The sequence below is a fragment of the Synechococcus sp. RC10A2 genome (assembly GCF_047502605.1).
Genome location: NZ_JANSHP010000006.1, coordinates 57,091 through 106,620, shown reverse-complemented (window position 1 = coordinate 106,620; position 49,530 = coordinate 57,091). Strand labels below are relative to the sequence as shown.

General features: G+C 61.9%; 46 protein-coding genes and 1 tRNA gene (1 of these 47 only partly in view). 17 read left to right on the top strand and 30 right to left on the bottom strand.

The features are described 5' to 3' along the window. Positions 1-198: 198 nt before the first annotated feature. The 3 genes from NW848_RS00835 to tgt all read right to left on the bottom strand — a co-directional run bounded on the left by NW848_RS00835 (position 199) and on the right by tgt (position 2,015). A complete protein-coding gene (locus NW848_RS00835) occupies positions 199-657 on the bottom strand; it encodes a hypothetical protein (RefSeq protein WP_240527776.1) in 459 nt (152 codons plus the stop codon). A gap of 3 nt (positions 658-660) precedes the next feature. Further along, positions 661-810, bottom strand: a complete 150-nt coding sequence (locus NW848_RS00830; protein WP_240527777.1) for a hypothetical protein — start codon at positions 808-810, stop codon at positions 661-663. Between the two features lie 101 nt (positions 811-911). After that, complete coding sequence (gene tgt, locus NW848_RS00825; RefSeq protein ID WP_414508300.1) at positions 912-2,015, bottom strand: tRNA guanosine(34) transglycosylase Tgt; 1,104 nt, start codon at positions 2,013-2,015, stop codon at positions 912-914. A 121-nt stretch (positions 2,016-2,136) separates the two neighbouring features. Between tgt and NW848_RS00820 the strand changes: the two genes are divergently transcribed. Continuing rightward, positions 2,137-2,219, top strand: a tRNA-Leu gene (locus NW848_RS00820). An 850-nt stretch (positions 2,220-3,069) separates the two neighbouring features. Then, positions 3,070-7,650, top strand: coding sequence for a GAF domain-containing protein (locus NW848_RS00815; RefSeq protein ID WP_414508299.1), 4,581 nt, complete (start codon positions 3,070-3,072; stop codon positions 7,648-7,650). 71 nt (positions 7,651-7,721) lie between these two features. Here NW848_RS00815 and NW848_RS00810 read toward each other — a convergent pair whose 3' ends face one another. The 8 genes from NW848_RS00810 to recJ form a co-directional block, all read right to left on the bottom strand. After that, positions 7,722-7,865, bottom strand: a complete 144-nt coding sequence (locus NW848_RS00810) for a high light inducible protein (protein ID WP_414346668.1) — start codon at positions 7,863-7,865, stop codon at positions 7,722-7,724. Positions 7,866-7,965: 100 nt separating this feature from the next. Then, entirely contained in the window at positions 7,966-9,036 is a 1,071-nt protein-coding gene (locus tag NW848_RS00805; RefSeq protein ID WP_414508298.1) for a spermidine/putrescine ABC transporter substrate-binding protein, read from the bottom strand. A 91-nt stretch (positions 9,037-9,127) separates the two neighbouring features. After that, positions 9,128-10,090 carry a CHAD domain-containing protein gene (locus tag NW848_RS00800; RefSeq protein ID WP_414402439.1) on the bottom strand — a complete coding sequence of 321 codons (963 nt, stop codon included), beginning with the start codon at positions 10,088-10,090 and terminating at the stop codon, positions 9,128-9,130. Positions 10,091-10,290: 200 nt separating this feature from the next. Then, the gene (gene tmk / locus NW848_RS00795; protein WP_414402438.1) at positions 10,291-10,902 is read right to left on the bottom strand and encodes a dTMP kinase; all 612 of its coding nucleotides are present in this window, start codon (positions 10,900-10,902) and stop codon (positions 10,291-10,293) included. A 15-nt stretch (positions 10,903-10,917) separates the two neighbouring features. Next, a complete protein-coding gene (locus NW848_RS00790) occupies positions 10,918-12,039 on the bottom strand; it encodes a hypothetical protein (protein ID WP_099812685.1) in 1,122 nt (373 codons plus the stop codon). 192 nt (positions 12,040-12,231) lie between these two features. Then, positions 12,232-12,825 (bottom strand): RdgB/HAM1 family non-canonical purine NTP pyrophosphatase, encoded by a 594-nt coding sequence (gene rdgB, locus NW848_RS00785; protein ID WP_011431600.1) that lies wholly within the window; start codon positions 12,823-12,825, stop codon positions 12,232-12,234. Positions 12,826-12,875: 50 nt separating this feature from the next. After that, complete coding sequence (locus tag NW848_RS00780) at positions 12,876-13,541, bottom strand: metallophosphoesterase family protein (RefSeq protein WP_011431599.1); 666 nt, start codon at positions 13,539-13,541, stop codon at positions 12,876-12,878. Positions 13,542-13,563: 22 nt separating this feature from the next. Next, positions 13,564-16,026: a single-stranded-DNA-specific exonuclease RecJ gene (recJ, locus tag NW848_RS00775; protein WP_240527781.1), complete on the bottom strand. Its 2,463-nt coding sequence runs from the start codon at positions 16,024-16,026 to the stop codon at positions 13,564-13,566. 97 nt (positions 16,027-16,123) lie between these two features. Between recJ and NW848_RS00770 the strand changes: the two genes are divergently transcribed. Together NW848_RS00770 and NW848_RS00765 are read left to right on the top strand one after the other, a co-directional pair. Next, entirely contained in the window at positions 16,124-16,540 is a 417-nt protein-coding gene (locus NW848_RS00770; RefSeq protein WP_011431597.1) for a hypothetical protein, read from the top strand. A gap of 195 nt (positions 16,541-16,735) precedes the next feature. Next, the gene (locus tag NW848_RS00765; RefSeq protein ID WP_187147160.1) at positions 16,736-17,809 is read left to right on the top strand and encodes a sporulation protein; all 1,074 of its coding nucleotides are present in this window, start codon (positions 16,736-16,738) and stop codon (positions 17,807-17,809) included. Between the two features lie 74 nt (positions 17,810-17,883). On the opposite strand, the gene NW848_RS00760 is transcribed toward NW848_RS00765, so the two are convergent. The 4 genes from NW848_RS00760 to NW848_RS00745 all read right to left on the bottom strand — a co-directional run bounded on the left by NW848_RS00760 (position 17,884) and on the right by NW848_RS00745 (position 21,665). Continuing rightward, the gene (locus NW848_RS00760) at positions 17,884-18,579 is read right to left on the bottom strand and encodes an HNH endonuclease (RefSeq protein ID WP_099884437.1); all 696 of its coding nucleotides are present in this window, start codon (positions 18,577-18,579) and stop codon (positions 17,884-17,886) included. A 23-nt stretch (positions 18,580-18,602) separates the two neighbouring features. Beyond that, entirely contained in the window at positions 18,603-19,397 is a 795-nt protein-coding gene (locus NW848_RS00755; protein ID WP_414508297.1) for a DsbA family protein, read from the bottom strand. Between the two features lie 91 nt (positions 19,398-19,488). Beyond that, the gene (locus NW848_RS00750; RefSeq protein WP_011431593.1) at positions 19,489-20,034 is read right to left on the bottom strand and encodes an RNA recognition motif domain-containing protein; all 546 of its coding nucleotides are present in this window, start codon (positions 20,032-20,034) and stop codon (positions 19,489-19,491) included. A gap of 263 nt (positions 20,035-20,297) precedes the next feature. Then, a complete protein-coding gene (locus NW848_RS00745) occupies positions 20,298-21,665 on the bottom strand; it encodes a glutamate-5-semialdehyde dehydrogenase (RefSeq protein ID WP_414402199.1) in 1,368 nt (455 codons plus the stop codon). A gap of 248 nt (positions 21,666-21,913) precedes the next feature. Here NW848_RS00745 and ctpC point away from each other — a divergent pair, with 248 nt between their 5' ends. Together ctpC and argF are read left to right on the top strand one after the other, a co-directional pair. Then, positions 21,914-23,209 carry a carboxyl-terminal processing protease CtpC gene (gene ctpC / locus NW848_RS00740; RefSeq protein ID WP_011431590.1) on the top strand — a complete coding sequence of 432 codons (1,296 nt, stop codon included), beginning with the start codon at positions 21,914-21,916 and terminating at the stop codon, positions 23,207-23,209. 132 nt (positions 23,210-23,341) lie between these two features. Further along, positions 23,342-24,259 (top strand): ornithine carbamoyltransferase, encoded by a 918-nt coding sequence (gene argF, locus NW848_RS00735; RefSeq protein WP_187147178.1) that lies wholly within the window; start codon positions 23,342-23,344, stop codon positions 24,257-24,259. A gap of 33 nt (positions 24,260-24,292) precedes the next feature. On the opposite strand, the gene NW848_RS00730 is transcribed toward argF, so the two are convergent. Together NW848_RS00730 and NW848_RS00725 are read right to left on the bottom strand one after the other, a co-directional pair. Further along, positions 24,293-24,718, bottom strand: a complete 426-nt coding sequence (locus NW848_RS00730; RefSeq protein ID WP_011431588.1) for an ExbD/TolR family protein — start codon at positions 24,716-24,718, stop codon at positions 24,293-24,295. Positions 24,719-24,721: 3 nt separating this feature from the next. Beyond that, positions 24,722-25,414 carry a MotA/TolQ/ExbB proton channel family protein gene (locus tag NW848_RS00725; protein WP_369781495.1) on the bottom strand — a complete coding sequence of 231 codons (693 nt, stop codon included), beginning with the start codon at positions 25,412-25,414 and terminating at the stop codon, positions 24,722-24,724. Positions 25,415-25,707: 293 nt separating this feature from the next. On the opposite strand from NW848_RS00725, the gene purH reads away from it, so the two are divergent. Then, positions 25,708-27,321, top strand: a complete 1,614-nt coding sequence (gene purH / locus NW848_RS00720; RefSeq protein WP_011431586.1) for a bifunctional phosphoribosylaminoimidazolecarboxamide formyltransferase/IMP cyclohydrolase — start codon at positions 25,708-25,710, stop codon at positions 27,319-27,321. On the opposite strand, the gene NW848_RS00715 is transcribed toward purH, so the two are convergent. From NW848_RS00715 to NW848_RS00700, 4 genes are all read right to left on the bottom strand, one after another. After that, entirely contained in the window at positions 27,318-28,073 is a 756-nt protein-coding gene (locus tag NW848_RS00715; RefSeq protein WP_071813541.1) for a transporter substrate-binding domain-containing protein, read from the bottom strand. The genes purH and NW848_RS00715 overlap by 4 nt on opposite strands. A 49-nt stretch (positions 28,074-28,122) precedes the next feature. Next, the gene (gene rplT, locus NW848_RS00710; RefSeq protein ID WP_011431584.1) at positions 28,123-28,479 is read right to left on the bottom strand and encodes a 50S ribosomal protein L20; all 357 of its coding nucleotides are present in this window, start codon (positions 28,477-28,479) and stop codon (positions 28,123-28,125) included. A gap of 122 nt (positions 28,480-28,601) precedes the next feature. Beyond that, a complete protein-coding gene (gene rpmI / locus NW848_RS00705; RefSeq protein ID WP_011431583.1) occupies positions 28,602-28,802 on the bottom strand; it encodes a 50S ribosomal protein L35 in 201 nt (66 codons plus the stop codon). Between the two features lie 122 nt (positions 28,803-28,924). Next, on the bottom strand, positions 28,925-30,151 hold the full coding sequence (locus NW848_RS00700; protein WP_049749799.1) for a class I SAM-dependent methyltransferase: 1,227 nt from the start codon (positions 30,149-30,151) through the stop codon (positions 28,925-28,927). A 69-nt stretch (positions 30,152-30,220) separates the two neighbouring features. Between NW848_RS00700 and glcD the strand changes: the two genes are divergently transcribed. Next, positions 30,221-31,711, top strand: coding sequence for a glycolate oxidase subunit GlcD (gene glcD / locus NW848_RS00695; RefSeq protein WP_240527783.1), 1,491 nt, complete (start codon positions 30,221-30,223; stop codon positions 31,709-31,711). Here glcD and NW848_RS00690 read toward each other — a convergent pair. The 3 genes from NW848_RS00690 to NW848_RS00680 all read right to left on the bottom strand — a co-directional run bounded on the left by NW848_RS00690 (position 31,708) and on the right by NW848_RS00680 (position 34,874). Continuing rightward, positions 31,708-33,597 (bottom strand): AAA family ATPase, encoded by a 1,890-nt coding sequence (locus NW848_RS00690; protein WP_099834738.1) that lies wholly within the window; start codon positions 33,595-33,597, stop codon positions 31,708-31,710. The genes glcD and NW848_RS00690 overlap by 4 nt on opposite strands. A gap of 123 nt (positions 33,598-33,720) precedes the next feature. Then, positions 33,721-34,284 (bottom strand): phycobiliprotein lyase, encoded by a 564-nt coding sequence (locus NW848_RS00685; RefSeq protein ID WP_011431579.1) that lies wholly within the window; start codon positions 34,282-34,284, stop codon positions 33,721-33,723. 47 nt (positions 34,285-34,331) lie between these two features. Continuing rightward, positions 34,332-34,874, bottom strand: coding sequence for an HNH endonuclease (locus NW848_RS00680; RefSeq protein WP_011431578.1), 543 nt, complete (start codon positions 34,872-34,874; stop codon positions 34,332-34,334). A 175-nt stretch (positions 34,875-35,049) separates the two neighbouring features. Here NW848_RS00680 and NW848_RS00675 point away from each other — a divergent pair, with 175 nt between their 5' ends. From NW848_RS00675 to NW848_RS00655, 5 genes are all read left to right on the top strand, one after another. Then, a complete protein-coding gene (locus NW848_RS00675) occupies positions 35,050-37,257 on the top strand; it encodes a glycoside hydrolase (RefSeq protein WP_099812693.1) in 2,208 nt (735 codons plus the stop codon). 33 nt (positions 37,258-37,290) lie between these two features. Beyond that, positions 37,291-38,241 carry a prolyl aminopeptidase gene (gene pip, locus NW848_RS00670; RefSeq protein WP_011431576.1) on the top strand — a complete coding sequence of 317 codons (951 nt, stop codon included), beginning with the start codon at positions 37,291-37,293 and terminating at the stop codon, positions 38,239-38,241. A 255-nt stretch (positions 38,242-38,496) separates the two neighbouring features. Beyond that, positions 38,497-39,018: a PDZ domain-containing protein gene (locus tag NW848_RS00665; protein WP_240527784.1), complete on the top strand. Its 522-nt coding sequence runs from the start codon at positions 38,497-38,499 to the stop codon at positions 39,016-39,018. A 31-nt stretch (positions 39,019-39,049) separates the two neighbouring features. After that, on the top strand, positions 39,050-39,358 hold the full coding sequence (locus NW848_RS00660) for a hypothetical protein (RefSeq protein WP_099812695.1): 309 nt from the start codon (positions 39,050-39,052) through the stop codon (positions 39,356-39,358). A 5-nt stretch (positions 39,359-39,363) separates the two neighbouring features. Further along, positions 39,364-40,944, top strand: a complete 1,581-nt coding sequence (locus tag NW848_RS00655; RefSeq protein WP_041439269.1) for a hydantoinase B/oxoprolinase family protein — start codon at positions 39,364-39,366, stop codon at positions 40,942-40,944. On the opposite strand, the gene NW848_RS00650 is transcribed toward NW848_RS00655, so the two are convergent. Both NW848_RS00650 and NW848_RS00645 read right to left on the bottom strand, forming a co-directional pair. Next, positions 40,881-41,273: a thioredoxin family protein gene (locus NW848_RS00650; protein WP_011431572.1), complete on the bottom strand. Its 393-nt coding sequence runs from the start codon at positions 41,271-41,273 to the stop codon at positions 40,881-40,883. The two genes, NW848_RS00655 and NW848_RS00650, sit on opposite strands and share 64 nt — an antisense overlap. A gap of 34 nt (positions 41,274-41,307) precedes the next feature. After that, positions 41,308-42,048 (bottom strand): NnrU family protein, encoded by a 741-nt coding sequence (locus NW848_RS00645; protein ID WP_049749798.1) that lies wholly within the window; start codon positions 42,046-42,048, stop codon positions 41,308-41,310. A gap of 72 nt (positions 42,049-42,120) precedes the next feature. Between NW848_RS00645 and psb27 the strand changes: the two genes are divergently transcribed. After that, entirely contained in the window at positions 42,121-42,522 is a 402-nt protein-coding gene (gene psb27 / locus NW848_RS00640) for a photosystem II protein Psb27 (protein WP_011431570.1), read from the top strand. A 25-nt stretch (positions 42,523-42,547) separates the two neighbouring features. Here the strand turns inward: psb27 and NW848_RS00635 are convergent, their stop codons facing one another. From NW848_RS00635 to NW848_RS00620, 4 genes are all read right to left on the bottom strand, one after another. Beyond that, positions 42,548-43,318 (bottom strand): sensor histidine kinase, encoded by a 771-nt coding sequence (locus tag NW848_RS00635; protein WP_011431569.1) that lies wholly within the window; start codon positions 43,316-43,318, stop codon positions 42,548-42,550. 141 nt (positions 43,319-43,459) lie between these two features. Then, positions 43,460-44,347: a peptide chain release factor N(5)-glutamine methyltransferase gene (prmC, locus tag NW848_RS00630; RefSeq protein WP_041438671.1), complete on the bottom strand. Its 888-nt coding sequence runs from the start codon at positions 44,345-44,347 to the stop codon at positions 43,460-43,462. Between the two features lie 11 nt (positions 44,348-44,358). Continuing rightward, positions 44,359-45,228, bottom strand: coding sequence for a Tic22 family protein (locus NW848_RS00625; protein ID WP_099884443.1), 870 nt, complete (start codon positions 45,226-45,228; stop codon positions 44,359-44,361). Positions 45,229-45,683: 455 nt separating this feature from the next. Then, complete coding sequence (locus NW848_RS00620; protein WP_011431566.1) at positions 45,684-46,880, bottom strand: ABC transporter ATP-binding protein; 1,197 nt, start codon at positions 46,878-46,880, stop codon at positions 45,684-45,686. Positions 46,881-47,104: 224 nt separating this feature from the next. On the opposite strand from NW848_RS00620, the gene NW848_RS00615 reads away from it, so the two are divergent. From NW848_RS00615 to NW848_RS00605, 3 genes are all read left to right on the top strand, one after another. Continuing rightward, positions 47,105-47,830: an SDR family oxidoreductase gene (locus NW848_RS00615; RefSeq protein ID WP_414402435.1), complete on the top strand. Its 726-nt coding sequence runs from the start codon at positions 47,105-47,107 to the stop codon at positions 47,828-47,830. A gap of 123 nt (positions 47,831-47,953) precedes the next feature. Continuing rightward, positions 47,954-48,643, top strand: coding sequence for a GTP cyclohydrolase I FolE (folE, locus tag NW848_RS00610; RefSeq protein WP_414402434.1), 690 nt, complete (start codon positions 47,954-47,956; stop codon positions 48,641-48,643). Positions 48,644-49,013: 370 nt separating this feature from the next. Then, positions 49,014-49,530, top strand: partial view of a type IV pilus twitching motility protein PilT gene (locus tag NW848_RS00605; RefSeq protein ID WP_414402442.1) — the 5' end (the start) only. The gene runs 722 nt beyond the window's last position; 517 of the gene's 1,239 nt are visible here — the first part of the coding sequence; the start codon lies at positions 49,014-49,016; its stop codon lies beyond the right edge, outside the window.

Below are 49,530 nucleotides of genomic sequence, written 5' to 3'. Positions count from 1 at the left end.
AAGTTGGTTTGCTAAGTGCTGCTATTGTACCCCTTGAGCCCTTAACAGGCTGTAGTGGTGGCAGTGGAAAATCACCGGCTCGCCAAAGAGAGAAATGAGCTTGCGCTCGCGGTCAAGGCGTAGATGCTCCAACATAGGTGGCTTGAGCTCGAGGCGATAGGAAGGGGCAACAGTTGACGACTTCTACAACCTTAGCCTTTAGCTAGGCAAGGCAATAGGCAAGCGCTCTACCCCCAATACCTCAGATACCGCTTTGTGGAGAATGCGGAGCTCCTGGGGGTTTAGGGTGCCTTTTTCTAGGCGGATGCGGTCAATGCCCGTTTTTAGGGACAAGCGCAGCATGACAAAGTTGGGATCCGGAGCGTAGCGCTTGGCGTAGCTAATCAAAGCCTGAGCAGTGGATAGGGTGCCGTCTTGAACAGGAGGCAGCAGCGGTTTGCCGTCGATGAGGATAGCTTTGATCCGCTCTGAAATTGCTTTGAGGTCGGTGATGGAGCGGGTCAAAAACAAAACAAAGTAGGGACTTTTGGGGAAAGACTTCAGGATCACCCGCACATGAGATGAGCCCGTTGTGAGGTAATCCGTCTCCTCCTCAGGGCTGACCGTTTGGCAAAGGCGGTTGTTGGCTTGGAGCAAATCGCTGGCGTAGGTGCCCAAAAGTTACAGCGCCTGTTCTTCCTGGGCATCGCGGGCGTAAGTTACTTTGGCTACCGTTTTGCCATCCGTGACCCGCCCTACCAAGACGGCGATGAGGCCAGGGAGCCCAGGAATATGCTGCTCAATTACACTTTGCAGGGTGCGAATAGCCATGCTCCTCTCCGAGGTTAAGACTAGGTTCTTCGCTCATTGTAGCGATTAGGAAGCCTAACCCACGAACATTTACTGATATTGACGAAGCTTTCCGAGGAGGCTCAGCCCTCGCGCCACGGATCCCAGTTCTCATGAAATTTGCCTTCCAGGATGGCCTGGCGCATCTTTTGGGTGTAGCGCATCAGCTCCGTGATGTTGTGGATGGAAAGCAAGGTGTAGCCCAGGATCTCTTGGGCGCGGATGAGGTGGCATAAATAGGCGCGGCTGAAGTGGCGGCAGGTGTAGCAGGGGCAGTCGGGATCGATGGGATCCAGGCTGCGGCGGTGTTCGGCGTTCTTGATGTTCCAGCGTTGGCCGCGGCTGATCACGGTGCCGTGGCGGGCATAGCGCGTGGGAATGACGCAGTCAAACAAGTCCACGCCGGCAGCCACTGCCGCCCGCATCTCGGCATAGGTGCCTACCCCCATAAGATAACGGGGGCGATCCGCCGGCAACAGAGGAGCTGTTTGTCGTACCACCGCGTGCATCAGCTCCACCGGCTCTCCCACGCTGACGCCGCCGATGGCATAGCCGGGCAGATCCAGCCGGCAGACTTCTTCTGCTGCCTGCCGACGCAGCTCCGGGTAAACCCCGCCCTGGACAATGCCAAACAAAGCCTGGTCTGAGCGGCGGTGGGCCTCCACGCAGCGCTTCAGCCATTGAGTAGTCCGCCGCACCGCTGCCGCCACCGCCTCAGGGCTAGCAGGATAGGGCGGGCACTCGTCAAAGGCCATGATGATGTCTGCCCCCAGGGCATTTTGGATCTGGATAGACAGCTCCGGGGTGAAACGGATGAGACGGCCATCGCGGGGCGAGCGAAACGTTACCCCTTCCTCGTCGATTTGGCGGATGGCGCTGAGGCTGAAGACCTGAAAGCCGCCCGAATCCGTGAGGATGGGGCCCGGCCAGCCCATAAAGTGGTGTAGCCCCCCTGCTTCTTGGATGATGCTCTCGCCGGGCTGCAGGTGGAGGTGGTAGGTGTTGCAGAGAAGGATGGGGGCACCGGTTTCCTTGAGCTGAGCCGGGGTGAGGGTCTTCACGTTGGCCAGAGTTCCCACCGGCATGAAGCAAGGGGTGGGAATTTCGCCGTGGGGGGTGATGAAATATCCCGCCCGCGCCTGCGTGTTGGGGCAGGTGCCCTCGCAAACAAAAGTAAAAGCCGCCAAAGTTAGCGCTCTGGATCCATTGCGTGCGCAGCCGAGCTTAGCATAAGAGTAGGATCCCTTTGCAGAACCTGCCTCTGCCCTTGACAGGGATCCCTTTTCTTGGGCAGACTTATAGATCGCTGCGGAACTGGCGGAATGGTAGACGCGCTAGATTCAGGTTCTAGTGGCAGCAATGCCATCGGGGTTCAAGTCCCCGGTTCCGCATCTAAGTACAGCTAAGATCTCTGGCTTCACCTCTACTTCCTCTTACAGAGTCAGCTTCTTTTCAATTTGAGCCAGCTTAATACGGGCAAGGGCCAGGTTTCCTTTCTCTCGATCCAGGGCCAGATAGAAAAACAAGCCAGGTATATCCCTGAGTAGATACATCAGGTGGTACTGAGTCTCCAGAATGATAAGTATCTCTTCCAGTGAATCCAAGGGACTCCGCAACTCGCATCTTAGCGCGGATCACCTCTGTGTTTCCGGCAACAGCCAGCTCTAGATTAGCTTCGGGAAAGGCAGGGCTGTTGGTACCCTTGTATCCCAGGCACATCCCGGTTTTCCAATCCCCCAGTGCTACCCCCAAGGCACCATCAATGCTCAAGGCCTCTACCAGGCTATCTTGGAGCTTTTGCATAGCTAAAGCTATTCTCCTTTTGCCGAGCTTGTGGTATCATGCTAGGCCCTTTGTTAAAAAGTTTCAACCTGAAGTTCCCATACGAACGATAGGAAATAGCCTGGTCATCTTAACTAACACCATAGATTGGAGTTTATTGTATCAATCTTCCCTGGCTTTGACACCAGTACGAATGTCGAGACTGAGATCCGACCAGCTTTTTTCTCTTCTGCCTACAGCGGATCTGGATAGGTCAGGTCTGGGCCTGTAATTTTGCCTCGTCTGACGGAGCTGCTGAGCAGGGCGAGAATGCAGACAGCTCATCCAGCAGGAAGTGGGCTTGGGGATCGGATCCCTGTAGCTTCCGGTAGAGAGGCTTGGAGGTTATGCTGGGGTTACCTCTTTTACCTTGAGACTATCGACCTCCGAGATCGGTGGATCGGGATCCCTTCCTGGCCTATGCCCAAAGCCCCCCTCCCTCCCAACGAAAAAGAGCGGCTGGCTGCCCTGCGGCAGTATCAGATTCTCGATACGGCACCTGAAACTGCCTTTGACGAGATCGTCCGCCTTGCCGCCTACATCTGCGGCACGCCCATTGCTCTGGTCAGCCTTATCGACGAACACCGCCAGTGGTTTAAAGCCAAATTCGGCGTCGATGTGCAGGAGACTCCCCGGGATGTGGCCTTCTGCGCCCACGCCATCTTGTCTCCCCAAGAGCCGCTGGTGGTGCCGGATGCCACTCAGGATCCGCGCTTTGCCGACAACCCGCTTGTTACCCAAGAGCCCCACATCCGCTTCTATGCTGGCATCCCTCTGGTAACTCCAGAAGGGCAAGCCTTAGGCACGCTTTGCGTTATCGATTATCAGCCTCGGCAGCTTAGCCCGGAGCAATTGGAGCAGCTCAAGGCTCTGGCCCATCAGGTAGTAGCTCAGTTGGAGCTGCGCCGTAGCTTGAGGGAACTGGCTCAGACGCCTCTGCTGCCTAAGTCGGGGGATACTAAACCTGCCCGCAAAAACCGCTTTCTCCTCAAGGTGACGGCCGGTTTTGGCCTAGCTGCCTTGCTTCTGGGCGGGATCACCTACTCAGCTCAGCGGAATGCCTCTCAACTGCCGCAACTGACAAGCCGAGTGGCCCACACTCTGAAAGCAATCCAAAGCTTGGAGGGATTGTTGGCGGAAACCGGAGCCGCCGAGGCCGGTCAATATGGTTATCTTCTGACCAATAATCCTCGCTATCTCAGTGAGTACCAAGCCAGCCTTGAAGCCACCTCCACCCATCTGCGCTTGTTGAAAGAGCTCACTGCTGACAACCCCCTGCAGCAAGAGCGCCTGGAGCGCCTAGAGCTGCTGCTGGAGCAACGGCTGAGGGTTTTCCAGGATTTGATCCGGCTGAGGGAGCAAGAGGGGCTACCTGCCGTTCAGGAAGCTCTAGAAAGCAGCGAAGGGCCAAGGTTAACGGAGCAAATTGTCGAGTTGATTCGGGTGCTGCAGCAGGAGGAGAATCGCCTTCTGGAGCAACGCAATCAGGAACTGCAGTTAACCTGGGTGAGAACCAATCTTGTTGCCCTGGGGGGGCTGATTTTCACTTACCTGGTTCTGAGCGCCGTTTACTTCCTCATCCGCCGGGAGACTGCCGAGCGAGAAGAGGCAGAACGATCCCTCAAGCAAGAGCGAGATTTTACCAACGCGGTTATCGATACGGCAGGGGCGCTGGTGGTGGTCATGGATCCGGAAGGGCGCATCCTGCGCTTTAACCGCGCTGCTGAGCAGCTCTCTGGCTACTCGCTGGCAGAAGTTAAGAACCGGCTGCTGTGGGATTTGGGTTTGATCCCGCCGGAAGATGTGCCTGGTGTGAAGCAAGCTTTTGAACAGCTCAGGGGCAATCCCTCCCTATTCTTGAACCGCCATGAAAACTTCTGGCGCACCAAGCAGGGGGCCTTGCGGCTGATTGCTTGGACCAACACTGCCCTGGTCAGCGCCGATGGCAAGGTGGAGTTTGTCATAGGCACCGGTCTCGACATCACCGACCGCAAGCTGGCGGAGCTGGCCCTCAAAGAAAGCGAAGAGCGCTACCGGGATCTCTTTGAAAATGCTAGCGACCTCATCCAAAGCGTGGATGCCGAAGGGCGCTTTTTGTATGTCAACCGCGCCTGGAAAGAAACCCTGGGCTACGACGAAACTCAAATCCAGCAAATGAGGGTTTTCGACATCATCCACCCCGACTATCGGCAACACTGCCAGATGCTTTTTCAAAAGCTCATGGCAGGAGAGCTATTGGAAAACGTCGAGACGGCCTTTGTAACTGCTAACGGGGAAACGGTCTGGGTGGAGGGCAATGTCAACTGCCGCTTTGAAGATGGGGTGATGGTCTCCACGCGGGGCATCTTCCGCAACATCACCGAGCGCAAAAAAGCTGCCGAAGAGCTGGAGCGCCAGAGCCGGCGGGCTCAACTCCTGGCCGATCTTAGCTTAAAGATCCGCCAATCTTTGGATATTGCCGAGATCCTGGAAACGGCAGTGACGGAGATCCAAGCCCTGCTCAAAGCCGACCGAGTCTTGGTCTACCGCTTCCAGCCGGATGGCTCCGGGATCATCTCCAACGAGAAAACTCAGCCGGGGATCCCCTCCTTGATGGGAGAGGTGATCGAGGATCCCTGTTTTCAGGAAAAGTACGCCCAGCTCTACAGCCAGGGCCGGGTTTGCGCCGTCAGCAACGTGGAGACCGAAGGGCTGGAGCCCTGTTACCTGGAGCTGCTGCGAAAAATGCAGGTCAAGGCCAACCTGGTGGTGCCCCTATTGATGGAGCAGCGGCTGTGGGGGCTGTTGCTGGCTCACCAGTGCTCGGCACCCCGCCAGTGGCAGCCGTTTGAGATTGAGCTGCTATCGCAACTGGCCAACCAAATCGGCATTGCCCTCACCCAAGCAGCCCTTTTGGAGCGGGAGAGAAAGCGCAGCCTCGAGCTGGAACAAGCCCGCAAAGCGGCAGAGCAAGCTGCCCAGGCCAAAAGCGGCTTCTTGGCCACCATGAGCCACGAGATCCGCACCCCCATGAACGCGGTGTTGGGGATGACGGGCCTGCTGCTGGAGACCCCCCTCAATGCAGAACAGCGGGACTTTGTAGAGACCATCCGCGTCAGCGGCGATGCGCTGCTCACCCTCATCAACGACATCCTGGACTTCTCCAAATTGGAGGCCGGGGAAATGGAGCTGGAGATCCTGGATTTCGATCTCCGCTCGTGTCTGGAAGAGGTGGCGGATCTGTTTGCCCCCACTGCCCATGCCAAGGGCCTGGAGCTGGCGGTGCTCGTGCCGCCGGAAGTGCCCCACTATCTGCGGGGGGATGCGTCGCGGCTGCGCCAAATCCTCAACAATTTGGTCAGCAACGCCATCAAGTTCACCCACCAAGGGGAGGTGGTCATCCAGGCCGAGCTGCTGCAAAAAACAGCCACCCACGTCCAACTGCGGCTCTCGGTCAGGGATACAGGGATCGGGATCCCCAAGGATGCTCAAACCAAGCTATTTCAGCCCTTTACCCAGGTGGATGCTTCCACCACCCGCAAATACGGGGGCACAGGGCTGGGCCTGGCCATTTGCAAGCAACTGACAGAGCTGATGGGAGGTCGGATCTTCCTGGAGAGCGAGGAGGGCCGCGGCAGCACCTTCAGCCTCGAACTCACCCTGGAAAGACAGCCCTACGCCCGACAGATCTCCCAGCAGCCCGCCCGCATCCCTGTCGATCTCCAGGGCAAGCGGCTGTTGGTAGTCGATGACAACGCCACCAACCGCAAGATTGTCCGCTACCAGGCCACCGCTTGGGGCATGGTGGTGGAAGAGGCCGAGAACGCCTATCAAGCTCTGGACAAGCTGCGCCAGGCTGCGCGGGAAGGGATCCCTTTCCCCTTGGCGGTTTTGGACATGCAGATGCCGGAGGTGGATGGGGAGACCCTGGGCCGCTGGATCAAGGCGGATCCGGAACTGTCCCAGACGCAACTGGTGATGATGACTTCACTGGGACTGGGGGAGCACTCCCGCCGCGCTGCCGAAATCGGCTTTGCCGCCTACTTGGTTAAGCCGGTAAAACAAAGCCGTCTGCAGGAAGCGCTGGTCATGGCGCTGGGCAAATCCTCCGGCCTGGCCACTTCGCTGCTATCCATGAGCACTGCCGCTTCTCAAAGTGCGCCCTCACCCAGCCGTCCCCAGCAATCCCTGCGCATCCTGCTAGCAGAAGACAACCCCGTCAACCAGAAGGTGGCCCTGCGCCAGCTCCAGAGCTTGGGCTACTTGGCGGATGTGGTGGCCAACGGCCAAGAAGTGTTGGATCTGCTGGAGCAAGTCAAGTACGACCTCGTTTTCATGGATTGCCAAATGCCAGTAATGGATGGCTACGAGGCCACGCGCCGTCTGCGCCAGCGGGAGCAGGGATCTGGCCACCACACCGTGGTGATTGCCATCACGGCCAACGCTATGCACGAGGATCGGGAGCGCTGCCTGCAAGCAGGGATGGACGACTATCTCAGTAAGCCGGTGCTAAAGGAGGATTTGGAGAGAGTGATCAACTACTGGAGCCGCAAGATCGCCTCCTCCGCACTAGGAGCAGCCAATGGGCCTACCTCCGAGGTGGCTTCGCCCGCTCCGCCTTCTCCTAAGGGTGCCAGCGGCAACTCTGATCCCACGCTGCCCTATCCCATCGACTCGGCTTGCTTGGAGCGGGTTACGGGCGGCGACAGCCAGTTTCAGCGGGAGCTGCTGCAGGTGTTCGTCCAGGATTGCCAGAACCAGTTGCCGCGGCTGCGCCAAGCCGTTGCAGCGGGTAATGCTGAAGACTTGAGGAAAATTGCCCACCGCCTCAAGGGAGCCAGCGCTAACGTGGGGGCCCATGCCTTTTCTCAAGCAGCCCGCGAGCTCGAGCACCTGGGGGTGCAACTGGCCCAGCAGGGATCCCTGGACAGTGCTGCACCAGAATGGGCCAGGGCTTCCCAGGGCCTAGAGGAGCTGGAGCGCATCCTAGCCGACATTTGCCAGTACTTGCAGAATTTGTAGGGGGTAGAGCCTCAGCAAAGCAAAAGCTCGGCTGCCAGCCGAGCAGAAAGGGTCTGTGCCAGGGCTTGGGATTACATCAGGCCGATTTGAGAGAGGATCCCTTGGCCCGTGAGCAGCTCGGTCAAAACGCCGATTACAAAGCCCAGCATCGCCAGCCGGCCATTCCATTTTTCGGCAAAGGGCGTAAAGCCAAACTTAGCTTCTTGGTTTTCCATGGCTGCAACTCCATCAGTAGGTGACATTCCCAATGTGGCTCAGATATTAAAAAGTGTCAAGTTTTGTGTCGAGAGCTAACAAGCCGCAGGCAGTGGATCCCTAGCTGCTTTTGACGGCAGTCCAGACAGCGTCAACCAGACGTAGCTGCTCCTGCGACAGCACTTTGAGGTACTTTAGCCTGGCAAAGGTCGCCTCATCGGGGTATATGGCTGGGTTTTGGCGATCCCGGGGGTTGATCCTGGGCAGGGCAGCAGCGTTGGGGGTAGCAAAGCGGTTGTAGTTGCTCAGTTGAGCGCCAATTTCCGGCTCCAGAATGAAGTTGATGAAGCGGTTGGCCAGCTCTGGGTTAGGAGCTTTGGCAGGGATGGCCATCACGTCAAGCCAAATGTGGGCGCCCTCGCGGGGGACAAAGTAGCCAATGTTGGGATTTTCTTCGGCAGCTTGCAGGGCATCACCGCTGTAGACAACCGCCACGTTGGCTGTCCCGGAGACCAGTTGATTTTTGCCGCCCACCCCGCCAATGAGACCGGCGCTGCGGCGTTTGGCTTGAATCAACAGCTCCTGAATCTGCTGCAGCTCTGCGGGAACGGTAGTACTGGGGTCAAAGCCCAGGTAGAAGGCGGCAGCCGCAAGCATAGAGCGCATCTCGTCGATCATCACAAAGGGGCCGTACTGCTGCTTAGGATCAAAGATCAGCCCCCAGGAACGCTCAAAGTTTTCCGGCAGGCGGTCTTTGCGGTAGCCAATGCCGGTGGTGCCCCACTGGTAGGGAACGGTGTAGGTGTTTTCTGGGTCAAAGGGCAAGCCGACAAACTTCTCGTCCAGGTTGCGGAGATTGGGAATGAGGTTTTTGTTGAGAGGCTGCAGCAGGCCCAGCTCCACCATGTTGGGCACAACGTAGTCGGTGGGCACGACAATGTCGTACTGGCTGACGCCGCCCCCCCGCAGCTTGGCAATCATGTCCTCGTTGGACTCGTACACACTCACCACTACGCGGCTGTTAGTGGCTTTCTCAAAGGCCGTGAGAATGGCTGGGTCAATGTATTCCGACCAGATGTAGAGTTGGAGGGTTTGTTTTCGGGCAGCAGTTCCTAAGCGCCAAAAGAAAAGCAGGGCCAGTAGACAGCAGAGCAAAGCAACGGCCGTGGCAATTCTCTTTTTCATGGGCATTTTCAAACCTAGTGGAGCTGGACGTCGCCCTTACACCTAGCCATGGATCTGGAGCGATCCTGTCCGGCCAACTGCGGTTCAAACCCCTGCTCTAGCCTACCACCTGGACTTCCCCGTTGCTGCTCTCCCCAGCCAAGAAGAGCAACTGATATAGCCGCTGCTGCTCGGCAGGGTTACAGTAACGCTGTTGCTGCGCGGGCCAATCTTGGAGAGCCAGCTTCTGTTGTTCCTGCAGCCAGTTCTGCAAGCTTGAGTCGACAGGTAGCTGGGCCTGGAGAACTTGCAAGTCGTTAAAGCGGCCCAACTGTTCCTGCAGACGCTTGAGGGCCTTCACCCAGCTTTGGAGGGTCTCTCCGTAGAAAGGTGCAAAAAACTCTAGCTGGTAGCGCAGGCGTTTGGTGGCTTTGCGCAGGTCATGCAGTTGTTCAGCCTGAGCTTCGGTTTCGGGGAAGGCCGGGATCCGCCAACCCGGCTGCAGGAACCACGCCGCCACTAGCGGCGCCAAAAGATGGGGCAAGCTCTCCTGCACAGGAAGCTGGGCCGCAGGCCGGTAGCGAGGAGAAACCAGCCACTCTTCGCAAGCAGCCTGGAACTTCAGGAAGTCCTCCTCTGCCAGAATGCGGCGGGAGTGTTTCTCGGCTTGAGCTTGGCGCCGCTGCAGCTTTTCCTTCAGCTCCTCTAGCTCCGCCTGCTGGTCTGCCGGGATCCCTTGCCAACAGGGCTCGTGGAGGATTTCTAGCAACACGTCCAGATCCCGCTGCTGGCCTAGCGTCTTGATCAACTTTCGCAAACGTTTGGGCCTGAGCGGCTTGGGCAGGCGCAGGGATCCCTGAAACACCTCCACCCAGGTGCCGATGCGGCGCAGGCCCACCCGGATCTGATGGAGGGACTCTGCTGCCTCCGGGTGTTGGTTGAGAACCCGCCCCACGTGCTTCTGCAGCCGCTGCCATTGCTGGCTCAACAGTTGGTGGGCCAAAGCGGCCACGCTGGGCGAAGGGGAAGACGCAAGCAAGATCGAGCGCTCGCTTTTCTGCTCAGCAGCAATGGCATTCACGGCAAATCTCCTCTACCTCTCAAACCTGGGACTGAAAAAGGCAAAAGGCTTTCCCTGCATAGCCTACTTAACTTAGCCTGAGGTCACCCGCGCTCTCTTCTTTTTTAACCTACTCTTAACCTCAGAGGGATCCGAGCAAGGTATGGACAGGGAAACGGTTGAGAAATAGACCCTTGCGCTCCGCCCCACCGCCATTCGGGTTAGCAGGACAGAGCCTTTGGTAGGTGGGGCCTGATCGCTGCCCAGATGCGTGTGGCCACCTCCGCCGGGGATCCCTCGCCGGGAATGCGGACAATCCGCTGCGGCTCTGCGGCGGCTAGAGCTTGAAATCCGCGGTAAACCCGGCGGTGGAACTCCAGGTGCTCCTGTTCGAGCTTGTCGCCAAGACGGGAGCGCGCCAGCCCCACTTCGGGAGCAAGATCCAGCCACAGGGTAAGCTGCGGCTGCAGCCCGCCGGTGGCCAAGTGGTTGAGCTGGCGGATCTGCTCCAAGTTCAGGCCTCGACCGTAGCCCTGGTAGGCCAAGGTGGAATCGGTGAAGCGATCACAGATCACCACTTGTCCCACCGCGAGAGCCGGCGCGATGACCTTGTTCACGTGTTCAGCCCGATCCGCAGCGTACAGGAGCAGCTCGGCCAGCGGCGTCAAGGGATCCCCGTGCAACAGCAGCTCCCGCAGCGCTTCGCCCAGCGCCGTCCCTCCCGGCTCGCGGGTAGACACGCAGGCGTAGCCTTCTCGTTGCAGCCGCTCGGCCAAGAGGGCTTGCTGGGTGGTTTTGCCCACCCCCTCCCCGCCTTCTAGAGTAATGAACACGGCGCCGTCAGGGGGCTAGCGCAGGTTAAGCTGCGGTTGCAAATCAAAGGAGTGGCCCGGCACCATCACGTACACGTCGGGGATGTTGGTGGGCTCCAGGTTTTGCAGGGCCAGCCCCTCCACGTTGGAGCGGAGCGCGTTGTTGACGGCGGTTTCCAGTTGGGACAAAACCTGGGCCTCATTACCCTGAGTGGCTAAGCTGGGAAACTGGTTGTAGACGGCGCGGGCCAAGCTGCTGGCCAAGGGGATCTGGATCAGGGTGAGGTTGGATCCGCCCAGTTGCGGGCCCAAGGTGTTTGCCCGCCCGCGGATGCCCAAAGCTTGGAGGGCATTGGCCGTTTGGCTGACAGGGATGGTGCAGGTGTCCATCTTGTAAATGGGCACCGAAGCCATGGTGAGGGCAGAGACGCTGGTCAGTTGCACCACGGTAAAGGAAGCCGTGCCGTTGTAGGCAAAGCAAAAATCCCGGAAGGCCGCCGGCACATTGGCAGCGCGGATGGGGCGCTCATCGTCAAAGCCGCCCGACTCGGCAAAGATGTTGCGGATGGCAAACCCGCCGAAGAAGGCCAGCAGGGCCACCACCAGCAGGATGGTCAGATCTGAGGAGGAGACTCCCCCTGAAGAGCTGCTGCTGCGTCCTCCCCCTCCATATCCCCCCCTGCCCCCGTAGCTGGGGGTGTAGCCGTAAGCTGCAGAACGGCTGGAGTCGCTCCGGTAGGAGCCGGCATAGGCGGCAGAGCGGGCGGATCCGTCGTAACCCCAGTTGCTGGAGATAGGGCGCCGGGGAACCAAGGCTTGTCCGGCACGGCTGGGCCGGGGCCGAGAGGACTCCGTCTCGGCACCCCGCGAAGATCCGGCGGCAGCTTCTCGGGCTGAGCTGGCCCTCTGTCCTCCGCGCCCAGAGAGACGAGCAGCGGACGTCTTGCCATCGTTTTGCCTCTCCTCATCCTCTAGCCAGTCTTCGGCACCTCCAGTGGAGGGAGTAGAGCCGTCCTCCGGCAAGGGGGGCGGGGAACGCCGGCCTTGGGACTCTGGGCTGTTGGGAGCTTGGCCGCGGCTTCCCTCGCCGGCAGCAGCCGTTGAGTCTGGAATACGGTTTGGATCCCGGCTTGGATCGCGCTCCTCAGAGAAGGTCATTCTTCAGGCTCCCAACGCAAAACTGGCACTCCCATCTTCCTGTACCGAGGAAACCTTTTGACAGGTAGGATCCACAGAGCTGCAGCCTTAGGGTTCAAGGGATCCCCCCCGCGGCCTCGTGAAACCTTTTCTGGCCCAGGCTGCTGCCATTGTCTCGGCCCCCCTCGTGGAGAATGCAGCCGTACCTTCAAGCTAGCCTAGACTGCGCTCCAAGATGAGGAGCTGTTCTTTCAGGGCTCTCAGGGCCTGGCCGCGGTGGCCGACCGCTTCTTTTTGCGCCGGGCTCATCTCGGCGAAGGTCAGCCCCACTTCGGGCACCCAAAAGAGGGGGTCGTAGCCAAACCCTCCCTTGCCCCGCGGCTGAGCCAGGATCTCCCCGTGGCAGATGCCCTCCACCAAGGCCCGCACCTGGCCCTGGGGATCGACAAGGGCAATGGCGCAGTGAAAGCTGGCTTGGCGGTTGGGGATCCCTTCCATCTCCCGCAGCAGCCGCTGGATGCGGGCGGCATCGTCGGGGGCATAGCGAGCGGAGTGGATCCCGGGGGCGCCGCCAAGGGCTGCCACCGCCAGGCCGGAGTCATCAGCAATGGCCCACTCCCCCAGCGATTCTGCCACGGCCTTGGCCTTGAGAAGGGCATTTTCGGCAAAGGTGCTGCCGCTCTCTTCCACAGTCAGCTCGGCAGGCAGGGGGCGCAGCTCCCAGGCAGGGGCATGGAGCTGAAAAAAGGTGCTGAACTCCCGCCATTTGCCGGAGTTGCTGCTGGCCAAGATCAAGGGGCGTGCCATAAGGGTATCTTAGGGGAAACCAGCAGACAGTGGGGGGGCTGCCCAGGGGCTCAGGGGATTTCCAGAACCATGTTGTGCAGCGCCGTGTTGATCACCAGGGTGGATCCGCACCGCTCCACCTTGCCCCCGTCCCAGTGCATGTGGCCGCAGATGTAGTAGCGCGGCTGCAGGTGATCCACCAAGGGGCGCAAGGTGGGCATGCGGCGGTGGTACCATTTTCCGCCTTCGTCCAACAGGCCCCGCGGCGGCGCGTGGCTGAGCAACAGGTCAATGGGGCGAGGAGGTTGACCGTAGAGGGTGAGCAGCTCCTGCAGATGGCTGCGGGTGAGGGTCCAGCTCCAACCACAGGGGGGAGTCCAGGGCACCGCCAGCACTTGGAGCCCCAGCCACTCAAAGCAACAGGACTGGGTAATCGCCCGCCCCCAACTGCCAGCCAGCGGCTCCAGAACAGAGGCTGCCGGATCGTGGTTGCCGGGCAAAAAGAGCCAGGGCTTGCCCAGACTGTCCACCGCCGCCAGAAAAGATTGCAACTGGGCCACCTCGGCTTGGGCTGTGGGGTGAAAGCCTTGAGTGGCTTTGCAGGAGGGCTTGCCGGCCTTGGAACAGAAATCGCCGCAGTTGATGTAAGCATCCACTTGGGGCAGATGGTCAAGGGCCTGCCGGATCAGCCGGTCGTTGCCGTGGTAGTCGGAGCCGAGGAGCAGTTTAATTCCCATAGGCTGGCGGGAAGCGAGGGGTCTATTGCGGACGAGATCCCTGCAGCAGGGCAGCCACTTGTTGCCAAGAGCTGCGGTACCAGGCCCGCTGGGCCTCCAGCTCCTCTTCCAAAGATCCTGTCGGGCCAAACTCTGGACAGGCATACCCCAGGGAGCGCAGGCCGGCCACTAACAGCGCTGGCGACAGCCACCATTGCTGGGCCAAGCGTAACAGATCCACCTGGGCTTGGTTTTGCAGGTAGTGGCGCAATTGCCGTTGTAAGGCAGCGGCGGAGGGCAGAGGCACCGCCTGGTGGTGCAGGACAATCAGCAGCGCGTCGCCGGGAGTGCAGGAGAGCAACCACTTGAGGTGATCCAAAGAGGGAGGCCAACTCCACAGCCACAGTTGGTTGTAGCGATGGCCAGCTTGGGGGCGGTCGTAGTGGAGGGTCAGGGAGGGATGCTGCTTCGGTGGCAGGACAAACGTAGGGCGCCGGAAGCCGTAGAGGAGGATCGTTCCCCGCGCCTGGGGCAGGAGGGCAGAAAATCGAGATACAGCCTGCCAACGCAGCGGTTGGGTGGGCTGGGGGGCAGGGCGGTAGATCAGCAGGGGGGAGGGTGCTGCCTGGGCGCCAGCTTTGGCATCGGAGAGGGTGGGAGCGACGGCGGCGGGCGAAAGATCGGCAGAGCTGGCTTCTGCGGCAGGCCGGATCCCAAGAATCTCCAGCTCCAGTTGGGTTTCTTCCCCCCACCTTTTGGCCTTGAGGGTGTAGGCGATGTCAATCTGCGCCGGCAGGGGATAGGCGGCGGCCCCTCGCCACCAAATGGCCCACAGGGGACGGCTGCGGGCTTTGGCTGGGGCAGCAAGTGAGGATCCTGCCCCGTCTAGGCCCCGGCTGACGGGATCCCGGAGCAGCAGCTTCAGGTGGCCGGGGGTATCCTCCCCCCTTTGGGCAGGCTGTGGGCAAAATCGCTGCTGTTGCAACACCTGCAGGTTGCGGCTGCAAAAGACCGGCTCCGGATTGCCGATGCCACAGGGCTGCAACCGCTGCAGCTCGCGGTAGAGGTCGAAGGTGAGATCCGCCAGTGCCACCTCCGCGTCGATCTGCACCAGGGGACGGATTTGTTCCGGCTGCAACCGCTGTTGGGCAAATTGCCGAAGCCGCTCTTCCAAAAGAGGCCAGTTTTCCGCCCTCAGGCTAAATCCCCCCGCCGCCGGGTGGCCGCCGTGTTTGCTGAACAAATCTTTGCAAAACTCCAACGCCTGAAACACGTCGAACTCCGGGATCCCCTGCCGCGCCGAGCCGGTAATCTCCCCCTGGGGCGACTGGCTGCCGATAAACACCGGACAGCCAAAACGCTCCGCCAGCCGCGAGGCCACCAGGCCAATTACCCCTTTGTGCCAGCGCTGCTGCGGGGATCCCAAAATCGTCAACACTCGCTCTTGCTGCAGATCCCGCCCTTGCCGGGCGATTTGCTCCAGGGCCTCCGCCTCGATGCGCCCACACATCTGCTGCCGCACCTGGTTGAGGCGTTCGCAGCGGCGGGCCAGTTTTTCTGCCTGCTGCGGATCGTCGGTGGTCAGCAACTGGATCCCCAGCTCCGGTCGGCCAATCCGCCCAATGGCGTTGATGCGCGGCCCCAGGCCAAACCCTACCCACTCTGGCCGCAGCTCCTCTGGGGATCCCGTCATTCCCATCACCGCCAAGAGGGCGCGGATCCCGGCCACCTGGGAAGTGGGCAAGAGAGCCAGCCCCTGCCGCACCCAAAGGCGGTTAACTCCCGTCAGCGGCGCCAAATCGGCAATGGTGCCCACCGTAAACAGTTCCAGCGCCACCCGTTCCAAATGTTCGTCCCCGCGGCGCTCTGCCAAGGCCTGGGCCAGGAGGTAGGCCACCCCCACCCCGGCCATCCCCCGATAGGGAGAAGAGAGGGGGAGCTGTTTGGGATTGAGGATGGCGTCGGCAGGGGGCAACTGGGGGGGCAAGTCGTGGTGATCCGTCACGATCACCGTCAAGCCCAGCTCTTTGGCCAGTTGGATGGGCGCATGGGCGGCAATGCCGTTGTCCACGGTGAGGATGAGGCGTACCCCCTCGCGGTGCAGCTCCTGCACCATGCGGTTGTTGAGGCCATAGCCCTCCCTGAGGCGGCTGGGGATGCGGTAATACACTGGAGCGCCCCGCAGCGCCCGCAGCAGCAGAGCCGTGCTGGTCATGCCGTCGGCATCGTAATCGCCGCAGATGGCAATGGGCTCTTGTCGGCGAATCGCCCCCTCCAGCAATTCCACCGCCAGCGGCAAATCGGCAAAATCTTGGCTGGGCGGGGGCAGGTGGACGGGATCCGGCTGCAAATACTGCTGCACGGCAGCAGGGCTGGAGAGGCCGCGATTGAGCAAGATCTGAGCCAAGACGGGCGAGACCCCCACCGCCTCAGCCAAGCTCTGGGCAGCCAGTGGGTTCACAGGCTGAAACAGCCAGCGTTGGTCAGGGATCCCGGCCATGGCCATCGGTCTTCAGATAGCGGGTAGCAGTGCTACAGTTGGCCTATGAGCTATCTTTTGACCCTAACCCAAAAACGCCTCTCTGCTCCTCAGTCCGCTGCCCATGTATTCTCTGCTGCTTACCTATGGCCTCAACCCCTTGGCGGGACTGAAGCTGTTGGTCAAATCTCCTGAGCAGGCCTCTCTGTGGACGTTGGCCCAACAGCTCTGGAGCCGCCCCGGATCCCGGCGACGCGGGCCGCGCCTCCAAATCTCTCTGGGCCGCCTCGTGCCCGAACAGACCGAGCGACTGTCTAAATTGGAGGTGCTGCTGCGCTTGCGGTTTTTCATCGCCATCGAAGCCGCAACGCCGGAGCAGTCTCTGCCAGCCCTCCCCTCCGGCCAGGGATCCGCCATCCAGCTTGCCCGCTACACGGAGGGCTCACAGCAGTACAAGACGGAGATCATCCGCTTTGCTCTGGGGGGATCCCCGGCCCTCCGCCGACCGAGTCGCCAGCGCTATCGTCGCCGTCGCTTCTGAAGACCGCAGGTGACAGGGGTGGTCAAACCCTCCTCGGCCAGCGGCGTGTCTATACTAGAGGTACACTAAATCTGCGCTTCTCCCGTGAACGCTGGGCTGCGTAACCGCCGCAGATGGATTGCTCGCCTGTGGCTTGCCTCAGGGGGGACGACTTGTACAGGCCTCCTTCCATGCGTCCCTTGGCTGCGACCGGCGATGGCGACGGCGCTCGTGGCCGGATCTCTGGCAGCTTTTGCCCTCGCCCTGCCTGCTGCTCTGGCGCTGACGCGTTACCAAGTTCACGTGTTGGCCGATGGGGCAGCCGAGCTGGCCAAGGTGCGCGCCCAGGTGCCGGACGCCTATTTCGTGCAAGGGGATGGACAAGTGTTCATCTTAGCGGGGACGTTCATCAACCGCAACCACGCCCAACGCCGCCAAGCGGAATTGGAACGGCTGGGGTTGCCGGTGCGGGTGGTGAGCCGCCAAGAGACGGATCCGCCCCTGCCGCCCGCTTTTCCCGCTCCCTCCCCCAGTCCTGCCCCGCCAGCGCCAACGGCTCCCCCCTTCGATCCGCAGCGGCCCTTTGCCACCCAAGTGCCCAACCCTACTGGGGATCCCCGGCTGGAAGAGCGGGTGCGCCGCTTCTTTCCAGGGGCTGCTGTGGTGCAATACCGCGGCCAGGCGGCTTTGCAGACGGGCACCTTCTCCCGCCTGTCGCTGGCGCAGGATCAGGCCCGCTGGCTGACCGCCCAGGGCCTGCCGGCGGTGGCGGTGTCGTTGGCAGGAGAGGAAGCTGTGGGGGATCCCGACTCCAACCCACCTCAGGGGGAGCGCTACTGGGTGTTGGTGGCCGATCCCAGCGGTGAAAAATGGCCTGCACTCCAACAACTGCTAGAGGGATCCCTGCCCTTGATCTACGACGACCTGCGGGTGGTGCGCACCGGCGGGTTTGCCGACCCCGCTGCTGCCGCCGAACAGGTGCGGTACTTGGCCGACCAAGGCTACGAAGCCGGGATCTTCCCCGCCGATCTGCGCCGCTCTCGACCGCTTCTGGTTCAGGATCCCACCCCCTCTGCCGCATCCCTGCGCGCAGAAGGCACGGGCGGATTTTGGGTGGTGGTATCCGCCGGGGCAGAGGCGCTGCCCAAGCTCCAGCAGTTTGCCCCTGACGCTTTTGTGCGCGGCTCAGTGATTCAGGTGGGCACCTACCGGCAACGGGCCAATGCCGAACAGGCGCGGCGTGCTCTGGCTGAAGCAGGGTTTGACGCCCGCATCCTGCCCGTCGAGTAGCGGCAGCCGGATTCAGCCCCTCTCCCTCAGGGATTCCCTCACCCCCAGCCCCTCTCCCTCAGGGAGAGGGGAGATTAGGAACCGTTTCGCGGCTGTTGGGAATAGCTCCATCGGGCTGCTTGGGCCTCGCTGCCCTTTGCACCACTGGTTGGAATCGCCAGGGATCCTTCTTCCAGTGAGATCGCCGCCAGCGTGAGGCGCAAGGTTTCCGCCTGCAATTGGGCTGGGCTGGCCAAGGGATAGGCCAACTGTTGCACCAGTTGGGGGCGATCCCCGCCGCCAAGATCTAGGCCGGGATCCAACCAATCCAACTGCCGCTCGCGGGCTTGCTTTTCCTCGACGCCGCCGAGGCCGAGCCAACGCCGAAAGCTGGGCCAAAGGTGCTGAGGCAAGGGTCGCACCCGCCCCGGCACGGCTCTGTCAAAACAAATGAGAAAATCCGCCTTCCAGCCGTTGCAGGCTGGACAAAGAGGCTGCAGGTTGGCAGCCGTGTTGGGCCCCCCACGGCTAAGGGGGATGATGTGATCCTGGACAGGGGCGGATCCCACCTCCGGCCAGGGCTTGCCACAGCAAGGGCAGCAGGGGTACCAACGCAACAGTTGCCAGAACTCGGCGGCGGCCACCTGGCCCGTCAGGTCGTAGCTGCCCCGTTTTTCCCTGGCGCGGGCAGCCTTCTGTTTCTGGCGTTCTCGGCTGGCACAGGTGGGGCAGGGATCCGGCCGAAACAGGAAACTATCTCCGCACTCTGGGCAACGATAGGGACTCGACATCTGGACTTGAGGCTCTAACCGGGCTAGAGGGCTTGCTTGGCCTGTTGCAGCGTCTGCTCAAACACCTCCAAAGGCTGCGCCCCCGAAAAAGAAAGGCCGTTCAAGATGAAATGAGGGGTGCCGCCGATGCCCAGTTGAGAGGCCAGATCCATATCTCGCTGAATGGCGCGCTCCGCCGCCCGGCTGCGCCGATCCCGATTGAATTTCTCCACATTTAGGCCCAACTTCTCGGCGGTAGCTACATAAAATTCATCCCCAAGCTGGGATTGGTTGGCAAACAGCTCGTCGTGGAACTCCCAGAACTTGCCCTGACGGTGGGCAGCCCAGGCCGCGCGAGCCGCCGCCATCGCCTCCGGGTGGATGCTGGTCAAGGGCAGGTGCTTGTACACCAAGGTCACCTCATTCCCGTGCTCGGCCATGAACTGTTTGAGGGTGTCGTGGGCGCGGGCGCAGAAGGGACATTGAAAATCGGAAAACTCCACCAACACCAACCGCAAAGCGTCGGATCCCAGTTGAGGAGAGTCTCCGATGACGGCACGCGGGTTCTCCCGCAACTGCCGGCCAAATTCTTCCGCCAACTTCTGCTGTTGTTGCTGCTGCTCTTGGTACTGCCGCTGCTGGTACTCCTGCACCGCCTCCAGGATCACCTGGGGGTGCTTGCGAATGATCTGCAGCACCTGCTCCTCCAAATCGGCTGGAGCTGCGAGGGCAACTTGGACAACGCTGCTCATCCCCAGCCAAACCAGCAGCGCGCCGAAGAACCCAGCTTTGGCCAAGCACTGTCCCCACGCGCGAAAAACCCTTGCCAGACTATCCATCCCAAAACCCCCTCTCGAGTATGCCCAGAGCTGTACAGCTCAACCAGGCTAACGCCAGATGGCGGCGATGTCCACCACGCTTTTGGGGGGATCAGGAGTTGGTCGCTTGGAGAAGCTGCTCCTTAATCCGCTGCAACTGACTGGCCCAACGGGGATCCGGCTCAAAGGCCCCTTCAGTCTCGGCAACGACATTGCCTCCACTCCCTTTGTTGCCCCGCTGGCGTTGCTTTTTGCTGGGAGCGGACTTTTCCCCAGACTCTTTGGAGCCTTTGGAAGAACCTCGGGGCTCAGGATCCCCGGGCGCCCTAGAATCCTTGCCAGCATCTTTGGCAGACTCCTTAGCTGGGGAGCTGGAGGCTGCTGCCCTGGCTTCGGCGTCTTCCCGTTTCTCCCGCCGCTGGGCAATCTCGATGCGCAGGTTGACATCGCCAAAGCTGTGGCCGTTGAACTTTTCGATGTACTGCTGCGCCTGCTCTTCGGTGCTCACGGTTACAAACCCGAAGCCGCGACATTTGCCTGTCCGCCGATCCCGAATCACCTTGGTGGAAATGACCTCACCTGCAGAGCTAAAGAGCTTCTCCAATGCCTGACGATCCACCTCTTCCGGCAGATTTCCGACATACAGACGAACGGGCATGATGCAGCGAAGCTCCTATCGAAATAACAAAAGGCAGCCAAAAAGCAAGGTGCTAGGTCAAAGGCGCTCAAGCCGACAGCAAATTTCAAAACCCAGTAGCCTTCGGTGGTCTATTGTTGCACCACAGCGGGGCACAAAGCACAACCTTTGCAAATCACAAGGCTATCTTCTAATTTACCTTAACTTGGAGCCACCCAGACGAGCAGAACGGTTTCCGTCATGGATTGCTTTGTACAGTCGGCCGCTGCAGCAGGCCCTGATCCCTAAGACAAACCGGTGGTGTTCAGGCGATCTCGATGTTGAAAAGGTCGGGCCTGGGGGCCTGTATAGTCGGCTACAAGATGGCCTCGCCCTCGCAGTTGGTAGCGGTAGGTCACCAAGCCCTCCAAACCCACTGGGCCGCGCGGCGGCAGCTTTTGGGTGCTGATGCCCACTTCTGCCCCCAAGCCGTAGCGAAAGCCATCGGCAAAGCGGGTGGAGGCATTGTGAAAGACCCCTGCTGCGTCCACTTCGTCGAGGAAGCGCTGGGCAGCGGCGGCATCTTCGGTCACGATGGCCTCGGTATGGCGGGATCCGTACCGCTCGATGTGGGCAATGGCTTCGTCGAGAGAATCCACCATTTTGATGGCCAGAATCAGGTCGGCGTACTCCGTGCGCCAGTCGGCCTCGCTGGCCGGGATCAGATCGGGCACCAGTTGGCGGCAGCGGGGATCCCCGCGCAACTCCACCCCCTTCTCGCGCAGCGCCTGCACGGCCAGGGGCAAAAACCGGGGGGCGATCTCTGCGTGCACCAGCAGGGTTTCGATGGCGTTGCAGGCGGCGGGGTACTGGGTTTTGCTGTCCAGGGTTAGCCTCACCGCCATGTCCACATCGGCAGCCCGATCTACGTACAAGTGGCAGAGGCCATCGGCATGGCCCAGCACCGGGATGCGGGTATTTTCCATGATGTAGCGGACAAAGCTGCTGGAGCCGCGGGGGATGATGAGATCCACCAGCCCTTCCAGTTGCAGCAGGGCCTTGACCTCGGCACGGCTGGTGAGCAACTGCAAAGATCCCTGGGGAAACTCGGGGATCTGCTGCAGCCCCGCCTGGATGGCCGCCATCAATGCCTGGCAGGAGCAGAGCGCCTCCGAGCCACCCTTGAGCAGGACGCTGTTGCCGGTTTTCACCGCCAGGGCGGCAATTTGCACCAGAGCATCGGGCCGCGACTCGAAGATCACCCCCAGCACTCCCAGAGGGTAGGTGCGCCGCTCCAGCACCAGCCCCTCATCCAGTTCCCGGATCAGCAAGGCCTGCCCCACCGGATCCGGCAGCCGCAGCACCTGCCGCACCCCGGCCACCGCGTCGGCCAATTTCTGGGCGTCCAACTTCAAGCGGGCGTAGGCCGAGGCGGACAGCTCACCGGCCTTGACCTGCTCCGCTGCCTGCTCCAAATCCGCCTGGTTGGCTGCCAAGATGGCCTCTTGGTGTTCCAGCAAAGCGGTGGCCATGGCCTCTAGGGCGGCATTTTTAATGGCAGTGGGCAAGGTAGCCGTGCGTCGAGCGGCAGCGCGAGCCAACTGCACCTGGGCCAGCAGGGGCGAGTCAGCAGCAGCTTCCGGCAGGCTGGGAGAGTCGGTTACAAGAGACATGGACTCCAGAAGAAAAAGCGCCTTTGCAAATGTGATCGCGAGAGCACCTTTGCAGGGATCCCTGTGCTACGTTGGGCACAGTTGGGCTGTACCATTTGCAGCCTACCAAACTTTGGATACCACCGGCTGGGGCAGGCAGCACTGCTTTGTCCCTGAGATAAAGTTGGGGCAGGGAAGAGCCTCTGGGCGAAACCCCCAAAAGCTGGAGATTAACCTCGACTTTTAGACCTTGTCTTCCAGGAGAGCCAATGAGAAAGCGTGGGTTTGTGGTGAGTGCAACGGCTGCAGTGGTCACAGCCGTGTCGCTTGTCGGGGTGCAGCTATCCATGCCGGGTTGGGCAGGGTTTCGCCGGGATCCCAAGGAAGTGGTGGACGAAGTTTGGCAGATTGTTAATCGCGAATACGTCGACCCTTCCTTCAACTCCGTCGACTGGGAGGCGGTGCGGCGGGATCTGCTCAGCCGAGAATATGCCACCCGAGAAGATGCCTATGCAGCCATTCGCGAAGCCCTGAAGAAACTGAACGATCCCTACACCCGCTTCTTGGATCCCGACCAGTTCGCCAGCATGCAAATTGACACATCCGGTGAGCTGACCGGGGTGGGGATCACGCTGGGCATGGATCAAGAGACCAACGAGCTGGTGGTGATCTCCCCCATCGAAGGATCCCCCGCCGACCGGGCCGGGATCAAGTCCAAAGATGTAATCGTGCGCATCGACGACAAATCCACCGAAGGGATGGACACCAACACCGCCGTCAGCCTCATTCGCGGCGAGCCGGGCACACGGGTGCGGCTGACCATCCGCCGCGAGGGGGAAGGGCTGAAGGTGTTCGACCTGGTGCGGGAGAGAATTGAGCTGGCCACCGTGCGCTATGCGGTTCACCAGGAAAATGGCCTGCCCATTGGCTACATCCGCATCACCCAGTTTTCCGGCAATGCCGCCGACAAGGTGCGCCAGGCCATTCGCGAGCTGGAGAAACAAGGGGTGGCCGCCTATGTGCTGGATCTGAGGGCCAATCCGGGGGGGCTGCTCTACTCCAGCGCCGAGATCGCCCGCATGTGGATCGACCGGGGCAGCATTGTCTCGACGGTGAACCGGCAAGGGGAGCAGGATCGCCTCACGGCCAACAACAGCGCCCTCACCGACAAGCCTTTGGCTGTCTTGGTGGATGGAGGATCCGCCAGCGCCAGCGAGATCTTGTCGGGGGCTTTGCAGGATAACCGGCGCGCCGTGATCGTGGGCACGCAAACCTTTGGCAAGGGCCTAGTGCAGTCGGTGCATCCCCTCTCCGATGGGTCGGGCCTGGCGGTGACCATCGCCCGCTATCGCACCCCCAAAGGCACCGATATCGATCACAAAGGCATCACCCCTGACATTGTCGTGGAACTGTCCGAAGAAGATCTCAATCGCCTCAGCCGGGATCGCGAGTTGGTGGCGACTCCCGCCGACCCGCAATATGCCGCCGCTATCCAGGCCCTCCAGGCGCAGATCTCGGCCCGCCAGCAACAGGCCAAGGAGCCAATGCGTTCCTCTTCCCTCTAGCCAGCGTTGGGGCCCAGGCTGCGAGACCTTGCTGAGTAGCGGCCTTGCGCTGGCGAGCAGGCAGCAGCGCGGGCCGGAAGTTGTTTGCGGAGGCGGTGAAGCGCGATGGCGGGGTTGCAAGCTGTAGGATCCATCAACTTAGCCGGGCGGGATCTGCTCAAACTCAGCGACCTGAGCCCGGCGGAACTAGCGGCCTTGCTGGTCCAAGCGGCGCAACTGAAGCGGGATCCCTATCGGGTGGATCTGCGCGGCCGGGTGCTGGGGCTGTTGTTTCAGAAGGCTTCTACCCGCACCCGCGTCAGCTTTACCGCTGCCATGGCCCAGTGCGGGGGCAGCACCCTAGATCTGGTGCCGACGGCGATGCAGATGAGCCGCGGCGAGCCTCTGCAGGATACGGCCCGCGTTCTCTCCCGCTACCTGGACGCCATTGCCATTCGCACCTACAACCAGCGGGAGCTGGAAATCTTTGCCGAATATGCCGAGATCCCCGTGATCAACGCCCTCACGGATCAGTTTCACCCCTGCCAAGTTTTGGCCGATCTGCTCACCATCCAGGAGAACTTCGGCCAACTGGCGGGCCTGACCTTGGCCTATTGCGGCGACGGCAATAATGTTGCCCATTCCCTGCTGCTGGGCTGTGCCATGAGCGGGATCCACATCCGCGTCGCCACCCCCCCCGGCTACGAGCCAGATGCGGCAGTAGTAGCAGAAGCGCAAGCCTTGGCCCAGGGATCGCAGGTGTGGGTGTTGCGGGATCCCTACGAAGCGGTCGCGGGAGCCCAGGTGGTCTATACCGACGTGTGGGCCAGCATGGGCCAAGAAGACCAGGCCGAGGCGCGCAAAGCCGACTTCCTGCCCTACCAGGTCAATGCTAAGCTGCTGAAACAGGCGGCTCGCGAGGCCATTGTGCTCCACTGCCTGCCCGCGCACCGGGAAGAGGAGATCACCGCCGAGGTCTTGGAGGGATCCCAGTCCCGGGTGTGGGATCAAGCAGAAAATCGCCTCCACGTGCAAAAAGCGCTCCTGATCCAACTGCTGGGGGCAGGGTGATGGCCCTCACCCCCGGCCCCAGAGGGGAGCCTGTCAACGGTTATTGGCAGGGCGGCGGGCAGCGATGGCCAGGCTGACGTTGGGCAGTCGCTGCAGGGTATCCATCACCTCCACCACCTTGCCGTGGGAGAGAGCCAAATCGGCGTTGATCACCACCAGGCGGCGCCCTTCAGCCGGCTTCTCGGCCAGGACGCGTTCCACCTCTGGGATCAGGGCGGCAAGATTGGCAATCGCCTTGCGGTTGACGGCAATTTGGCCTTCAGCGGTGATGCTCACCGTAACGTCTGGCTGGCGGCGGGCTTCGGCTGTGGAGGCCTCTGGCAAATTGACATCGAGGGCCTCCGAGCGGGTAAGCACCAGGCTGGCGATGACGAAAAACACCAAGATCGAGAAGATGACATCGATCAGGGGCACGATGTTGATCTCGCCGGATCGAAAGTTTTCTTCGGGGATGCGCATAGGCTAGGAGGGCTCAAGGGGGGAGTAGGGAGGAAGAGTGGAGCTGCCGCTGGGGCTGGGCTTGGCGTAAGAATACTGGGAAAGCTGTTGGGCTTGCATCTCTTGCCGCTGGCGATGCAGCAACTCCAGCTCGCCGCCGTACTCCTGGATCTTGGAGAGCTGCCGCAGGTACAGAGAGCGGAAGACGTTGGAGATTAGCAAGGTGGGAATGGCCACGATCAGCCCAAAAGCGGTCGAGTAGAGGGCTTCGGCGATCCCCTGCCCTACCCCTTGCGTATCGGTGCCGCCGATATCCCCCAGTTGGATGGAGCTGAGGATCTGGATGATGCCGGTAACGGTGCCCAGCAGGCCCAGGAAGGGGGCAACGGTAATGACGGTGTCGAAGACCGTATTGAAGCGCTTCAGCAGGGGCACCTCTGCCGCCAAGGCTGTCTCCAGGGCCAGCTTAAAATCTTCGGGGCTGGCTTCGTTCAGCTCCAGGCCGGCCAAAAAGATGCGGGCAATGGGGAGATCCGCATTTTGCTCCAGCAGGTACTGGGCAGCGCGTGGGTTGCGGCGGTACTGGCTCAGGGCTTGCCGCACCACCTCCTCCTGCCGGTGGGTGACTTTCCACCAAAACAAGGCCCGCTCGATGCAACAGGCCACCGAGAAGACTGAGAACGTCAACAGGGGGATGGAATAGTACCAACCCTGGATCAGGAGCTGCAAGACTCTATCCATACGATCCTAGTTACCCCCTTCTAGCGGCAATTCACGCTCATCTTGTCATAGCACTTTCTCGGCAGGGCTGGGATCCCTTTTGAGTGGCTGGAATTGCACCTTCTGGCATCCTGGATCATCCCACGTGAACCCCAGCCACCTCTCCGACCTCTCAGTAGTGGCAACAACCTCCTATCCCCCTCCCGGCAGGGGCGCTATGCTGGGGCGTGGGATCTCCACCTGTTGGGATCTCCTAGGCAACTCTGCTCTCTTGAGATCGCTAACAACCGATGTCTGCTCAGCCCTTCCCACCTTTGGCTCTCCTAAGTGTCTCCGATAAGACCGGCCTGATCCCGCTGGCCCAGGCCCTCGTGCAGGAGCACGGCTTTCAGCTGCTCAGCAGCGGAGGCACAGCCAAGGCGCTGTCAGAAGCTGGGATCCCGGTCACCCCTGTTTCGGAGCATACCGGCGCGCCGGAGATCTTGGGGGGACGGGTAAAAACGCTGCACCCCCGCATTCACGGGGGCATTCTGGCCCGCCTGGAGCGCCGCGAAGACCGGGCGGATCTGGAGGCGCTGGGGATCCCTCCCATCCAGTTGGTGGTGGTCAATTTCTATCCTTTCGAGCAGACGGTGGCCCGGGCAGGGGTGTCGCTGGAGGAGGCTTTTGAACAGATCGACATCGGCGGGCCGACGCTGGCGCGGGCGGCAGCCAAGAATTATCCCCACGTTACCGTGCTCACCGATCCCAGCCAGTACCCTCAGTATTTGCAATTGCTCTCTAGCCCCTCCAGCGAGGCGGAGCGGCTGGCCTTTCGCTTCCAGTGTGCCCGCCGCGCCTTCGAGCAGGTACTGGCCTACGACCGCGCCATTGTCGACTACCTAACTCGCTCAGAGCTGTCCCGCCCCTCTCAAGCTCCAGCTCCTGCAACCGCTGCCGAGCAGGTTTTTCAACTGCAAGGGATCCCTTGGCAACGCCTGCGCTACGGGGAAAATCCCCACCAAGCCGCCACCTGGTATGTGGTGGATGCGGCTGCTCCCGGCTGGCATCGGGCCAAACAGTTGCAGGGGAAGGAGCTCAGCTACAACAACCTGCTGGATCTAGAGGCGGCCCGCGCCCTGGCGGCAGAACTGAGCCTAGGGCTGGCCAACGGCCCTAGGCCAGCGGTGGCGGTGATTGTCAAGCACAACAACCCCTGTGGGGTAGCCGTTCGCCCAACTCTGGCTGCCGCTTTTGAGGCGGCTTTGGCCGCCGATCCCGTTTCCGCCTTCGGGGGCATTGTCGCCCTCAACCAAACCTTGGATGGGGAGGCTGCCCGGCGGCTGGCGGAGCCCTTTTTGGAATGCGTGGTTGTCCCGGACTGCACCCCCGAGGCGGCTGAGCAACTGGCAGCCAAAAAGAACTTGCGGCTTTTGGTTCTGCCGGACTTTGCGGTTGGGCCGGCCCAAACCGTTCGCACCCTGGCTGGGGGCTTCCTGGTGCAGGAGGCTGACTTGGCCCAGGGATCCGACCGCCGCCCGTCCTGGCGGGTGGTGAGCGAGCGCCAGCCGACACCGGAAGAGTGGGCGGATCTGGAGTTTGCCTGGACGGTCTGCAAACACGTGAAATCCAACGCCATCGTCGTTGCCCGGCAGGGGCAGACCCTCGGCATTGGCGCAGGCCAGATGAACCGGGTAGGCGCCGTCGAGATTGCCCTTCGCCAGGCCGGCTCGCAGGCAGCAGGAGCGGTTTTGGCCAGCGACGGCTTTTTCCCCTTTGCCGACAGTGTGGAGGCGGCAGCCCGTGCTGGGATCCGCGCCATCATCCAGCCGGGAGGCAGTCTCCGCGATGCCGATTCCATTGCTGCTGCCAATGCTGCTGGGATCGCCATGGTCTGCACTGGCATCCGTCACTTTTTGCACTAGGGCAGACCCCAGGCTCTGGCCCGCTCCGCCAGCCAGCCCTCAGCGCGCAGGTTCTCCAGCTCGCGGCGCACCCGCAGCCGCAATTCAGCATGCTCCAGCCCCTTGGGCAGGGCAATGCCCAGCCCCACCGCCGCCAACGGGGATCCCAAAAACTGAAACTGGGGGTGCTCCGCCAGCCACCCTGCCAGCACCGAGCGATCCGCTGCCCAGGCCTGCACCGCTCCCTTTAGGAGCAATTCCGCCCCTTCCCGGTAGGAATCCACCGCCACCAACTCAACCCCTGGGAGGTAGCGCTGGAGGTAAGGAATAGCAGCCGATCCGCGCAGGACGGCAATCCGCGCGCCGCCCACATCCGACCACCTTTCCCAGTTGTGGGAACGGGCCACAACCAAGCTGGGGCCATCCTGATAGTAGGGCGAGGTAAACTCCACTTGTCGCGCCCGATCCGGCGTAATGCCAAGCTGGGCAATAGCCAGATCTACCTCCCCAGCGGCCACTGCCTGCAGCCGCTTCACGTTGGCTACCGGCACCAGCTCCACCGCCTCCGCGGATCCCAAGAGCCGGGATCCCAGCTCGCGGGCCAGCTCGATCTCAAACCCCTGCAGCTTGCCCATGGGATCGCGAAAGCCCAACGGCCTCAGGTTGTCTTTGACCGCAATTCGCACCTGACCCGAACGCACAATCTCTGGCCAGGGGCGGGCAGCCGCAGGGATCCCCCTCCCCAAGCAAGCCAAGGCCAGGCCGGCTGCCATGCAAGACCTCTGGATTGCTGCGGCCAACGGAGACCGAGACCCCATCTCTTTAGGAGGCGCGGGCCTGGCGAGCTGCTTCCACCACTTGGGTAAAGGCTTCTGGATCCAGGAAGGCCAAGCGGGCCAGCATTTTGCGGTTCAGTTGGATATTGCCTTTTTTGAGGCCGTCGATGAACTCGCTGTAGCGCAGGCCCTGGGCGCGGGTGGCCGCGTTGATGCGGGCAATCCACAGGCGGCGAAAATCCCGCTTCTTGCGCCGGCGATCCCGGTAGGCGCTGCGCAGAGCCTTCATCACCTGCTGGTTGGCAGTGCGGAACAGCTTGGAGCCGGCTCCTCGAAAGCCTTTGGCTAGCTTGAGGATCTTCTTACGACGCTTGCGGGCAACATTGCCGCGTTTGACTCTCATGGCAGTAACCCAATACAGACGGATATAGAAGTTGGCGAGCCCCCGGCAAACCTTGAGACTTCAACCCGTCCCCAACGTGCCGAGGCGTCGGGGAAGCGGCGCGTAGCGCGAACAGGACCCAGCTAGTGGGTGTTGGGCAGCATCAGGCGCACATTGGCCAGATCCTGCTTGCTTACCAGGGCTACACCCGCCAGCTTGCGCTTACGGTTGCTGGTTTTGTGCTCAAGTAGGTGGTTGTGCCCGGCCCGGCGGCGCATAAACTTGCCGCTGCCGGTGAGGCGAAAGCGCTTGGCGGCTGCCTTGCGAGTTTTGATTTTGGGCATGGCAGTACCCCCAGAATGGGTGGGGCTGGAGAAAAGGTCACAGCCTCCCAGCATAGAGCAGGAAAGTCCAAGAAGGCAAATGCTGCCACCGGTCTTGGCTGCCCACATTTGCTCAGAGGCACTCAAAGACAGCCCTCCCGTGGCTCCAAGAGCAGCACTTGCCAGCGCAGCAACTGCTGCAACTGCGGCCAGCCCAGGGGAGACTCCAGGCTGTCTTGAAGGGCTTGGACGGTGCGGATCCCGTCCACCTGCTGCAGGAAGGCGAAGGCTTCCTCGCTGAGGGAGATTGCCTCGTAGGCGTAGTTGAAGATGCTCCGGCCCGGCCACAGGCCTAGACATGGGCTGAGGTGGGCAACAGCCGAGGCCACCGCCTCCGGACTGGTCCATTCCCAGCGGGGGAGGGGAGGCTTGCCGAGGAAGAGCTCGTAGTGGGCCACCACCGGATCCAGCAGCTCGATCAGGCGGTAGCGCTCCGGCTCTGGCAGTTGAGCCGCCTGGGCCAGCAGGGCCTCATCCTGGCCCAACACCCGTTCCAGCCGCCAGAACTCCGGGTTGGAAAAGCGCAAAAACTGCAGCCCGGAGGCGCGGATCAGCTCAAACAGGGTCTCAATGTTGTAGTCCACTTCCTGCGGGTGCAGGTACATGTCGGCAAAGCATTCGTCGTCCACGTTCTCAACGGCCCAGCGGGCGCGTTCCTGCTGCTGGATGCGGTTGCTCTCCGGCAAAATCCGGAAGAGGCGGCGGCCTACCTGTAGCCCTTGTTGCAGGTGTTCTGCGGAAGCCAGGGGCTGGTGTTCGGAGCCGGCGACCAGTAGGCGGATGGCCTTTTGCATCAGGCGAATTTCGTGGCGGCCCAGCTCGCCATAGACAAACAAATGCAGGATCCCGCCAGGGGCCAATTTGCTCGCCAGCGCCTGCAGCCCCGCCAGCGGATCCGGCAGGTGGTGGAGCATGCCCACGCAGTTGATGAAGTCGAACTGCCCCGGCAGTTGGTCGATGTCGTAAACGTTGAGCTGGCAAAACTGCACTGGCGGCGCCTGGGAAGCCCGGCAGCGGGCCTTGGCAATCTCCAGGGCGCGGCCGCTTAGGTCAAAGGCCCAGATCTCCGCTTCCGGGTTTTGGTGGGCGATGTATTCTGTCCCTACCCCAGAGCCGCAGCCGGCATCCAGGATGCGCACCTTGCGCCGGCCCGGATGGGATCCGGTGCAAAAAGCATAGGCCTGGGGCCAGCTCCAGCGCCAGTTCCACCCCGGCGGGGGAACGGTGCCGATGGGCTGTGGTGGGAAGGGGTAGAGGTCGTAGAGCTGCCGCACTTGCTCAAGGATCTGTTCGGCGTTGCGGGACTGCATAGGCTCTCCGGCCAGACTATCCAGACTATAGTGACGATATCCCCCTCACGAGATGTTCTGCCGCCCCCTATGGCTGTTCGCTCCTCTCACCCGTTGCAAGCTGGCCTCACCTTCGATTGGCTCAAACTGAGGGCTGAGCTCAAAAAAATTCTCGATCCCCGGCGGGTGATCAGCAGGCCGGAGGAGCTGCTGGTTTACGAGTGCGACGGGCTGACCAGCTACCGGCAAAGGCCGGCTCTGGTGGTGTTGCCGCGCACCACGGAGGAGGTGGCGCAGGTGGTGAAGCTGTGCAGCCGCTACCAGGTGCCCTTCGTGGCGCGGGGATCCGGCACCGGCCTTTCGGGAGGGGCGCTGCCGCTGGAAAATAGCGTCGTCATCGCCACCACCCTGATGAAACAGATCCTGGAGATTGACCTAGACAACCGCTGCATGGTGGTGCAGCCGGGAGTAATCAACGCCTGGATTACCCAAGCGGTGGCCGCCCAGGGCTATTTTTATGCGCCGGATCCCTCCAGCCAGTCGGTTTGCTCCATCGGCGGCAATGTGGCGGAAAACTCCGGCGGCGTCCACTGTCTCAAGTACGGGGTGACGGCCAACCACATCCTCGGCCTGACGGTGGTGCTGCCGGATGGGGAAGTGGTGCGCTGGGGGGGCAAGATCCCGGAGATGCCCGGCTACGACTGGGTGGGCCTGTTCGTCGGCTCCGAGGGCACTCTGGGCATTGCTACCGAGATTACCCTGCGCTTGCTCAAGGCGCCGGCCCAGGTGCAGGTCTTGCTGGCGGATTTTGACAGCGTCGAGGCGGCAGGAGCCACCGTTTCCGACATCATCGCCGCCGGGATCATCCCCGCCGGCCTGGAGATCATGGACAACTTCAGCATCAATGCTGTGGAGGATGTGGTGCAGTTGGGCTGCTACCCGCGGGATGCGGCAGCCATCTTGCTGGTGGAGGTGGACGGGCTGGAGCTGGAGGTGGAGGAAGTCGGCCAACAGGTGAGGGCGCTCTGCTTGAAAAACGGGGCCCGCCAGGTGCAGGTGGCCGTCGATGCAGAAGAGCGGGCGCGGCTGTGGAAGGGGCGCAAGGCGGCCTTTGCCGCCATGGGCAAGCTCAGCCCCAACTACTACGTCCAGGATGGGGTGATCCCCCGCAGCCAGCTAGCCTATGTCCTCAAAGAAATCGAGCGCCTCAGCCGCCAGTACGGCTACCCGGTGGCCAATGTGTTCCACGCCGGCGACGGCAACCTCCATCCGCTGATTCTCTACGACGAGTCGGTGCCGGGATCCCTGGAGCAGGTGGAGAAGCTGGGGGGTGAGATCCTCAAGCTCTGCGTGCGCCTGGGAGGCAGCATCTCTGGCGAGCATGGCATCGGGGCCGACAAGCGCTGCTACATGTCGGAGATGTTTACGCCCACGGATTTGGAGAGCATGCAGTGGGTGCGGCAGGTGCTCGACCCGCAGCACATCGCCAATCCCGACAAGATCTTTCCCACCCCCCGCACCTGCGGCGAGGCGGCCCACGCCCACCGGCAGCCGGAATGGCAAGGGATCCCGGTCTTCTAGGTGGCCTGGCGCTGCTGCTGCAGCTCGGCAAAGGCCTGGGCAAAGTCCTCCTGGCGGATGACCAGGGTCTTGGGATCCACCGACTCGGCAGTGGCCCGGTGGCGGCGAATGGCGGCAATTGCCGCCCGGTTGCTCAAGAGAGCCAGATCGGCGCCGCTCCAGCCTTCCGTGCGCTCAGCCCATCCTTCCAGATCCACATCCGGCCCCAGGGGGCGCTTGCGGTTGTGCACGGCCAAGATCTCCCGCCGCCCGGCCCGATCCGGCAGCTCCACACTCAGGTGCAGCTCCAGCCGGCCGGCGCGGGTGAGGGCGGGATCCAAGCTGGCTTTGCGGTTGGTGGCGGCCACCACCAACACCCCCTGGCTGGGGCGGATCCCGTCCAGTTCGGCCAGCAGTTGCCCCAGGACGCGGTCGCTGACGCCGCTATCGCCGGAGTAGCTGCCCCGCGCCGGGGCGAGGGTGTCGATCTCGTCGATGAAGATGACACAAGGGGCGCACTGGCGGGCGCGGGCAAAGAGCTCTCGCACCGCCTGCTCGGAGGATCCCACCCATTTGCTCAAGAGCTCTGGGCCGGAGACGGCGATGAAGTTGGCCTTGGCCTGGGAGGCAATCGCCTTGGCCAGCAGGGTCTTGCCGGTGCCGGGAGGGCCGCTGAGGAGGATCCCTTTGGGCGCTTGCGCCTGGGCCTGCTCGTACAGCTCCGGGTGCAGCAGGGATCCCTCGATGGCCTCCTGCAGAACCTGCTTGGCCTGCTCCAGGCCGCCGATCTGATCCCAGCTCACCTGGGGCGACTCGATTTCCACTGAGCGCAACACCGCCGGCTTCACCTGTTGCAGGGCCTGCTGAAAGTCCGCCGCCGAAACTGTCAAGGAGTCGGGGATGGGGGATCCCAGATCCGGCACCTGCCGCCGCAAGGCCGCATAGGCTGCCGCCTGGCACAGGCCGCGCAGATCTGCCCCCACAAAGCCCAGCGTCTGATCCGCCAGGCTGTCCAAGTCCACATCTTCTGCCAGCGGCATGCCGCGGGTGTGGATGGCCAAGATCTCCCGCCGCCCCTCCCGATCCGGCACCTTGAAAATGACCTCGCGGTCGAAGCGGCCCGGTCGCCGCAGCGCCGGATCCAGGGCCTCGGGCCGGTTGGTGGCCGCCAGCACCACAACACCTTTTTGGGCCACAAAGCCGTCCATCAGCCCCAGCATTTGAGCCACCAGGCGCTTTTCCACCTCTCCCTCGACGGCGGCGCGGTTGGGCACAAGGGCGTCGATTTCGTCGATGAACACGAGACAGGGGGCCGACTTGGCCGCCTTTTCAAATACCTGCCGCAGGCGCGCCTCCGCCTCCCCATAGTACTTGCCGATCAGCTCCGGGCCGACGAGGGCAATGTAGTTCACCCCCAGGCTCTCGGCCAAAGCGCGGGCCGTCAGGGTCTTGCCAGTGCCAGGGGGGCCAACCAACAGCACGCCACGGGGCGGCTCCAAACCCAACTTGGCCAGCAGATCGGGCCGCTTGAGGGGGATCTCCACCAGCTCCCGCAAAGCTTGCAGTTGTTCCTTCAACCCCCCCACATCCTTGAGGCGCGGTCCCGGCCAGGTGTCTGGGCTGCCGGGGGGGTCGGCGACAGTGGCCTCAGGCGTAGGGTCAGCCTTGGGCGGCTCGCGCCAGCCTGACGTGGACATCACCTGAGGCTCGCTGCTCCAGGAGGGATCCCCCGTCTGGGCACTGCGGCGGCGGGGGATAGAACCAGAAGGGGGGATGGAGCTGCCCAGGGATCGGGCCTGGATGCGCACTTCGGTTCGCAGCCCCCCCGTGTTTTTTTTCTCGTCCAGCTTCTGGGCTAGCTCGATGAGCTGCTCAATACCCTGGATAAAGTCGCTTAGATCCGCCACAGCCCGGGTTTTCCGTCTACAAATGACCCACCAACAGAGGTTTTAGCCCATCCCTTGCCGGCTGAGGCTCTCCCCAGTAAGCCAGGGATCCGGCGCCGGCAAGCTTTCTGGTCAGCCCACAGCCTAGAGAGAGCGGGATTCAGCCACAGCCGAGATGGGGGAAGGGCTGGCGGAGAGCTTGCGCACCTCGGAGCAGAAAGAGGCCATGCTGAAGCCGCCGAAGCGCTTGACGGTGCTGGCCCGCAGGCGCAGGTTGGGGCTGGCAAACCAGATGCGCTCCTCCGACTCGGTCATCTCGTACTCGGTGTAGAGGGTGAGGGCGCCGTCCGATCCCATGACGTAGGTGCCGGCCACCGGCACTTTCTCGGCATAGCCCTGATCCCGCAACAGTTGCCCCCGCATGGGGTTGTCGGGATCGGGAATGGGAACCAGCACCACATCGCCTTTGTACTCTTCGTTGTCCCACTCCTGCTCCCCATTCCACTGCACTCGCGCCGCCCCCACGGCCCGCCGTGGATCCACCTTGAACAGCTCACAAACCTGGATAACTGCCGGATCGGCGGGCGAAAGGGTAGCAATTTGCATCCGCGATCTCCCCCCCTCAGAGCGGCGAAAGGCCAAGTGATGGCTGGTACGCTGACACATCCACTCGCCAGCGCTGAGGGCAAAAAACTCCATTACGGTCATCATGGCCGACGCGGATCCTCCTCGATAACAACCGAAATTTGCCGATTCTAACTTGCGCTGTAGCCGTAGATTGGCTCTTGCCGGCTCTGCTGTTCGCGCCAAAACTGCTCGGCAAAAGCCACCGTCGGGTGGAGGGGGGCGCGGGGTTTGCTGCGCAGAACCATGCCCGCCTCTTCGGGCGTGCGGTTGCCCTTGCGCTGGTTGCAGCGCTCGCAGGCAGTCACCACATTGTCCCAAGTGTGGGATCCCCCGCGAGAAAGAGGCACGACATGATCCAGGGTTAGGTTGTGGGTGCTGCCACAGTACTGACAGGTGTGGTGATCCCGCCGCAGAACCTCCCGCCGGTTAACAGGGGGCACTCGCCAGGCCCGCTCTTTGCCCTTGATGGTCAGGCGGATGTGCTCGGGCACCTCGATCACCTGGCTGGGGGAGCGCACTTTCCATACCGGCACATTCATCATCGCCAGCGGCTCTGCCTTGCCCGTCAGCAGCAGCACAATCGCCCGCCTAATGTTGACCCGGCTAATGGGCAAGTAGTTTTGGGAGAAGACAACGATCGACTGTTCCAGGACGTGGGTAGCAGCAGTCATGACTTAGCTCTTCCATTTGCCGCCATTGTCCTGAGAAATCCGGCGAATGACAAGGTTTTCCCGCAGTGGGCACCATCCAGGCGGATCCCCACCGTTCAACATTCCAGAGTTTCTGACGATCGGGAGCCGGACAGATGGGCTAGTATCCGGGTGATGGTCGGATCCCGTGCCTCCCATGACCTACCCGCTGCATATCGCCTTGGTTTGGCACCAACACCAGCCCCTCTACAAAAGTCCGATAGCGGGTAAATATCGCATGCCTTGGGTGCGCCTACACGGGATCAAAGACTACCTCGACTTGGTTCTGCTGCTGGAGCGCTATCCTCGCCTGCACCAAACGGTCAACCTGGTGCCCTCTCTGATTGTGCAAATCGAAGACTACGTGGCCGGCTCCGCCTTCGATCCCTATTTGGAGCTGACTTTATCTCCTGTCGAAAAGCTGACCCCGGAGCAGCGGCGCTTCATTGTCGAGCGTTTCTTCGACAGCCATTACCCCACCATGATTGAGCCCTATCCCCGCTACCGCCAGCTCTACGAACAGCGGGAATCGCAGGGGATCAACTGGTGCCTACAGTACTGGACACCGCAAGACTTCAGCGACCTGCTGGCCTGGCACAACCTCTCCTGGTTCGATCCCCTCTTCCACGAGGATCCCGAGATCGAGGGCTGGATCAAGATGGGATCCGGCTTTACCCTGGCGGATCGGCAGCGGATCTATGCCAAGCAGCAGCAGATCCTGGCCGCCATCTTGCCCCAGCACGCCAAGCTGCAAGAGAGCGGCCAACTGGAGCTGACCACCAGCCCCTACACCCATCCCATCTTGCCCCTGCTGGTGAGCGAGCGCTCGGCGCGGGTGGCTCGGCCCGGCTTGCCCCTGCCCCGCTACCCCTTCCACTGGGAGCAGGATGTCCACAGCCAACTGGAGCGGGCCAAGCAGATCTACCGGGAGCGCTTTGGCCGCGAGCCGCGGGGTCTGTGGCCTTCGGAGCAATCCGTGAGCCCGGCCATTGTCCCCATCGTGCAAAAGCAGGGTTTTGAGTGGATCATCTCCGACGAGGGCGTGCTGGGCTGGAGCCTGGGCCAACCCTTTCATCGCGACGGGCAGGGCCATATCCTCGAGCCGGAAAAGCTCTATCGGCCCTACCGTCTGGAGAGCGAGGCAGGGGATCTGGCCATTGTCTTTCGGGATCACCGCCTCTCCGATTTGATCGGCTTCAGCTACAGCGCCATGCCCGCCGATGCTGCCGCCAAGGATCTCATCGGCCACCTGGAGAGCATCCGCAACCGCCTGCCCCAGGAACAGCCCTGGCTGGTCACCATCGCCCTAGATGGGGAAAATTGCTGGGAGTACTACCCCCAAGATGGCCGGCCCTTCCTGGAGAACCTCTATGCCCGCCTCAGCCAGCACCCGGCGCTGCGCTTGGTGACGGTTTCGGAGTTTTTGGACCAGTTTCCCCCTACGGAGTTTCTGCCAGCCGAACAACTGCACAGCGGCTCCTGGATTGAAGCTGACTTTACCACTTGGATCGGGGATCCCGTCAAAAACCGCGCCTGGGAGCTCCTGGCCCAAGCCCGCCAGGTCATTCAGGATCACCCTCACGCCAATCCCGAAGCCTGGGAAGCCCTCTGGGCCGCCGAGGGATCCGACTGGTTCTGGTGGTTTGGGGCGGGCCATTCCTCGGCCCACGATGCCGTTTTCGACCAGTTGTTTCGGGAACATCTGCAGGCCCTCTACACCGCTTTGGGAGAGGCCGTGCCGGCAGTGCTGCAGTTCCCTCTCGAGGATCACGATGGGCTGGGGGATCGCCTGCCGCAAGGATTTATCCACCCGGCCATCAACGGCCGCCCCGCCGAACGGGAGTGGAGCCAAGCCGGGCGGGTGGAGATCGGCGCCGCCCGCGGCACCATGCACCGCAACAGCGTCGTCCGCCGCCTCTGGTACGGGTTCGATCACTTCAACCTCTACCTGCGGCTGGATTTTAACTCGGTGGTGCAGCGGCCCAAGCAACTGCAGGTGCTGTGGTTTTACCCCAACTGCGTCACCGTCAACAGCCCCATTCCCCTCCAAGGGTTGCCGGCAGAAGCCCCCCTCAACTACCACTACCGCCACCTGTTGAAGCTATCGCTGCCGCCCCCCGGCACCGGCCAGCATCCCGCCCCTGTCGAGGCTCAGCTCTTGCAGGCAGGGGAGTACCACACCTGGCACGCCATCAGCCACCAAGTGAAAGCGGTGGTGGATGCCTGTTTGGAGGTGGCTATTCCTTGGAGCAATCTGGGCGCCCAGCCGGGACAAGAGCTGCAGTTCGTCATCGTGGCCGCCGATGGCGAGACCTTCCAGGAAGGGATCCCGCCCAAGGCCACCATCGCCCTGCGCAGGCCTTGAGCGGCTGGCCGTTGATCCTTAGAATCTCTGGTTATGCAGCGCGACCTCTACCCGCCCATCGAGCCTTACGATCACGGCTTTCTCCCCGTCTCTTCCCTGCACACCCTCTACTACGAGCAGTGCGGCAACCCAGACGGGAAGCCGGTGGTGTTTTTGCACGGAGGGCCCGGCGGCGGCATCGATCCCCTTTACCGGCAGTACTTCGAGCCCAGCCGCTGGCGGGTGGTGCTGTTCGATCAACGCGGCTGCGGCAAGAGCCGCCCCTACGCCGAGCTGCGGGAGAACACCACCTGGGATCTGGTGGCCGATATCGAAAAGCTGCGCCGGCACCTGGGCATTGAGCGCTGGTGGGTGTTCGGGGGCAGTTGGGGCAGCGCCCTCGCCTTGGCCTATGGGCAAACCCACCCCCAATCCTGCCTGGGGTTTATCTTGCGGGGCATTTTTCTGCTGCGCTCGTTTGAGATCCGCTGGTTCTACCAGTCGGGGGCCAGCTACCTGTTCCCCGATGCTTGGGAACATTACCTGGATCCCATCCCCCCCAACGAGCGGGATGACCTGCTGGCAGCCTACCACCGCCGCCTCAACGACCCCGATCCCCAGGTGCGCCTGAGGGCGGCCCGCGCCTGGGCCATCTGGGAGGCCAGCACCAGCAAGTTGATCCCCAGCCCTGAGCTCATCGAGCGCTTTGGCCGGGAAGAGTTTGCCGAGGCCTTTGCCCGCATCGAGTGCCATTACTTCGTCCACGGCGGCTTTCTGGATCCTGAAGATCAGCTCCTCAGGGGGGTGGAGCGCCTGCGCCATCTGCCGGCTGTCATTGTCCAGGGGCGCTACGATGTGGTCTGCCCCCCCATTTCCGCCTGGGAACTGCACCAGGCCTGGCCAGAGGCGGAGTTTCATCTCATTCCCGATGCCGGCCATTCCATCACCGAGCCCGGGATCCGCACCGCCCTGCTGCAGGCCACCGATCGCTGCGTTGGTCTGTGAGCCGCTGAGATAGGCCGGGTTGAGGATCCCAAGAGCTTGAAGAATTGCTACAGAAATGCCGGCAAAACCTTGGGATCTAGCCCCAAAGCACGGCCAAGCCTATCGACAGTTGGCGATTTTGGGTTTATCACTGAGGGAAGGGCGGTGCAAGCTGCCCGGTTGATGGGTTCCGCTGTCTCTCTCGGGCTGGTCGATCCATCCCAATGCTTTTGCGGATCTCAACTTGTTATTCTTCGCCGTTTCCAGGCTCGAACTATGCAGAAACCGAACACTCTGTTCAAGCTTGCCCTCGCCCTGCCCGCCTCCCTCCTGCTGGCAGATGCTGTTGTGGCCTACCCCTGTGACTCGGTTGGGGGTGAAGCTTACAACTTCTACAGCCCCACGGTTCAGGTTGACAGTTTCGGGGCTCAGGTGTCGCCTGCTGTCGTAGGCAACGGTTTCATCGGGGTTGCCATCGAAGCGGTGGATGGACAGCCGGCTCAAGGCGCTATCAGCCGTCGCCTGTTCGGCCCTGCGCCTCGAGTTCAAGGGGTGCAGGTGGTTGGCCTGCTCCAGGATGGCCCGGCTCAACGAGCGGGTCTGGCCCAGGGGGATATTTTGATTGGGGTGGACGGGCAGCGGGTCACCTCGGTGCAACATGTGCAGCAAATTATCCAAAACACCCCCGTGGGCCAGCGGGTACCCATTACCTTCCGGCGCGGCGGACAAGTGCTATCGACGGTGGTTGTGGTCGGCGATGGCCGTGTGTTGCGCCCCTTGATGCTGCAGCAGCAGTGAGTGTTGCCAGGGATCCCTTGCTGAGCTCTCTGTGACTGCTGCACTAGGGACAGAGTGGGCAGTTTGGGCGGTTTGCGGCCTCAATGGGCTGCTGTTTTTAGCCTTGCTTGCCCTGATTCCTGTCCTCTTGAACCTGCGGTCGGCGCTCTGGGTTACGGAGCGGGCTATGGCTGATTGGCGGGAAGCCGCTGAGCGGGCTTTGGCTCCCACGCCGGCTGAGTTGCTGCGCCTGCGGGATCGGCTGCGGGAGAATCGCCATACCCTCGACCGCTGGCAGCGCCGTCTGCAGTTTTGGCAAGGGATCCGCAGGGTGGCTGTTTGGCTGGGGCGCAGGCTGTGAGGGGCATGGATACCCATCCCATCCGGCTGCAGGTGATGGCCAATGCGCTGGCGGGGATCGCCGAGGAGATGGGGGCGCGCCTCATCCGCGGTTCTTACTCGGCCAACATCAAGGAACGGCGGGATTGCTCGACAGCCCTGTTCGACGCCCAAGGGGCCTGTATTGCCCAGGCGGCCCACATTCCAGTTCACCTGGGAGCTCTCTCGGAGGCGGTGCGGGCGGTGGTGGCAGCCGGCCCGCGGCCCGGCGATGTGTTCGTCCTCAACGATCCCTACCAGGGGGGATCCCATCTGCCGGATATCACGGTGGTTACGGCCATCCCCGGCCTGCGGGATCCAGAACAGGTCTGTGCCTATGCGGTGAACCGCGCCCACCATGCCGATATTGGGGGGATGCGCCCCGGCTCCATGCCCGCCGACTCTACGGAAATCTGGCAGGAGGGGCTGGTGATCCCGCCGCTACGGCTGGCCCAGATGACCTCGACAGGGGAGCTGCGCTGGCAGGAGGATCTGCTGCGCCTGATCCTGGCCAATGTGCGCAACCCTGAGCAGCGGCGGGGAGATTTGCAGGCCCAGGTGGGGGCCAGCGCCGTGGGGGTGAGCCGGTTTGGCGAGCTGCTGGCCCGGTTCGGGGAAGAGGAGGCCTGGCAGTTGATTGCCGGGGTGATCGCCTACAGCCGACGGCGGATGCAGGCCCAGATCCGCGCTCTGCCCGATGGGATCTACACCGCCTGCGACTACCTGGAGGGCTACGGGGATCCGCCTGAGCCCATTGAGATCCGGGTGCAGGTAGAGGTCAAGGGGGAGAGGCTGCGGGTGGACTTCGCCGGCACAGCCCCGGCCACCGCGGGGAACCTGAACGCGCCTCTGGCCGTGACCCGCTCGGCGGTGCTCTTTGCCCTGCGCTGCCTGTTGGATCCCACTGCCCCCAGCAATGTCGGCCTGGAGGATCCCATCGAGATTGTGGCCCCGCCCGGCTGCCTGGTCAATGCCCAATTTCCGGCGGCGGTGGTGGCCGGCAACGTGGAAACCTCGCAGCGCATTGCCGATGTGGTGTTCAAAGCCCTGGCCCCGGTGGCCGGATCCCGTGCCATCGCCCAGGGGCAGGGCACCATGAACAACTGCGTGCTGGGCAACCGCCACTTCACCTACTACGAAACCCTGGGGGGCGGCCAGGGGGCCAGCCAGCAGCGACCAGGCCTGGATGGGGTGCACGTGGGCATGAGCAATACCCTCAACACCCCCATCGAAGCCCTGGAGCTGGAGTATCCCCTGCGGGTGCTGCGCTACGAGTTGCGCCCAGATTCCGGCGGCCATGGCCGCCAGCGGGGCGGGTGGGGGCTGATCCGCTCCATCCAGACCTTGCAAGATTGCACCCTCTCCCTGCTCACCGACCGGCGCCACCATGCCCCGCAAGGGGAAGAAGGCGGCGAACCTGGCCAGCTGGGGATCAACCTCGTCAACGGGGATCCCTTGCCCAGCAAGATCAGCCGCCCCCTGAAAGCCGGCGATGTGCTCACCCTCTACACCCCTGGCGGCGGGGCTTGGGGGTCCAGCGAGGAGGAGCAGGCACCCGAACCCACATAGCGCAGGCGAGCGAGAAACAACTGCTCGCAGCGGCGGAGCACATCATCGCGGCTGGCGAAGTGCTCCAGCCTTTGCACTTCTTGACCCTTCTCAAACAAAATTAAGGTCGGCAGCGAGCGCACCCGATAGCGGCGCGGCAGCCAAAAATTGTCGTCCACATTCACCCGCAGCACCTTGACCGCGCCGCCCCACTCTGCTGCGAGACGGTCGGTAATCGGCTGAATGAAGCGACACAGGCCACACCAAGGGGCACCAAAATCCACCAACACCAACCCGTCACTTGTCAAAAGTTCTTGATTAAAAGCATCTAAAGCAACTTGCAAGTTCATCACTCCCAGACTAAAGAAGTTGTTTGGGATCATGCTACCAGGCAACCCCGCTGGCTGCAGAAACCATTTGCGGATGAAAGGCATAAAGAATCACAACAAAGCTGAACACCCCCAGATAGGCCCAGCGCAGAAACTCTCGCGGTTGCAGGTGTTGTCGCCGCTGCAGAATGGCCAAGCCGGGGATCACAGAAGTACGGGCCTTGAGATCGCGGAAGGCCTGGCCGTATTTCCGCTCCAGACGGTGATCCCCGTGCCAGACGGCGAACAGGTGGTAGGCCACCAGCCCCAGGGAAGTGACCAGCATAAAACTGGAGCCAATCCAAAGGGAATGGGCCACACACCAGATCACCTGGCCCACCATTTGGGGGTGGCGGGTGATGCGGATGATCCCGGTCTCAAACAGGTGAATCTCCGGCTTGTGAATGGCAGCAATCTCCAGTAAGTTGAAGGTAGCCGGATACAAAAAGAAAAACGAGAGCGCCGACAAAAGAACAACGGTGGTGTGAATGCCGGGGACAGCATGGAGATCCCAGAGGATCACCCCGTCGTAGCGATGGTTCAAAAAGTAGATCAGCAACAGCGGAGCCAAGCTGAGGCTGACCAGCGCAAAAAGAAGGCGGTACAGACGGGATCCCAGCCAAGCTTCCCCCCAGGGGCGCAAGTGGGCCAGCCCACTGTGAGCACAGGCAAACCCCAAGATCATGCCCAACATGATCGCGTGGGATCTGTACCGGGCGAGCTCCGGCAGCAAGTGGTTGAAGAAAGTGGACAGCATCTTTTCGATGGCTCCTCTTCCGGTGTCGCTGTGACTTATGCTTAAAGATAAGTTACATTGGGCAACCTTCCGATGCTGAAACCTTTTTTTCTACGTTTTCTCGGCCTGCTCCTCTCGGTCACCCTGATGCTGGGCTGGGCGACCGCAAGCGCTCAGGCGGCCCGCCTCACCGGCAAGTACTACGAAGACAGCATGACCCTGATCCAAACCCTGCGCACCGTTCTCTCGGAAGCGGATCCCGTGATGAATCCAGAGGAGGCGCAGGTGGAAGCGATGGAGGCCATTCAAGAATTTGCAGGGCGCTACCATGGCCATCGCTACGACAAGCTGCAATCCTTTACGACTCTGCGCACCGTGTTCAACACCGTGGCCTCCCACTACCGCACCTCCAAGCGGCCTCTTGACCCAGAGAAGGTGGAGCGGGTGCTGATGCAACTGGATCGCGCTGAGCTGGCCTTGCGCCGCGAAGGTTAAGCTTTTCAGATCTCCCAGATCCAAATCACTGGGCGAGGCGCAGGATTACCTTGATGACAACCCGGTGGAGGCTGCTTTCGCCAAGCTCCAGATCGCCCCCCATTTCTCTCAGGAGCCGTTCGCTCACCCGCCAAGCAGCGCAACCCTTTGTTTGGATGGGCACATGGCACCGCCCTTCCAGATTCCACTCCAGGCACAGGCGCCCCTCCGCTGCTGCGATGGGATAGAGGTGTAGAGCCATCGAACCATAGCGTAGGGTGCGAATACCCCAGCGACACACCCCCAGCAGAGCCTGCACCAAACCGTGGGGATCCGCCCAAACCATAAGGCTGTCCGGGAGGGCGGGCAGCTCAGAGGCAGAAGGCGGTTGTAGGATCGGCCATTCGTAGCGAATGCCCTGATCCTGGGCCTGTAGGCGAGTTAGGCTGTACACATCCTGAAGGAGGGGACGGAGTCGGGTCGGCTTCGGTTGCAAGGGTTGAATGGGCAGGTCGTGGCGGGCCAGGCGGCTGTACTCCTCGAGCAACTGGATCAGGCGCTCCACCGCTTCTTTGGCACTTTGAAGGTACTCCCGCTCTTCTTCGCGGGAATCGCACAGATCGGACAGCACCAACTGCAGGGATCCCATCTGGCTGCTGAGGGGGTTGCGCAGCTCGTGGCCAATGCTGACGAGCAGCTCCTGCTGAAAGGCGCGCATCACCTCCGAGCGCTCAAACGCAAACTGCCAATCCACCGCCTCTTGCCTGACGGCAGCAGCGGCCTGCTGGGAGGGAGGATCGGGTTTTGCTGCGGGCAAGGGTTTCCTCCAGAGGTACTTCGGACAAAAGGTAGGAGATCCCGTTGATGTTCGAAGCAGGGCGTTCGGATGGAGAGCCTTGGGTTTTAGCTAGTTTGACAACGGCGCGCTCCTGGATCCTACCTTTTTCTTCCCAACTTTCTAGCCGACGAAGTGGGCGCTGACCACCCGCTCAATTCCGGCCAAATCCCGGTGGACTTGGATCTGCTGATAGCCGCCTCTGGCCTGCAACTGCTCCGCCACCCAAGGGGCTTGGCCTTGCATCACCTCCACCGCCCAAAAGGAGTTGGGGGCCAAGTAATCCGGTGCTTTTTGAATCAAAAGCCGCAAGTGCACCAGCCCATCTTCCCCGCCATCGAGGGCCTGTCGTGGCTCGTGCAGCCGTACCTCGGGCATGAGGTAGGCCAGCTCCCCGGTGGGGATATAGGGCGGGTTGGAAACCAGGCCACGCAGCCGACCTCGCCAGGGATCCAAAGGCGCAAACCAGGATCCCTGTAACAGCTTCACCCGTTCCTGCAGATGATAGTCCGCCACATTGGCTGCCGCAACGGCCAAAGCCTCTGGGCTCACGTCCACCGCTAGAAGCTGCAACTGGGGATGCCCCTGGGCCAAAGCGATGGCAATGGCCCCGCTGCCGGTGCCCAGGTCGGCAAAAGGGGATCCCGGCGGCAGCAGGTTAGACTGCAACCAAAGGGAGGCTTGCTCCACCAGCAGCTCGGTCTCCGGGCGCGGGATCAACACCGCTGGCGTTACCCGCAAGCTCAAACCTGCCCACTCTACCCTTCCCAGCAGGTACTGCAGGGGGATGCGCTCTGTCAGCCGGCGCCGCCACAGCTCCTCTACCTCCGCCAGCGGATCCCCCTGCAGCGTCGGGGGCCGACCCAGCAAGCGCTCCAACGATCCCCAGCCCAGCCGTTCCCTAAGCAGAAGTTCCACCTCCTGAGGAGGGATGCCGGCGGCTTGCGCCGCCTGCAGAGCCTGGGCACGCCAGGCCAGCAATTGCTGCACCAGCGCAGAGGGGGATCCCATCAGGAGCTAGGTCAACGCCGCTGAGGCTGGGGAGTGGCAGAGCGAATTAACGATTGCACGTACTCCAGCGACGCGCGCGGCGGAATGAAAGCGATCTTCTGCACATCCTCCTGGGCGTCAGGGGCTAACATGCGCTCCACCACGATGGCCAGGGAAGTGACCTCGATCTGGGTTTTGCCGACCACCTCGGGGTTCTGCGCCGCCGCCCGGTCTAAAGCCCCCTTCAGGTCGTTGCGGTCGAAGAAGAAAGGCACCACCTCCTGGCCATCCTGCTCGATGGTCAGCAACCCCTCTCCCGAGCGGCCATAGAACAGCGGCACGCCGATCACTTCCGGCGGCACCTCCTGACCCGTTTCTTTCAGCACTTGCTTGGCCGCCTCCACATCAGCAGCCCGAGGCACCACCTCAAAGTACAGATTGCTATTCTTGGCCCGCTCTTCTTCCGACTTTTCGTAGGCGTAGCCCAAGGGAATGGGCACCACCTGGGCTTGCTGGCCCACCTCAGGGTTCTTGGCTTTCACCTGATCCAACGCTTGCTGGGCTTGGTTCTGATCCAGCCAGAAAGAAGCCACCTGGATGGTGCGACCCTCCCGCTCTACGTTAGCGACCACAGGGGTGCCGTTCTGAGACACAATGGCAAAAACCGGCACCAGATTCAGCCGCTCCGCCACTTCTTGACGACTCATGGGGGCTGCCACTGCCTGAGTCGAGAGGGGCCCCCCTTGAGCAAAAGTAGGAACTCCCCCCCAGATCACCCCCGCCAACCCCAGCAGGAGGGTGCTGCGAACTGCCGCTACGAACGCGGCCCGCCCGCCTGCCTGAGCTCTACGGCGGCAGAGGGATCCCAAAAGCGGCACTGCATTACCGCGCATCATTTTCATCTCTACTCCTGGCATCACGCCTTGTCTTCGTTGCTATTGGGTCAGATCCCTGAAACACTAACCGACGACCTCTGCCCAAGAGGAGCTGACCAAGCTCACCTTGCTCAACACAGCTCAGGCTGGCCATGCGGCGCACTCTTGGGACTTTGGGGACAGCGCCTGGCGAAGCTGGCCCTTGCTGACACTACGCCCCTCTACCCTTTTTGACGAGCGCCCCCTGGGCCACCCTAGAAGGCAAGGTTAAAGCATTTGCTCAACCCCTGTCGAGGGGTAAAGCCCTCGTTTTGGGTGGGGATCCCGCATCACCTCCTACTATATACGGAGTCTAACAAAGCGGATCCACACCAAATACAGATAGCCCCTCCATCCTCTGGCTGTAGAGTCTGGGCTGAGAAGGCAGGATCCTGGGAACGCGGCAGCGGCGTGGGGCGCCTGGGCTGAGGGCAAAGATCCCATCAGGCAAAGCTCTTGCTTCCCGATCCCGCTACTGACTGAGGTTCCGAAATGGGAAACAGACGGCCCTGCTCGACGGTAACTTGAACCCGCGTGCCCACCGGCAAAGCTTCCCGCGCCAGGGCGTGCAATTGCTTGCCCGTCTCTGTAACCAGACAATAGCGATACTCTCGCCCCAGAAACTGTCGATCCCGAATGGTAACTCTCCCCTGGGGATTGGGATGCAGACGTAACTCCTCCTGCCGGATCATCAGCTCTCCCTGGCGCAGATGGGGATCGGGCTGATCCCTCAAAGCCTGAAATGGGATGTGCAGCAGCCCCTCAGCTTGCCAACCGAACTCCCGCCGCTCACAGCGAAGAAAGTTGGCCTGGGCGATGAATTCCGCCACAAAGCGGGTAGCCGGCTCCCGATAGACTTCCTCCGGGGATCCCCATTGCTCAATACGCCCTTCCCGCATCACCGCCACCCAATCGGAAAGGCAGAGAGCCTCCTCTTGGTCGTGGGTAACGAAAATGGCCGAGGTCTGGGTTTGCTTGAGGATTTTGCGGATTTCTTCCCGCAAGTAGTAGCGCACCTGCACATCCAAGTTGCTCAACGGCTCATCCAAAAGGATTAGGCTGGGCTTGGGGGCCAGAGCTCGGGCCAGGGCCACCCGCTGCTGCTGCCCGCCTGAAAGTTCATGAGGATAGCGGTGGGCGTAGTCCTCTAGACCCACCAACCGCAACACCTCGTCAGCCCGTTCCCGCGCCTGTTGGGCAGCGCCTCCCACCTCAGCCGAGGAGGAGCGACTGCCGCCCCCCGCTGCCGACGCGAACAGGGCAGTGGGCCGGAGGCCAAACATCACATTGGCCAACACATCCAAGTGGGGAAACAGGGCAAAATCCTGAAACACCAGCCCCACCCCCCGCCGCTCCGGTGGGATCCACTGCCCCTCCCCGGCCACCACTCGCCCCCCCAGCAGGATCCGCCCGCTGTCTGGCTGCTCAAAGCCGGCAATGGTGCGCAATAAAGTGGTCTTCCCACAGCCCGATGGGCCGACAATCCCCAGAATGTCTCCCTGGGGCAGGCGAAACGCCACTTCCTGCAAAACCAACTGCCGCTGGCCGGGAAACCCCTTGCTGATGTGCTCAACCTCAAGAATGTAGGGAGAGTCCGTCCGGGCAGCGGTGGACGTCGAGGAAATCAAAAACTCGGCCATGATCGTTGTTGCAAAAGATTTTCACTATCTTTACCAGACTACCATACCTCAGATCCTTCCCGGCCCGACGCCAGTCAGCTAGAGGGCGGCGGAGAGGGATCGATGCCAGTCTTTCCTGTTTGCTTGGAGGGGCAGGCAGGAATTAGTGTTACACTGGGTTAACGAAGTTTCCCAGGCTCTGGTGGCGCTTATTCTCGACGGCGCATCCCAGAGTTTTATTGTGGATGAGTTTTGAGACCCAGTTTCCCGAACGTGCCCTGATTACGGGGGCCAGTCGAGGGATCGGCAAAGCAGTGGCCCTAGCCCTAGCTCGGCAGGGGGTGGCAGTTGCTCTGGTGGCCCGTTCCCATCCCGATTTGCTGGGGGTACAGGCGGAGATCCAGGCAAAGGGAGGAAAGGCGGAGGTTTTTCCCATCGACTTGGCCGACTTAAGAGCCCTGCCGCAGCGGTTGCAGGCTCTCCTGGATCAATTTGGTGTTTGTGATGTCTTGGTCAATAACGCCGGCATAGCCCATGTCGGGCCTTTGGCCACCTTATCTTTGTCCGATTGGCAGCGGGTGATCGACTTGAACCTGACGGCAGCTTTTCTCTGTGCCCAAGCCGTCCTGCCGGCGATGCGCCGGCAGCGCTGCGGCACGATTGTCAACATTATCTCCATTGCGGGCAAGCGAGCCTTTCCCAATTGGGGGGCTTACTGCGCCAGTAAGTTTGGCCTGCTGGGCTTTTCTCAAGCCCTGGCCGCAGAGGAACGGCAGCATGGCATTCGGGTGATCAGCCTGTGTCCCGGAGCTGTGGATACACCTCTTTGGGATACAGTTCAGGTCGATTTCGACCGTTCCAAAATGCTCTCGCCGGAGTGGGTGGCGGACTTGATTGCCCACATCGTTCGCCTGCCCAAGGGTGCCGTGGTGGAAGATCTGACCCTCATGCCGGCAGCAGGGGCCTTTTAGGCCGGGCTGGAGCTGGCTTTTCCTGTAACGGCCTTTGTGACTGAGCTTTTGAGGAGATCTGCCTGCACCGCCTCCCTCGACAAGTTCCTTCAACCCTTCGTTCAACCCAAGGAATATCCTGCTATGACTCTTGCCAAGCCTGGATCCGGTGCCGAGTTTCGACTCAACGACAAAGCCAACCTGAAGTCTCGCCTTGTCCGAGATCTGTCCCATGCGGCGGGGCAAGGGCCCGAGGGCTCAGAGAGCCTGGATCCGGCGATGGTAGCGGCAGTGGAGACGTTGCTGCGGGGAATTGGGGAGGAGCCGCAGCGGGAGGGCCTCAAGAAAACGCCGGAGCGGGTGGTGGCCGCCCTGAAATTTTTGACCAGCGGCTATCGGCAGTCCCTGGAAGATCTCATCAACGGCGCCATCTTCGACGAGGGCCACGACGAGATGGTGCTGCTGCGGGATATTACTTTGTTCAGCCTCTGCGAGCACCACCTCTTGCCCTTTATCGGCAAGGCCCATGTTGCCTACATCCCCCGCCAAAAGGTGGTGGGCCTGAGCAAGATCGCCCGCATTGTCGAGATGTACTCCCGCCGCCTGCAGGTTCAGGAGCGCCTTACCCGCCAGATCGCGGAAGCTTTGATGACCATGCTGGATCCCTATGGGGTGGGGGTGGTTATCGAGGCTACCCACATGTGCATGGTGATGCGGGGGGTGCAAAAGCCGGGCTCTTGGACGGTCACCAGCTCGATGGTGGGGGTGTTCCAGGAGGATCCCCGCACGCGGGAGGAGTTTTTGAGCCTCATTCGCCACCCGTCCAACCTTTAAGGATGCCGCGGCGCTTTGCCGGCAAGAAAGCTAATCCTCTGCTCTGGCTGGGCATACTAGCTTAAAATCGACGCAGATCCTGCCAGAAGCGAGGCCTGTTATGAGCGAGGTTAGCCCCGAAAATCAATTTCCCACCGACTTAGACTCCGGTTGGAAGCCGCCGACCCCGCCTGTTATCCAGCGCCCCGCGCGTGCGGCCGCGCAAGCGCCCTCGGCAGAACCCCCAACCCAGCTAGATCCGGTGCTGGGCAGGGCTGCTCCTCCCCCTGTCGGGAGCGGATCCCGTCCTGTCCCCAGCGCCCCCAAGCCCATCTTGGGCCGGCCCGTCCCCCCAGATGTGGCCGTCGCCCCCCCGCAGACGCCGGTGCCCATGCCGGGCCCTGCCACTCCCCCGCAGATGTCTCCGCCCCCTCCAGCTCCTGCTGCCCGGCCTCAGGTGTCTCCCCCCAGCCCCAGTTCGGCTGCTCCGCCTTTTGGGCCGCCGGCTCGCCCCACGGCTGCTGGACGGATCCCGGTGGCCGCCGCTGCTCCTAAGTCTGCCCCCGCTGGACCGACGCTGCGCCAACTGGTGCAGGAAGCCTACGAAAAAGGCTACTCGGATATTCACCTGGGGGTGGGAGAGGTGCCCCGTTTCCGGGATCGGGGGCAAATTGTGATAGGCAACTACCCGGTCACCACCACCGAGGTGTTCTATAGCTGGCTGCGGGAAAGCCTGCCGGAGAACCAAATCCGCCAGTTTGAGGAGTGCCTGGAGCTGGATACCGCTATCCAGTACGAGGGCTTGGTGCGCTGCCGGGTTAACTGCTTTGTTTCTCTGCTAGGGCCTGCCATGGTGCTGCGCCTGATCCCGCTCAAGATCTTGACGCTGGAGCAGTTGCGGGCGCCGG

Coding starts and splice junctions, on each gene's coding strand:
- NW848_RS00830 (WP_240527777.1), bottom strand. CDS start 810: ATGGCTATTCGCACCCTGCAAAGTGTAATTGAGCAGCATATTCCTGGG.
- NW848_RS00815 (WP_414508299.1), top strand. CDS start 3,070: ATGCCCAAAGCCCCCCTCCCTCCCAACGAAAAAGAGCGGCTGGCTGCC.
- NW848_RS00810 (WP_414346668.1), bottom strand. CDS start 7,865: ATGGAAAACCAAGAAGCTAAGTTTGGCTTTACGCCCTTTGCCGAAAAA.
- NW848_RS00805 (WP_414508298.1), bottom strand. CDS start 9,036: ATGCCCATGAAAAAGAGAATTGCCACGGCCGTTGCTTTGCTCTGCTGT.
- NW848_RS00790 (WP_099812685.1), bottom strand. CDS start 12,039: ATGACCTTCTCTGAGGAGCGCGATCCAAGCCGGGATCCAAACCGTATT.
- rdgB (WP_011431600.1), bottom strand. CDS start 12,825: ATGGCACGCCCCTTGATCTTGGCCAGCAGCAACTCCGGCAAATGGCGG.
- NW848_RS00780 (WP_011431599.1), bottom strand. CDS start 13,541: ATGGGAATTAAACTGCTCCTCGGCTCCGACTACCACGGCAACGACCGG.
- recJ (WP_240527781.1), bottom strand. CDS start 16,026: ATGGCCATGGCCGGGATCCCTGACCAACGCTGGCTGTTTCAGCCTGTG.
- NW848_RS00770 (WP_011431597.1), top strand. CDS start 16,124: ATGTATTCTCTGCTGCTTACCTATGGCCTCAACCCCTTGGCGGGACTG.
- NW848_RS00765 (WP_187147160.1), top strand. CDS start 16,736: ATGGCGACGGCGCTCGTGGCCGGATCTCTGGCAGCTTTTGCCCTCGCC.
- NW848_RS00760 (WP_099884437.1), bottom strand. CDS start 18,579: ATGTCGAGTCCCTATCGTTGCCCAGAGTGCGGAGATAGTTTCCTGTTT.
- NW848_RS00755 (WP_414508297.1), bottom strand. CDS start 19,397: ATGGATAGTCTGGCAAGGGTTTTTCGCGCGTGGGGACAGTGCTTGGCC.
- NW848_RS00750 (WP_011431593.1), bottom strand. CDS start 20,034: ATGCCCGTTCGTCTGTATGTCGGAAATCTGCCGGAAGAGGTGGATCGT.
- NW848_RS00745 (WP_414402199.1), bottom strand. CDS start 21,665: ATGTCTCTTGTAACCGACTCTCCCAGCCTGCCGGAAGCTGCTGCTGAC.
- ctpC (WP_011431590.1), top strand. CDS start 21,914: ATGAGAAAGCGTGGGTTTGTGGTGAGTGCAACGGCTGCAGTGGTCACA.
- NW848_RS00730 (WP_011431588.1), bottom strand. CDS start 24,718: ATGCGCATCCCCGAAGAAAACTTTCGATCCGGCGAGATCAACATCGTG.
- purH (WP_011431586.1), top strand. CDS start 25,708: ATGTCTGCTCAGCCCTTCCCACCTTTGGCTCTCCTAAGTGTCTCCGAT.
- NW848_RS00715 (WP_071813541.1), bottom strand. CDS start 28,073: ATGGCAGCCGGCCTGGCCTTGGCTTGCTTGGGGAGGGGGATCCCTGCG.
- rplT (WP_011431584.1), bottom strand. CDS start 28,479: ATGAGAGTCAAACGCGGCAATGTTGCCCGCAAGCGTCGTAAGAAGATC.
- rpmI (WP_011431583.1), bottom strand. CDS start 28,802: ATGCCCAAAATCAAAACTCGCAAGGCAGCCGCCAAGCGCTTTCGCCTC.
- NW848_RS00700 (WP_049749799.1), bottom strand. CDS start 30,151: ATGCAGTCCCGCAACGCCGAACAGATCCTTGAGCAAGTGCGGCAGCTC.
- glcD (WP_240527783.1), top strand. CDS start 30,221: ATGGCTGTTCGCTCCTCTCACCCGTTGCAAGCTGGCCTCACCTTCGAT.
- NW848_RS00685 (WP_011431579.1), bottom strand. CDS start 34,284: ATGACCGTAATGGAGTTTTTTGCCCTCAGCGCTGGCGAGTGGATGTGT.
- NW848_RS00680 (WP_011431578.1), bottom strand. CDS start 34,874: ATGACTGCTGCTACCCACGTCCTGGAACAGTCGATCGTTGTCTTCTCC.
- NW848_RS00675 (WP_099812693.1), top strand. CDS start 35,050: ATGACCTACCCGCTGCATATCGCCTTGGTTTGGCACCAACACCAGCCC.
- pip (WP_011431576.1), top strand. CDS start 37,291: ATGCAGCGCGACCTCTACCCGCCCATCGAGCCTTACGATCACGGCTTT.
- NW848_RS00665 (WP_240527784.1), top strand. CDS start 38,497: ATGCAGAAACCGAACACTCTGTTCAAGCTTGCCCTCGCCCTGCCCGCC.
- NW848_RS00655 (WP_041439269.1), top strand. CDS start 39,364: ATGGATACCCATCCCATCCGGCTGCAGGTGATGGCCAATGCGCTGGCG.
- NW848_RS00650 (WP_011431572.1), bottom strand. CDS start 41,273: ATGAACTTGCAAGTTGCTTTAGATGCTTTTAATCAAGAACTTTTGACA.
- NW848_RS00645 (WP_049749798.1), bottom strand. CDS start 42,048: ATGCTGTCCACTTTCTTCAACCACTTGCTGCCGGAGCTCGCCCGGTAC.
- psb27 (WP_011431570.1), top strand. CDS start 42,121: ATGCTGAAACCTTTTTTTCTACGTTTTCTCGGCCTGCTCCTCTCGGTC.
- prmC (WP_041438671.1), bottom strand. CDS start 44,347: ATGGGATCCCCCTCTGCGCTGGTGCAGCAATTGCTGGCCTGGCGTGCC.
- NW848_RS00625 (WP_099884443.1), bottom strand. CDS start 45,228: ATGAAAATGATGCGCGGTAATGCAGTGCCGCTTTTGGGATCCCTCTGC.
- NW848_RS00620 (WP_011431566.1), bottom strand. CDS start 46,880: ATGGCCGAGTTTTTGATTTCCTCGACGTCCACCGCTGCCCGGACGGAC.
- NW848_RS00615 (WP_414402435.1), top strand. CDS start 47,105: ATGAGTTTTGAGACCCAGTTTCCCGAACGTGCCCTGATTACGGGGGCC.
- folE (WP_414402434.1), top strand. CDS start 47,954: ATGACTCTTGCCAAGCCTGGATCCGGTGCCGAGTTTCGACTCAACGAC.